General features: G+C 70.3%; 32 protein-coding genes and 1 riboswitch (2 of these 33 cut by a window edge). Of the genes, 22 read left to right on the top strand and 10 right to left on the bottom strand.

All coding sequences use genetic code 11. The features are described 5' to 3' along the window. On the bottom strand, positions 1-440 hold the 5' end (the start) of the coding sequence (locus G4X40_RS02025) for a serine/threonine-protein kinase (RefSeq protein WP_277829815.1). Its footprint begins 778 nt before the window's first position; only the first 440 of its 1,218 coding nucleotides appear in the window; it begins with the start codon at positions 438-440; the stop codon falls past the left edge of the window. 211 nt (positions 441-651) lie between these two features. On the opposite strand from G4X40_RS02025, the gene G4X40_RS02020 reads away from it, so the two are divergent. From G4X40_RS02020 to G4X40_RS02010, 3 genes are read left to right on the top strand one after another with little or no spacing between them, the layout of a single operon-like run. After that, positions 652-1,440 carry a hypothetical protein gene (locus G4X40_RS02020; RefSeq protein WP_277829813.1) on the top strand — a complete coding sequence of 263 codons (789 nt, stop codon included), beginning with the start codon at positions 652-654 and terminating at the stop codon, positions 1,438-1,440. Next, the gene (locus G4X40_RS02015; RefSeq protein WP_277829811.1) at positions 1,437-3,059 is read left to right on the top strand and encodes a DNA polymerase Y family protein; all 1,623 of its coding nucleotides are present in this window, start codon (positions 1,437-1,439) and stop codon (positions 3,057-3,059) included. The genes G4X40_RS02020 and G4X40_RS02015 overlap by 4 nt, the downstream gene beginning before the upstream one ends. A gap of 45 nt (positions 3,060-3,104) precedes the next feature. Beyond that, the gene (locus G4X40_RS02010) at positions 3,105-3,614 is read left to right on the top strand and encodes a hypothetical protein (RefSeq protein WP_277829809.1); all 510 of its coding nucleotides are present in this window, start codon (positions 3,105-3,107) and stop codon (positions 3,612-3,614) included. 24 nt (positions 3,615-3,638) lie between these two features. On the opposite strand, the gene G4X40_RS02005 is transcribed toward G4X40_RS02010, so the two are convergent. Beyond that, the gene (locus G4X40_RS02005) at positions 3,639-5,741 is read right to left on the bottom strand and encodes an SDR family oxidoreductase (protein ID WP_277829807.1); all 2,103 of its coding nucleotides are present in this window, start codon (positions 5,739-5,741) and stop codon (positions 3,639-3,641) included. A gap of 124 nt (positions 5,742-5,865) precedes the next feature. Here G4X40_RS02005 and G4X40_RS02000 point away from each other — a divergent pair, with 124 nt between their 5' ends. The 4 genes from G4X40_RS02000 (at position 5,866) to G4X40_RS01985 (ending at position 11,645) form a co-directional block, all read left to right on the top strand. Beyond that, entirely contained in the window at positions 5,866-6,441 is a 576-nt protein-coding gene (locus tag G4X40_RS02000; RefSeq protein ID WP_277829805.1) for a YdeI/OmpD-associated family protein, read from the top strand. A gap of 42 nt (positions 6,442-6,483) precedes the next feature. Then, positions 6,484-7,116 (top strand): maleylpyruvate isomerase family mycothiol-dependent enzyme, encoded by a 633-nt coding sequence (locus tag G4X40_RS01995; protein WP_277829803.1) that lies wholly within the window; start codon positions 6,484-6,486, stop codon positions 7,114-7,116. Positions 7,117-7,228: 112 nt separating this feature from the next. Beyond that, positions 7,229-10,564, top strand: coding sequence for an error-prone DNA polymerase (locus tag G4X40_RS01990; protein WP_277829802.1), 3,336 nt, complete (start codon positions 7,229-7,231; stop codon positions 10,562-10,564). 112 nt (positions 10,565-10,676) lie between these two features. Next, complete coding sequence (locus G4X40_RS01985) at positions 10,677-11,645, top strand: esterase/lipase family protein (RefSeq protein ID WP_277829801.1); 969 nt, start codon at positions 10,677-10,679, stop codon at positions 11,643-11,645. A gap of 26 nt (positions 11,646-11,671) precedes the next feature. Here G4X40_RS01985 and G4X40_RS01980 read toward each other — a convergent pair whose 3' ends face one another. The 3 genes from G4X40_RS01980 to G4X40_RS01970 form a co-directional block, all read right to left on the bottom strand. Next, positions 11,672-11,956: a hypothetical protein gene (locus G4X40_RS01980; protein WP_277829800.1), complete on the bottom strand. Its 285-nt coding sequence runs from the start codon at positions 11,954-11,956 to the stop codon at positions 11,672-11,674. A gap of 175 nt (positions 11,957-12,131) precedes the next feature. Beyond that, positions 12,132-13,349, bottom strand: coding sequence for a lipase family protein (locus tag G4X40_RS01975; RefSeq protein WP_277829799.1), 1,218 nt, complete (start codon positions 13,347-13,349; stop codon positions 12,132-12,134). 139 nt (positions 13,350-13,488) lie between these two features. Continuing rightward, on the bottom strand, positions 13,489-14,250 hold the full coding sequence (locus tag G4X40_RS01970) for a TetR/AcrR family transcriptional regulator (RefSeq protein ID WP_277829798.1): 762 nt from the start codon (positions 14,248-14,250) through the stop codon (positions 13,489-13,491). 369 nt (positions 14,251-14,619) lie between these two features. Between G4X40_RS01970 and G4X40_RS01965 the strand changes: the two genes are divergently transcribed. From G4X40_RS01965 to G4X40_RS01950, 4 genes are all read left to right on the top strand, one after another. Beyond that, positions 14,620-15,594, top strand: a complete 975-nt coding sequence (locus G4X40_RS01965) for an alpha/beta fold hydrolase (protein ID WP_277829797.1) — start codon at positions 14,620-14,622, stop codon at positions 15,592-15,594. 45 nt (positions 15,595-15,639) lie between these two features. Further along, positions 15,640-16,536 (top strand): metal-dependent hydrolase, encoded by an 897-nt coding sequence (locus G4X40_RS01960; RefSeq protein WP_277829795.1) that lies wholly within the window; start codon positions 15,640-15,642, stop codon positions 16,534-16,536. Positions 16,537-16,538: 2 nt separating this feature from the next. After that, positions 16,539-17,648 carry a PDR/VanB family oxidoreductase gene (locus G4X40_RS01955; protein WP_277829794.1) on the top strand — a complete coding sequence of 370 codons (1,110 nt, stop codon included), beginning with the start codon at positions 16,539-16,541 and terminating at the stop codon, positions 17,646-17,648. 179 nt (positions 17,649-17,827) lie between these two features. Continuing rightward, the gene (locus tag G4X40_RS01950; RefSeq protein WP_277829793.1) at positions 17,828-18,154 is read left to right on the top strand and encodes a hypothetical protein; all 327 of its coding nucleotides are present in this window, start codon (positions 17,828-17,830) and stop codon (positions 18,152-18,154) included. Between the two features lie 7 nt (positions 18,155-18,161). Here G4X40_RS01950 and G4X40_RS01945 read toward each other — a convergent pair whose 3' ends face one another. The 3 genes from G4X40_RS01945 to G4X40_RS01935 all read right to left on the bottom strand — a co-directional run bounded on the left by G4X40_RS01945 (position 18,162) and on the right by G4X40_RS01935 (position 21,287). Beyond that, positions 18,162-18,626: a tRNA (cytidine(34)-2'-O)-methyltransferase gene (locus G4X40_RS01945; protein ID WP_277829792.1), complete on the bottom strand. Its 465-nt coding sequence runs from the start codon at positions 18,624-18,626 to the stop codon at positions 18,162-18,164. A gap of 130 nt (positions 18,627-18,756) precedes the next feature. Next, positions 18,757-19,890: a type I restriction endonuclease gene (locus G4X40_RS01940; protein ID WP_277829791.1), complete on the bottom strand. Its 1,134-nt coding sequence runs from the start codon at positions 19,888-19,890 to the stop codon at positions 18,757-18,759. Positions 19,891-20,033: 143 nt separating this feature from the next. Next, entirely contained in the window at positions 20,034-21,287 is a 1,254-nt protein-coding gene (locus G4X40_RS01935) for an NADH:flavin oxidoreductase (protein ID WP_277829790.1), read from the bottom strand. A gap of 144 nt (positions 21,288-21,431) precedes the next feature. Between G4X40_RS01935 and G4X40_RS01930 the strand changes: the two genes are divergently transcribed. The 4 genes from G4X40_RS01930 (at position 21,432) to G4X40_RS01915 (ending at position 24,343) form a co-directional block, all read left to right on the top strand. Continuing rightward, positions 21,432-22,307: an aldo/keto reductase gene (locus G4X40_RS01930; protein ID WP_277829789.1), complete on the top strand. Its 876-nt coding sequence runs from the start codon at positions 21,432-21,434 to the stop codon at positions 22,305-22,307. Between the two features lie 52 nt (positions 22,308-22,359). Next, the gene (locus tag G4X40_RS01925) at positions 22,360-22,971 is read left to right on the top strand and encodes a pentapeptide repeat-containing protein (RefSeq protein ID WP_277831220.1); all 612 of its coding nucleotides are present in this window, start codon (positions 22,360-22,362) and stop codon (positions 22,969-22,971) included. Positions 22,972-23,039: 68 nt separating this feature from the next. After that, the gene (locus tag G4X40_RS01920; RefSeq protein ID WP_277829788.1) at positions 23,040-23,900 is read left to right on the top strand and encodes a bifunctional methylenetetrahydrofolate dehydrogenase/methenyltetrahydrofolate cyclohydrolase; all 861 of its coding nucleotides are present in this window, start codon (positions 23,040-23,042) and stop codon (positions 23,898-23,900) included. 167 nt (positions 23,901-24,067) lie between these two features. Next, positions 24,068-24,343, top strand: coding sequence for a DUF3017 domain-containing protein (locus G4X40_RS01915; protein ID WP_277831219.1), 276 nt, complete (start codon positions 24,068-24,070; stop codon positions 24,341-24,343). A gap of 385 nt (positions 24,344-24,728) precedes the next feature. On the opposite strand, the gene metX is transcribed toward G4X40_RS01915, so the two are convergent. Both metX and G4X40_RS01905 read right to left on the bottom strand, forming a co-directional pair. Next, positions 24,729-25,877 (bottom strand): homoserine O-acetyltransferase MetX, encoded by a 1,149-nt coding sequence (metX, locus tag G4X40_RS01910; RefSeq protein ID WP_277829787.1) that lies wholly within the window; start codon positions 25,875-25,877, stop codon positions 24,729-24,731. Beyond that, positions 25,874-27,175: a bifunctional o-acetylhomoserine/o-acetylserine sulfhydrylase gene (locus G4X40_RS01905; RefSeq protein ID WP_277829786.1), complete on the bottom strand. Its 1,302-nt coding sequence runs from the start codon at positions 27,173-27,175 to the stop codon at positions 25,874-25,876. The genes metX and G4X40_RS01905 overlap by 4 nt, the downstream gene beginning before the upstream one ends. Positions 27,176-27,391: 216 nt before the next feature. Beyond that, positions 27,392-27,484, bottom strand: a riboswitch (SAM riboswitch). A 282-nt stretch (positions 27,485-27,766) separates the two neighbouring features. On the opposite strand from G4X40_RS01905, the gene G4X40_RS01900 reads away from it, so the two are divergent. The 7 genes from G4X40_RS01900 to G4X40_RS01870 all read left to right on the top strand — a co-directional run. Further along, on the top strand, positions 27,767-28,984 hold the full coding sequence (locus tag G4X40_RS01900) for an NADP-dependent isocitrate dehydrogenase (RefSeq protein WP_277829785.1): 1,218 nt from the start codon (positions 27,767-27,769) through the stop codon (positions 28,982-28,984). Positions 28,985-29,126: 142 nt separating this feature from the next. After that, entirely contained in the window at positions 29,127-29,921 is a 795-nt protein-coding gene (locus tag G4X40_RS01895; RefSeq protein WP_277829784.1) for an exodeoxyribonuclease III, read from the top strand. A gap of 5 nt (positions 29,922-29,926) precedes the next feature. After that, the gene (locus G4X40_RS01890; RefSeq protein WP_277829782.1) at positions 29,927-30,409 is read left to right on the top strand and encodes a ribonuclease domain-containing protein; all 483 of its coding nucleotides are present in this window, start codon (positions 29,927-29,929) and stop codon (positions 30,407-30,409) included. Between the two features lie 14 nt (positions 30,410-30,423). Then, complete coding sequence (locus tag G4X40_RS01885) at positions 30,424-30,948, top strand: barstar family protein (RefSeq protein ID WP_277829780.1); 525 nt, start codon at positions 30,424-30,426, stop codon at positions 30,946-30,948. Between the two features lie 14 nt (positions 30,949-30,962). Further along, on the top strand, positions 30,963-31,994 hold the full coding sequence (gene trpS / locus G4X40_RS01880; protein WP_277829778.1) for a tryptophan--tRNA ligase: 1,032 nt from the start codon (positions 30,963-30,965) through the stop codon (positions 31,992-31,994). Positions 31,995-31,998: 4 nt separating this feature from the next. Continuing rightward, positions 31,999-33,030 carry an inner membrane protein YhjD gene (yhjD, locus tag G4X40_RS01875; RefSeq protein WP_277829777.1) on the top strand — a complete coding sequence of 344 codons (1,032 nt, stop codon included), beginning with the start codon at positions 31,999-32,001 and terminating at the stop codon, positions 33,028-33,030. Between the two features lie 629 nt (positions 33,031-33,659). Beyond that, positions 33,660-57,671 carry the 5' portion of a non-ribosomal peptide synthase/polyketide synthase gene (locus G4X40_RS01870; protein ID WP_277829775.1) on the top strand. The gene runs 12,054 nt beyond the window's last position, so the window shows 24,012 of its 36,066 coding nt (coding positions 1-24,012); its start codon is at positions 33,660-33,662; its stop codon lies beyond the right edge, outside the window.

Raw genomic sequence — 57,671 nt, 5'->3', positions numbered from 1 at the left:
CGGTGCAGGATGCCCCCCGCGTGCGCCTCCGCCATGGCGTCGGCCACCTGCGCGCCGATCTGCGCGACCTGATCGGTGGGCAGAGTGCCGGTCATGCCGAGGACCTGGGCCAGGCTGCACGAGGGCAGGTACTCCATGACCAGCCACGGTTCGCCGCGGTCGAGGGTCACGTCGTACATGGAGACCGTGTGGGGATTGGACAACCGGGCGGCGTTGCGGCCCTCGCGCATTGCGCTCTCGCGCAACTGCTGGGCCTCCTCGATGTCCAGTCCCGCGGTCGAGAAGACCTGCTTGATCGCGACGTCCCGGTCGAGGGTCTTGTCGTGGGCGAGCCAGACGGTCCCCATGCCGCCGCCGCCGAGTTTGGAACGCAGGCGGTAGCGACCGGCGACCAGGTAATCGGGCCCTGCGACCCACGTCGGATTGTCGGATCCAGTCACCCCTCCGAGACTAACGGACCGGCGGCGGCGGCTGCGCCGGCAGGCGGCGGAGAAGGCGGTGCCACCTGGAGTTTCGAACCGGCCTTGACGGCGGTGCCCAGAGCGGGTTTACTTGCCTTCATCGAATATCTGTTCGATGTTTGTGGCGAGTTGTCTGTTCGAGTCTGGTCACGTCTTCCCCGTGATTACCGGTCAGGTGTGGAGGAGTGGCATGGCCGTGTCGGCGGTGGGGGAAGCGACCCCGGACGAGGAACTGTCGGAGACGTCGGAGCGGTGGGGTGTGTCGGCGCAGTCCCGAACGGAGTCGTCCCGAACGGAGTCGTCCCGGACGGAGCGGCTCGCGGCGCTGCGGCGGCAGATCGCGGCGCCTGCCACCGACCCCCGGCAGGTGCTGCCGGCGCCCCCCGCGCTGGCGCAGGTGCTGCCGTACGGCGGATTGAAGCGCGGGTCGGTGACCTCACTGTCCGGTGCCGGTTCGTTGTTGCTGGGGCTGCTGGCCTCGGTGACCGCGGACGGTGGGCACGCGGCGGTGATCGGCCATCCCGGCATCGGGCTGCTCGCCGCCGTCGAGATGGGGGTCGAGTTGCGCCGGCTGGCGTTGATCCCGGATCCGGGACAGGACCCGGTGGAGATCGCGGCGGTGCTGCTGGACGGGATGGACCTGGTGGTGCTCGGGCTCGGTGGGACGGTGGTTCCGCCGAGCCGCGGCCGTGCGGTGGTGGCGCGGGCGCGCAGCAAGGGTGCGGCGCTGGTGGTCACCGGTGGCCGCTGGGACGGGGTCGACGTGCGGGTCGACTCCGAGATCTGTGGCTACAGCGGGCTGGGGGCGGGGCACGGCAGGCTGCGTGCGCTCAGCCTTTCCGTGCGTGCGCACGGCCGGTCCTTCCAACCGCGCAGTGCCCGAATGGATCTGCGGCACGATCGGGGACGGCTGTGCTGGATTCCGTGTCCGGATCGAGCGGATCCGGGAGCGCCGCTGCGGGCGGTGGAAGCGCGGTGAGCGGGCGGACGTTGGCGCTGTGGTGTCCCGACTGGCCCGCGGTGGCGGCCGGGGCGAGTGCCGAGTTACCTGCGGACAGGCCGGTCGCGGTCCTGCTGGCCAACCGGGTCGTCGCCTGTTCGGCGACCGCGCGGTCGCTGGGGGTCCGTCGCGGTCTGCGTCGGCGGGAGGCGCAGGCCCGTTGCCCGGAACTGTATGTGGCACAAGACGACCGAGACCGTGATGCGCGACTGTTCGATCCCGTGGTGTCGGCGGTCGATGCGCTGGCCCCGGGGGTCGAGGTGCTGCGCCCGGGGCTGCTGGTGCTGTCCGTGCGCGGGGTGGCGCGTTATTTCGGCGGAGAGCACGCCGCGGCGGAGCGGCTGATCGACCAGATCTCGGCGGCCGGGGTCGAGTGCCAGGTCGGCATCGCCGACGAGTTGTCCACGGCGGTGATCGCGGCCAAGCGCGGGCAGACGGTCTCGCCCGGCGGCGGCGGGCGGTTCCTCGCACCGCTGCCGGTGGCCGAGCTCGCCGCCGAACCGAGCCTGACCGGGCGGGGACGTGAGGAGCTGGTGGACCTGCTGCGCCGACTGGGGCTGCGCACCGTCGGCGACTTCGCCGCACTGCCCCGGGCGGACGTGGCTTCGCGTTTCGGGGCCGACGCGGTCGCGGCGCACCGCACCGCCTGCGCCGAGGCCGAGAGGTCCCCGTCGCGCCGGTCGATCCCTCCGGAGCTGGAGACGGGCATGGCCTGCGATCCGCCGGTCGACCGCGTGGACGCCGCGGCCTTCGCCGGCCGCACGCTGGCGAGGCGCCTGCACGAGCGGCTGTCCGCCGCCGGTGTCGCGTGCACCCGGCTGGCGGTGCACGCGCGTACCGCCAACGGCGAGGAACGCGCGCGGACCTGGCGCTGCGCCGAGCCGCTCACCCCCGAGGGCACAGCGGACCGGGTGCGCTGGCAACTCGACGGCTGGCTGTCGGGGACCAGCGGTGACCGCCCGACCGCGGGCATCGTCGAGTTGCGGCTCGAGCCGGTCGAGTTGGTCACCGCGGGAGCGCTGCAACTGGGACTGTGGGGCGGGGTCGGGGAGGGCGACGAGCGGGCCCGGCGGGCGCTGGTGCGGGTGCAGGGGCTGTTGGGCGGGGAGGCGGTCCGGGTCGGGGTGCTCGGTGGTGGCCGCGGTCCCGCTCGTCGCGTCACCCTGCATCCGCTGGGCGATGAGCTGGTGCCCGAGCTGGATGCGGAGGCACCGTGGCCGGGGCGCCTGCCGGAGCCGTCCCCGGCCACGTTGCCACCCGGGGATCTGCCGGTGGCACTGCTGGACGAGCAGGGCCGGCCGGTGGGGGTGACGGCGCGCGGGTTGTTCACCACCAGGCCCGCCCGGCTGCGGTGGGGGAGCCGGGAATGGGCGCTGCAGGGGTGGGCGGGTCCGTGGCCCGTCGACGAGCAATGGTGGGACCCGGCGTCGGCGCACCGCGCGGCCCGTGCCCAGGTGCTGTTCCGGGAGCCGGCAGCTCGAGGGGAATCGGCCCGAGGGGGGACAGTGCAGGAGGAGACGGCGGGTGCCGGGCGGTCCCGGGCGCTGTTGCTGATCTGCCGTGCGGGGCTGTGGAGCGCGGAAGGGATCTACGACTGATCGCCAGGGCTGACCAGCGCGCCACAGGCCGTTACGCTGAAGGCCATGGCGCTCAACAGGTCGGACTCCGCCGTGCTCGCCCTCTCCGCGGCTTTCGTGATCTCGCAGGCGAACATCGCACGGGTGCTCGGTACGGCCGGTCCCAAGGTCCTCAAGATCCAGACGGCGCTGTCGGCGCGGGCCTACAACGGCGTGCTCGCCACCATGGACGACGACGAGATCCGAAGGTATCGAAGTCATTTCGGCTGGGACATGGTGCACCCGCTGATCTACGCGGCGGCGCTGGACGCCGGCGCCCGGCGGCTGTCGCAGTCGACACCGATGTCGCCGGCGCTGCGCAAGGTCCTCGTCACCGCGCCCTGGATGTCGGCGGCCGGCGACTACGTCGAGAACGTGGTCGGCCTGTACCTGCTCGACCACCGCCAGCACGTCAGTGACGCGAGCGTCCGGGCGGTCTCCGGGGTGAGCATCGCCAAATGGACACTGGCGTTGGGTTCCTTCGCCTACCTTGCGCAGGGCTTCGGCCGGGTGGCGCTGCGGGCGTGCCGTGACTGACGGTCGTCCGACGTCCGCGCGGGCTCACCAATAGATGCCGGGCAGGTGACCGGCGGCGCGCTTGGCGGTGCGGGAGATCCGTCGGGTGAGTCGTCGGCTCGGCGGCCAGGCGGCGCCCACGGGTGGCGTGGGCCGTGAGCCGCTCTCGTCGAGGGTCGAAGCCGACCGTTCCGTGGGCTCGCCAGGCGCCGCGGCCGCGCTGATGGGCGGTGTCGTGGTTCCGGGCGGTTCGTCCGCGCTCACGTCGTGTCGGCGGGCAGCGGGCAGATCCGGGAACGCCCGGTACTCCTGGTGCAGCAGCCAGGTGTTCAGCCGGGGCGTGAAGAAGCGGCCGAACTCGCCGAGGGTGCCGAGCGGGGTGTCGATGCGCGGCGGCCGTTGTTCGAGCGCCCGCACCACCATGGCCGCGGCGGTCTCCGGGCGGGCCGCCGGAGAGCGGTCGTAGCGGGTCGTGGACTCGATCATCGCGGTCTGCGTCAACGGCATGTGGATGTTGGTGAACGTCACCCCGGCCGAGACGGTTTCGGTGGCCGCGCAGTCGCTGAAGGCGTCGAGCGCCGCCTTGCTGGCGATGTACGCGGCGAACCGTGCGCCGCGGCCCTGCACACCGATGCTGCTGACGTTGACGATGTGCCCGAAGCGCCGCTGCTCCATGCTCGGCAGCAGCGCCAGCACCATGCGCACCGCGCCGAAGTAGTTGACCGCCATCGTCCGCTCGTAGTCGTGGAGCCGGTCGGTGGAGGCCCCGACCGAGCGCCGGATCGAACGCCCGGCGTTGTTCACCAGGAAGTCCACATGGCCGTGCTCGTCGAGGACGGACTTGACCGCTGTGTCGACCGACTCCTGGTCGGTGACGTCGCAGGTGTAGCCGTGCGCCGACCCGCCCCGCTCGCGGATCTGCGCGACGGCCTCGTCGAGTTCGGCGGTGCGCCGCGCCAGCAGCAGTACCGTCGCCCCGCGCTCGGCGACCGCCAGCGCGGAGGCACGTCCGATGCCCGACGAGGCGCCGGTGATCAGGACGATCCGGCCGACAAGGGGACCGGCCGGGTCGGGGCGACGGGCCCGGTTCGGATCGAGCTCGGCGGCCCAGTACTCCCACAGCCGGCGCGCATAGGACGCGAACGTCGGCACGGCGATCCCCGTGCCCGCCAGTTCCCGCTCGGTCTGCGCCGACGAGAACACCGTCGGGAACGTCAGGTGGTCGACGACCTCGTCCGGGATGCCCACCTGGCCGAGCACCAGCCTGCGGGCGGGGCGCAGCCGCGGCCTGGTGGTGGCACGGACGGCCGGCGCGGCGAGCGCGCCCGGGATGCTGCCGAGTGCTCTCGGGGCGCCGGCCGCGTCGGCCAGTGCGCCGTAGATCTCGCGCATCGACTGCGGCCGCGGATTGACCAGGTGGAAGGTTCGGCCGTCGAGTCCGGGACGCAGCATCAGCTCGACGAGGGCCTGCGCGACGTAGTCGACGGGGACCACATTGGTGTCGCCGATGTTCGGCACCGGGGTCGGGAGTGCGTGCGGCAACCGGGCGAGCAGCGAGATGCCGGTGAAGAAGTAGTACGGGCCGTCGATCTTGTCCATCGCACCCGTGTGGGAGTCCCCGACGACGACCGCGGGCCGGTAGATGCGCCGGCGCAGACCGGGCGTCTCCCGGACCAGACGTTCGGCGACGAACTTGGTCTGGTGATACGGCGAGGGCAGCCGCTGCCCCAGGTCGAAGTCGGACTCGGTGAACCGGCCGCGGTGATCGCCCGCGACCGCGACCGACGAGACGTGGTGCAGCGTGGCGTCGAGGTCGAGGGCCAGCTCGATGACCGATCGGGTGCCGAGCACGTTCGCCGCCCGGATCCGCGAGGCCGGTGCGGTCATGTCGTAGACCGCGCCGAGATGCAGCACGTGGTCGGCGCGCGGGGGCGGTCCCTCCAGTCCCAGTCCGGGTGCGGTGAGGTCGCCGACGAGCGCGACGACGCGGTCCCCGCCGCCCCGTTCGGCGCCGAGCCGCTCCAGCTTGCCGATCGACGCCCGCCGCACCAGCACGTGGACCGTCGCGTCCGGATCACGTTGCAGCAGCAGGGGGATGACGTGGTGGCCCAGGAACCCGGTGCCGCCGGTGACGATGTATTCGGCCATCGTGGAGTCCTCTTCGGTGCTGTATGAAGGTATCTGTAACTTACTTCAAAGTAAGTTATGGGGGAAGGGTGTTCTGTCGCGAATGTCCAAGCCGTGGGGACGGCCGGGCGGCTAGCTTTGCCGAATGGCGAAAGAGCGCACCACCGAGGAGTTCGCCGATCCGGGCGACTTCGCGCGGTGGCTGTCCGAGCACCACCGGACCTCCGCCGGAATCTGGATGCGGATCGCGAAAAAGGGATCCGCGGCACGCACCGCGACCTACCGGCAGGCGCTCGAGGTCGCGCTCTGCTTCGGCTGGATCGACGGCCAGAAGCGCGCACTGGACGACGACTACTTCCTGCAGGGCTTCAGTCCCCGCACCGCGCGCAGCCCGTGGTCGCGGCGCAACCGGGAGATCGCCGAACGTCTCGAGCGAAAGGGTGCGCTCGAGACGCCGGGCCGGGCGGAGGTGGAGCGGGCGCGGGCCGACGGCCGGTGGGAGCGTGCCTACGACGGGCAGGCCCGCGCCGAGGTGCCGGCGGACCTCGCTGCGGCGCTGGAGGATTCACCGAGGGCGAGGGAGTTCTTCGCGGCGTTGGACGGCCGCAACCGGTACGCCGCCATCTATCGGGTGCAGAGCTGCGTGAAAGCGGAGACGCGGGCGCGCCGGATCGCGAAGTTCGTCGCAATGTTCGAGGCCGGCGAGAAGTTCCACCCGTAGTGGGTATGCCCGAGTGGAGGTGCCCGCCTAGCATCGTCGGTCATGACGATGGGTTACGCCGAAGTCCTGTCCGCAGTGGCCGATTCGCACGCACGTCTGCTGGCCACGCTGGACGCGCTCACCGACGACCAGGCGCGCGGCGACTCGCTGCTGCCAGGGTGGAGTCGCGGTCACGTGGCCACGCATCTCGCCCGCAACGCCGACGCGCTCAACAGGTTCGCGGTCGGCGTGCTGTCCGGAACACCCGGCGAGATGTATCCCGGCGGGCCAGAGGCGCGGGCCGCCGCGATCGAGGAGGGTGCGGGACGCCCGGCGGGACTGATCGCGGCGGATGTCCGGTTCGCCGGCGGTCGCGTCATCGAGAACCTCGGCCGGATCCCGGAAGAGCTGCTCGACACCCCGGTGAGGTGGCGCAAGCCGGTCACCGCTCGGGGCGTGCCGGTGCTGCGTTGGCGGGAACTGGAGATCCACCACGTCGATCTCGGGCTGGGGTACACGGTCGCCGACTGGCCGGAGGATTTCGTCGAGTCCACGCTGGCGGCCGAGCTGCCCGCGCTCACGGAGCATGCGCCCGAGGTCGACGTCCCCGGCCTGCCCGGGGCCGAACTGCTCGCCTGGCTGATCGGCCGGCCCACCCGCGGGGGACTCCCGGAGCTGCCGTCCTGGCCGTTCTGACGGCCGGCCCGCCGGCAGTCTGCTAGGGTTTGATCGAACTGGTATTCGATCGTGTCGCGCCTTCCCCGCGACCCGTCGCGGCCGCACCGGCTGCTGGGCGGAGGGAAGAGGCATGGGCTCATCGGGGTGGAACGAGGGACCTCCGACCTGGTCGGAGATGGAGCGGGTGCTCTCGGGCCGCCCGAAGCCCAGTCCACCGAAGGGCAGGTCCGGTCCCAGGTCGGTCCCGCACGGGGACGGCAACGACAGCCCGGCCTGGTCGCGCAAACGCGACGGGTACCGACCGTCCACCGTGCCACGTCCGGGCGGCACGGTGGTCCCGTATGCGGAACTGCACGCGCACTCGGCGTTCAGCTTCCTCGACGGGGCCAGTCCGCCCGAGGAGATGGTCGAGGAGGCCGCCCGGCTCGGGCTCGAGGCGTTGGCGCTGACCGATCACGACGGGCTCTACGGGGTGGTGCGCTTCGCCGAGGCCGCGAAGGAACTCGGCGTGCGCACGGTGTTCGGCGCCGAACTCGGGTTGGACGCGCGCGACGAACGGGCCGGCCCGCCCGATCCGGACGGGATCCACCTGCTGGTCCTGGCCCGAGGGCAGGAGGGCTACCGCCGCCTGTCCCGGGAGATCTCCGCCGCCCACCTGGCCGGGGGACAGAAGGGGAGGACGGTCTACGACCTGGACGGGCTCGGCGAGGCGGCCGGCGGACACTGGCAGATCCTCACCGGGTGCCGCAAGGGACACGTGCGGCGGGCGCTGGACTCCGCCGGTCCCTCCGCGGCCGAGGCCGCGCTGGCCGAACTGGTCGAGCGGTTCGGTCGCGAGCGGGTGACCGTCGAGCTGACCCACCGGGGGCTGCCCGAGGACGACGAGCGCAACGACGCGCTGGCCGGCCTGGCCGCGCGGCTCGGGCTGGGCGTCGTCGCCTCGACCGCGGCGCACTTCGCGAACCCGTCGAGACGGCGGTTGGCCTCGGCGATGGCGGCGGTCCGGGCCCGGCGCAGCCTGGACGAGGCGGCGGGCTGGCTGCCGCCGACCGGGGGAGCGCACCTGCGTTCGGGCGCGGAGATGGCCGCGCTGTTCGCCCGCTGGCCCACGGCGGTCCCGCATGCGGTCGAGCTGGGCCGCGAGTGCGCCTTCGACCTGCGGCTGATCGCGCCGAAGCTGCCGCCCTTCGACGTGCCCGAGGGACACACCGAGAACAGTTGGCTGCGCGAGCTGACGATGGCCGGGGCTGCCCGCCGCTACGGCAGCGAGCGGCGGCGCCCCGACGCCTACCGGCAGCTCGAACACGAGCTCCGGGTGATCGGCGAGCTGAACTTCCCCGGCTACTTCCTGGTGGTGCACGACATCGTCGACTTCTGCCGCCGCAGCGACATCCTCTGTCAAGGAAGAGGTTCCGCGGCGAACTCGGCGGTCTGCTACGCGATCGGGATCACCAACGTCGACCCGGTGGGCAACAAGCTGCTGTTCGAGCGGTTCCTCTCACCGGAACGCGACGGGCCGCCGGACATCGACGTCGACATCGAATCGGACCGGCGGGAAGAGGCCATCCAATACGTCTACGGACGGTACGGGCGCACCCACGCCGCACAGGTGGCCAACGTGATCACCTACCGGGGCCGGTCCGCAGTGCGGGACATGGCGCGGGCCCTGGGGTTCTCGCAGGGCCAGCAGGATGCGTGGAGCAAGCAGGTGAGCCGGTGGGGGCTGTCGAGGAAAGACGGGGACGACGCCGGTACGGACACCGACATCCCGGCGCCGGTGCTGGATCTGGCCCGGCAGATCACCGACTTCCCGCGGCACCTGGGCATCCACTCCGGCGGCATGGTGATCTGCGACCGGCCCGTCGCCGACGTGTGTCCGGTCGAATGGGCGCGCATGGAGAACCGCAGCGTGCTGCAGTGGGACAAGGACGACTGCGCTGCAGTGGGATTGGTCAAGTTCGACCTGCTCGGGCTGGGCATGCTCTCCGCGCTGCACTACATGATCGACCTGGTCGCCGAGCACGAGGGCGTCGAGGTGGACCTGGCGCGCCTGGACCTGTCGGAGGAAGGGGTCTACGAGATGCTCCGGCGGGCGGACTCGGTCGGGGTGTTCCAGGTGGAGTCGCGCGCCCAGATGGCCACGCTGCCGCGGCTGAAACCGCGCACCTTCTACGATCTGGTGGTCGAGGTGGCGCTGATCCGCCCCGGCCCCATCCAGGGCGGGTCGGTGCACCCGTACATCCGGCGCCGCAACGGGATCGAGCCGGTCGTCTACGACCACCCGGCGCTCGCGAACGCGCTCGAACGCACGCTGGGCGTGCCGCTGTTCCAGGAGCAGCTGATGCAGATGGCCGTCGACGTGGCCGGGTTCACCGCGGCCGGGGCCGACCAACTGCGCCGGGCGATGGGCTCGAAGCGCTCCCCGGAGAAGATGGAGCGGCTGCGCGGCCGGTTCTACGACGGGATGTGGAGCCGGCACGGGATCACCGGCGAGACCGCGGACCGGATCTACGAGAAGATCTGCGCTTTCGCGAACTTCGGCTTCCCGGAGAGTCATTCGCAGTCCTTCGCGTCGCTGGTGTTCTACTCCGCCTGGTTCAAGCTGCACCATCCGGCTGCCTTCTGCGCCGGGTTGCTGCGCGCGCAGCCCATGGGCTTCTACTCGCCGCAGTCACTGGTCGCCGACGCCCGACGGCACGGGGTACGAGTACACGGCCCGGACGTCAACGCGAGCCTCGCGCACGCCACCCTGGAGAACGGTGGCGCCGAGGTGCGGATCGGGCTGGACGCGGTGCGTCTGGTCGGGGCGGACAAGGCCGTGGAGATCGCCCGGGCCCGCGAATCCGGGGGGCCGTACCGTTCGCTGCTCGACCTCACCGGGAGGGTGGAGCTGTCGGCGGCACAGGCGGAGTCGCTGGCGACTTCCGGGGCGCTCGGGTGCTTCGATACGGATCGGCGGCAGGCGTTGTGGGCGGCGGGGGCCGCCGCGGCCGAGCGACCGGACCGGCTTCCGGGCATCGGCACCACGATGGGCACCCCCGCGCTGCCGGGGATGAGCAAGCTCGAACTGGCCGCGGCCGACGTGTGGGCCACCGGGATCTCCCCGGACAGTCATCCCGTCGAATTCCTCCGCGGCCATCTGGACGGACTGGGTGCGGTTCCGGCCGACCGCCTGCTGGACGTCGAGGACGGGGACCGGGTGCTGGTCGGCGGGGCGGTCACCCACCGTCAGCGGCCCGCAACCGCGGGCGGGGTCACGTTCGTCAACCTGGAGGACGAGACGGGGATGGTCAACGTGGTGTGCTCGGTGGGGCTGTGGAGCCGCCACCGCACCCTGGCGCAGACGGCGACCGCGCTGCTGGTGCGGGGGAAGGTGCAGAACGCGGAGGGAGCGGTCACCGTGGTGGCCGATCGGCTGGAGCCGCTCGATCTGCGAATAGCAGCCCGTTCCAGGGACTTTCGATGAGAGGACCTTCCAGCCGATTGTTTACGAATCGGGGACGAGTCCGCGACCGCGCTGTTATCTTGCCGGGAAGGTCGGGTACCGAGGGGGGATCGTGAGAATTCGACGAACAGCCATGTTTCGCTCCGCTGCGCTCGCGGCGGTCCTGGCCGGCGCGCTGCTCGCCGGACCGACCGCGGCGCAGGCCGCGCCGTCGTCCTCACAGTCGCCTGTAGCGACTCCCGCACAACTCCCGGTGCCGTTCGACCTGGGGGCGGGCCTGCGCGCCATGGCGTTTCCCGAGACTCCGCCGCCGGGGGCGAACGACCCGAACTGCCGGCCGTCGCCGCAGCATCCGAACCCGGTCGTCCTGGTCAACCCGACCTTCGCGACGCAGGCCTCGGCTTGGCAGGCCGGAGCGCCGTTCCTGCGCAACCTCGGCTACTGCGTGTACACCTTCAACTTCGGCAACCCCACCTGGATCTCGGAGATCCCGATCCAGGGTGTCGGCGACATCAGGCAGTCCGCCCAGGTGCTGTCGGCCACCGTCGACCGGGTACTCGCGACCACCGGGGCAACCAAGGTCGACCTCGTCGGGCATTCCCAGGGCGGCGGTGTGCTTCCCGGGTACTACCTCAACGTGCTCGGCGGCGCGGCCAAGGTCGACCGGTTCGTCGGGGTCTCGCCGAGCAACCACGGGACCACCGCCAGCGAACTCGCCTACGTGCGCAGCCTGGTGCCGCCGGTCGGGCGCGCCTTCTACGACGCGCTGGGCGCACTCGCCCCGGCGTTGACCCAGCAGGCGATCGACTCGGACCTGATGCGGCAGACGTATGCGCGCGGCGACACCCGGCCCGGCGTGCACTACACGACGATCGTCACCAAGTACGACGAGGTCGTCACCCCCTACGACCAGCAGTTCCTGAACGGGCCGGACGTCACGAACATCCTGCTGCAGGACGGATGCCCAAGCGACCGCTCAGAGCACCTGTCCACGCTCTACAGCGAACGGGTGTGGCTGTTCGTGGCGAATGCGCTCGACCCCGCGCACGCAACCGCGGTGCCCTGCTTCGAGGTGGACCCGTTCTTCCCGAACGTGCGCTGACGGTGCGTCCGGCGCGACCGGACCATTCACGAACGCTGGGTCTCGGACACCATCCGGTGGATCTCGGAGACCTGCTCGGCGATCGCGGGAAGCTGCTTGAGCAGGGCCATTTCCTCGTGCAGTTCGGTCAGCAGCGCCCGGACCTCGCCGAGCGTCTCCTCGACGGTGCCGAGGGTGCCGCCGACCGTGGAAAGAGTGCTGCTGACGGCGCTGAGCGTGTCGTCGACCCGTCCGAGCAGCTTGTCGGTGTTGGTCAGGGTCCGGTCGGCGCGGCCGAGGATCTCGGCAGGGTTCTTCGGCAACAGTCCCATGACACGGCTCCTCGGTCGGGCGAGCTGATCGGCCGGTTCATCGGAGAACCGTTCGGCCGCAGCGTAGTCCGAGACCGCCGCCCAGTGGGCAAGATCGGCCCGGACCGGCATGCGTGGACAGTACCGAGCCGGTTGCCCGCGGTCGACGGTTTCCGGCGCGGGATGTCGGCGAACGTCAGCAGTTGCTGGGCGCCGGCGCGTCGGCGAACCGGTCGGCGAGCCAGTCGAACGCCGCGGGCGAGCCGATCACCGCCGCGCTGAGGTGATCCGGGCTCGGCACCTGCATCGACTCGACCTTGACGCCGGCCTGGCAGTAACGGTGCAGGGTGTTCTCGATGGAGTCGACGGGGATGAGCACATCGGTCGGGCTGTGCCACTCGAAGATCGGCATGTCGGGGATGCCCTGATACAACTCCAGGCTGTTCTCGTTCAACAGCTTCCAGGCGGCCGGGTCGTCCATGAAGTTCGTGTTGTCGGTCATCTGGCCGGCGCTGTGCCCGGCGCCGAATGCCATGATCTCGTTCGTGCAGCCGTTGGCGATCTCGTGCTGAAGCCGGCGACCCTGCGCGTTGAGCTGGTCGGTGACGTCGAGTTGGTTCGGATAGGCGCGCTCGAGCCCGAGCGCCGCGGCGAACGCCAGCCCGAACGCCGGGTGCGGGTGGTCGGCCAGTGCGTGCGCCATCTTCGCGAGGTTCATCGGGACACCGCCCTCGGCGGAGCCGACGATGTGCAGTTCCGGTGCGTAGGACCGCGCCATCGCGGCCGCCCACGCGGTGGCCAGCCCGCCGCCGGAGTAGCCGGCCAGCGCCACGGGGCTGCGCTGCACCAGGAACTGCGGCAGCCGTTGGACGGCGCGGATCCCGTCGAGCGTGATCTGCCCGCCCAGGCGCGCGGCGCCGTACTCCATGTCGGGACCGAGGTGATCGGGCAGCGACACCGCCCACCCGCGCAGCAGCGCGACATTGAGTGCCGGGGCCTGGCGTATCTGCAGTAGCGGGTCGGACGTGTACAGCTCGTTCTCGACGCGGCACTTGGTGCCGAGGGCGTTGATGATCGGCTGGTAGGAGAGCAGTGGTCCGTTCGGCTGATGATTGTTCGGCAGTACGTACGTGGTGTCGGCGGCGATCGGCTGCCCCTCGGCGCCGGTCGAGCGGAACAGCACCTGCCAGACGTGCGAGGTGGGGAACTGCCAGTTGTCCGGCAGTTGTCGCACCCGCAGCACATCGCCCGGCTTGTGGGCGGCGAGGCCGGGTGGCGCGGTGTAGAAGGGGTCCCCGTCGGACACGGGGTAGAGGGGCGCAGCGGTCGCGACGGCGGGCACCAGGGCGGCTCCCGCGCCGAGCGTGAGTGCGGCGACCGCCGCCGCGGCCAGTAAACGTCGCCACGAACTCATGCCCGCACCCTCCTGTGGACGATTGCCGTGTGCCCCGACCGCTCCGGCACAACGACAGACGACGCTACCGGCCGGACCCGGCGCGGACCGCCGCAACGGGCCGACTCCCGGCAGACTCACAGGTTGTCGTGACCTGCCGTTATGGTGCCCCGTGGAGGCGTGCGAGCGCCACGAACAGCGGCTCGTGCGGATCCAGTTCCAGTGCCTTGGTGCGCAGGAACGCATCGATCAGGCCCCAGAGCAGTGTGGTCAGCCGGTCGACGAACTCGTCGGCGCCGATCGGCTCAGGGCCGCCGTCCGAGCTGATCCACAGGTCGGTCACGGCGACGATCGCACCGACCGCGGCCCGCGAGGTGAAGTCGACGCCGGTGTCGTCCGCGTCGGCCGCACTCAGGATCGCCGAGGCCAGTTTGCCGATCCGGTCGGTCAGGTCGCGGCCGACATCCATGGGCAGCGCCATGGACTGACCGTCCGGGCGCATCCGGCTCTGGGCGAGGAAGCGGAAGACGTTGGGGTGCCGGGTGATGACCTCGGCGAACCCGGTGACCGCATGGCGCAACGCCTGTTCGGGGGTGCGCATGAAGAAGTCGAAGTCGGGCCGGATGACGGTGTAGACGTCGTCGGCCAGGCGCTGTGCGACCGCGCGGAACAGGTCGGCCTTGTCGGTGAAGTGGCGGTACAGCCGGGGTTTGGTCGTGCCGGCCTCCCGAGCGATCGCGTCCATGCTCGGGTTCGGACCCTCCGCGTCGATCACCCGGTAGGCGGCGTCGACGAACTCTTCGCGGCCTCGCCGGAGGCGGTCGTCGAGGTGGGGCGCCGGGGAGTGGGGAACGGCGGGGGCGTCCGGATCGGCCTCCGCGCCCGGCGCGCGCGCGGGCTCCGGGCTGGGCGTGGTCGTCATCGTGTGTTCCTTGACTGTGAGCCGATCCGGCAGCCGCAGGATCCGGCCGAGCCCTGCGTGTGCCGGGCGCACCGGGCCGGGCACGAAGTCTACCGGCCGCGGCTGCAGATCGACCGCGTTCCGCTGCTACGTAGGTACTCATCGTTACTGCCGGTACGGACCCCCAAGAGTGGATCCCGAGTGCGCACCGAAGTCGGCGAGGCCGATGAAACCACAGGTCAAGGTCGTTGGTGCTTGACACCGGCCGGGGTTTGAACTGACACTCGAACGGCTAGGCGGTACCGACGGTAACGGCATTGCTTTACTGTGGGTACGCCCTCTGGTGACGGTGCGGGTCGCGCCGGCCCGATTCGAGAACGGACGGATCTGATGACCGCTCAGCCCTACTCGCACCACGATGCCTCGCCGGTGGGCGACGCGCGGCCGGCGGTCTCGCCTGCGCGCCGGCGGACCGTCCGCAACGGAGCGTTCGACCTCGCGGTGTTCGAGGAGGGCAACCCCGACGGGCCGACGCTGGTCCTGGTGCACGGCTGGCCCGACACCCACCACCTCTGGGACCACGTGGTGCCCCTGCTGGCCGACAGGTTCCGGATCGTGCGGTACGACACCCGCGGGCACGGCGAGTCGACGGTGCCCGAGCGGGTCGAGGACTTCCGGCTGGAGGCGATGGCCGCCGACCTGTTCGCGGTGCTCGACGCGGTCAGCCCGGACGAACCGGCGCACCTGCTCGCGCATGACTGGGGTTCGGTCCAGGTGTGGGAGGCCGTGTGCGAGCCCGGCGCCGAGCGCCGGGTCGCGTCGTTCACGTCGATCTCCGGCCCGAACCTCGACCACCTGGGCAAGTGGATGCGGCGCCGGCTCGCGCGCCCGACGCCGAGGAACGTCTGGCAGCCGGTCAGTCAGCTGATCTCGTCGGCGTACACGTTCTTCTTCATGGCGCCGCTGCTGCCCACGTTGTTCTTCCGGGGCCTGGGCGGCAAGACGAATTGGGCACTGTTCCTGCGGGCGGTCGAGGGGATCCGCCCCGATCAAGTCGCCTTCGCCGACTCGTTGCGCGCCGACATGATCAGCGGCCTGCGCATCTACCGGGCCAACGTCGTGCAGCGGGTGCTGCGCCCGCGCGACCGGTACACGTCGGTGCCGGTGCAACTGCTCGTCAACCGCCGCGACATCGCGGTCCGGCCCGCCGGCTATGACGACACCGACCGGTGGACGTCCGAGCCCGTGCTTCGCAAGGACCTGCCCACGGGGCACTGGCTGCCGTTCAGCTCGCCGGAGCTGATCGCCGAGCACACCGTCGCGTTCGTCGACTCGCTCGACCGGGACGCCGACCCCGTGGCGTGACGCCCGGTCCACATTTTCGTTCGTATTCGATTGGGAGAGAACATCATGGCAGCAAGAGGACAGGATGCCGGCGAGGTGGATGCGGGGCCGGTGACGCTGCACGCGCGCAACGTCGAGTTCGACTGGGCCGGAACGCCGCTGCACTGGATGCCCACCGAGCCGATCGCTTCGCATGCCGTCAGTGCGTTGAACCTGCTGCTGCCCGAGGGGGAACGCTGGTTCTGCGCCACCTACGCCGAGGCGCTGCCGCTGGTCAAGGACGACAAGCTACGCGAGGACATGCTCGGGTTCATGGGGCAGGAGTCGATGCACGCCGAAACCCACAATGCCGTGCTGTACGAATTCCTCGAGGCGAACGAGGTGGACCCGAAGCCGTTCGTGGCGCACAGCGAGTACCTGTTCCGTAAGGTGCTGGGTCCCCGCGAGGCGAGCACGCCGCGCGAGGAGCGGCAGCAGCTGGTCGAGCGGATCGCCTTCATCGGCGCGATCGAGCACATCACCGCGTTCCTCGGCGACTATGTGCTCAACTCCCGGTGGGAGGAGTTCGACGCGGACCCGCAGATGACCGATCTGTTCCGCTGGCATGGGGCGGAGGAGGTCGAGCACCGCAACGTCGCCCACGACGTGGCGATGTACTTCGGCGTCGGCTACTTCCGGCGCAACTTCGCGATGGTGGTCGCGTTCCTGGCGTTCTGGGTGTTGATGATCCGCGGTACCAAGTTCATCGTCCACCAGGATCGGGCGATGCCGAACCGGGGGACCATCAGGGTCCTCGCCGGCATCCTCGCGGCGATGCGCCGCGGTTCGCTGCCGGGGCCGATCCGGCTGCTCAAGGATGCGTTGCGCTACTTCAGCCCGTCGTACACGCCGGACAAGGTCGGCAACACCGCACAGGCCGTGGCCTACCTGGCCAAGTCGCCCGCCGCGAAGGCGGCCGCCTAGTCATGACGAAATTCCCTGTCCCGCAGTCGGTCCCCGCGGACCTGTTCGGCAAACGCGACCGCGACCTGCTGGTGGGTGTGGTCGACACCTTCGCCGGCGTGTACCTGCGCTCGCTGCGTTTCCTGCATCGTCGCGACGTCGACTCGCCCGTCGACGACCATCGGATCCGGCTGGTGGTGCGCGCACGGACGGTGGTCGCGGAGGACCAGGACGTCGTCAGCCTGGTGCTCGAGGCGCCGGGCGGGGGCGCGCTGCCGTCGTGGCGGCCCGGTGCGCACTTGGACCTGGAGCTGCCGTCGGGCCGGCTGCGCCAGTACTCGCTGTGCGGGGACCCCGCCGACGGCCACCGCTACCGGATCGCGGTCCGCCGCATCCCCGACGGCGGCGGCGGGTCCGTCGAGGTGCACGACCGGCTGGCGGTCGGCGCAGAGCTGACCGTGCGCGGGCCGCGCAACGCGTTCGCGTTCGCGGTGCCGGGACACGGCTCGACCGCACAGAAGTTGAGGTTCGTCGCCGGCGGCATCGGCATCACCCCGATCCTGCCGATGGTGCGGCTGGCCCATCGCCTCGGGCTGGACTGGTCGATGGTGTACACCGGCCGGCGCCGCGAGACCCTCCCGTTCCTCGACGAGCTCGCATCGTTCGGGGACCGCGTCACCGTGCGCACCGACGACGTCGACGGGCTGCCCGACGCCGGGGCGCTGCTCGGCGAGGTCGGGGCGTCGACGGCCGTGTACTGCTGCGGCCCGGTGCCGATGCTCGACGTGCTGCGCGGGGCGGTGCGCTCGGCCCGCGGGGTCGAGTTCCATTTCGAGCGGTTCGCGGCGCCGCCGGTCGTCGACGGCAAGGAGTTCGAGGTCGAGTTGGCGCGCACCGGTGAAGTGGTCACCGTGCCGGCGGACAAGACCGCGCTCGAAGCCATCGGCGCGGTCCGGCCGGACATCCCGTACTCGTGCCGGCAGGGCTTCTGCCGGACCTGTGAGGTGCGCGTGCTCGACGGCACGCCGGAGCACCGGGACACCACGCTCACCGACGAGGAACGCGAGAACGGCGGGATGCTGATCTGCGTGTCCCGCTGCGCCGAAGGTGGGCGGCTGGTGCTCGACGCCTGAACGGTGCGGGCCGGCCCCGCAGAACGGACGGTTCGCCCTCGACGAGTGAGCGTCATCGCAACCTGAGCGAGATGTGCCTGTGACCGGCACCAATTGATGTGTGGAATCACACAATCCGGTGTTATGGTCTGGCACAACGCAGGTTGGGAACTCGCCCAAATGCTCAGCGAGGAGGCCCCATGTCGAACCGCATCACGGATTCGGAACTGGCGATCGTCGAAGCTGCGCTACTTGCCGAGCCGGCGCTGACCGCCGTTCGGGTCTCCTCGGAGAAGGACCGCTACGGCGCCTGGATGTGGGACGACGTCGTCGCCATCGAGGTCGGCCCGCTCGGCGCCGCGGATGCGGTCGAGATCGACGAGCTGCTGATCAACAGGTTCGCCGCCGACCATGTGGAGGCGGACGGTCGCGAGTGTGTCATCGCGGTCACCGACGAGGTGCGCACCGCGGTCACCCTGCGGCGTACCCTGCGCCGGGCGCCGAACCCCGCGGCATCCGTCGCCTGAGGTTCCGTCACACGCCGGCGGCGAACCCGTGCTGTCGCCAGGCCTCGTAGGCGGCGACCGCGGCGGCGTTGGACAGGTTCAGCGACCGGCGGCCCGGGATCATCGGGATCCGCAGTCGGTCGGTCACATGCGGATCGGCAAGCACCTCGGGTGCGAGGCCGGTCGGCTCCGGGCCGAACATCAACACGTCGCCGGGCTGATACTGCACGTCGGCGTAGGACCGGGTGGCATGCGCGGTGAAGGCGTACACCCGCTGCGGTTGCAGCGCCGCCCAGGCGGCGGCGAGGTCCTTGTGCACCGTCACAGACGCCAGATCGTGGTAGTCGAGTCCGGCGCGGCGCAGCTTCGGCTCGGACAGGTCGAAGCCGAGCGGTTCGACGAGATGCAGTTCGCAACCGGTCGCCGCGACCATGCGGATCGCGTTGCCGGTGTTGGGTGGAATGCGGGGCTCGTGGAACAGGACTCGGAACACGCCCGCAATTCTCCCAGCACGGCCCGGGCGTCGCCGCGGCGGGACCGACTCTGCGCGATGCGCAGAGGGTGTCGTCGGAAGGCTCCGGGGTGGGATCGGACTTCGAACCGATGCAGATCCGGTGACTGCCCTACGAAACCGCTATCGGGGCAGCACTGTCGATGTTGTACGAACGGATGGTGGCTCTGATCTGGTCGGCCACCTTGTAGATGTCGACCACAGTCTCGATGTCGTGCCGAACGCCGGTCTTGTTCGCGTCCTCGAAAGTCGTGACGAACCTGACGCTCTTTCCGTTCAAGTGGAGTCGGATGACCGGCTTGCGGTTGTTGTCGTCGAGGAGAACCGCAAAGTAGGACTTCGCGTCACGGTAGACGATCCGCTCGGCTGCCACCTCGGACACGGCGATCGCCCGGACGATGTTGAAACCGTCGAGTTCCTCCTCGGTGGTCACGATGTCCGGGTCCGGCGTCGCGACGGGTTTGCGTTGGACCTCGACATCCACCGGTTCGGCAGGGGTCGCCCGCACCGCGCTCTCGACGTGGCCGGCCTCGTCTCCGAGTGCGCTCTTGAGACGGTCGTTCACCTGGTCGGCAATGTACTGCGCCGTCGCCTTGTCGACCAACCCGCGGAACTGATCGACCACCTTCTGGGTGGCCTTGCCGTCGTAGGCGCGGGCGACGAAGTACCGGATCCAGTCGTCGGACGGTTCCTTGATCTCGTTGGCGAGGATCCGCTTGATCAGGCCGATGTACTTGAGTTCCTCGGCAGCGCTCACCACCGAATCGAGGTCGAATGATTCCTTGGACAGCTTCTGGATCTCGGGAACGACGGTCCGATCGAGATCCAGCAGGTCGAAGACCAGAAACGGCTTCTCGTCCATTCTGTTCGGCGCATCACCATCGGTATAGACCTGGTAGACCTGCCCGTTCGTGAGTATCGCGATGCGCGCGGACGTCACGGCGAAGTACCGGAAGAGTTGCGCAGCGTGCGCGAGGTTGAGCGGCTCGCCGATCTTCTTGCATTCGATGAGGATCTGCACCGCGCCGTTCTGCATGATGGCGTAGTCGATCTTCTCGCCCTTCTTGACCCCGACGTCCGCGACGAGTTCGGGTACGACCTCGCTCGGGTCGAACACGTCATACCCGAGCACGGACGAGATGAACGGCATGATGAAGGCGTTCTTCGTCGCCTCCTCGGTCTCGATGCCGCCCTTCTTGTCGCGGATCTTCGCGGCCAGCGCGTTGAGGCCGTCGGCAAAGCTCATCGGAAACCCCCTGGCTGTGGATTTCCCGGAGATTAGCCGGGAGCGCCCGGCGCAGACGTGGAAACGGCGCGACTGTCGGCCGTTCGATGGACAACGTCCCTCGGCTACCGCAGAGGAGTCCGGTCCGCGTGCCGCGACGCTCCCTACTCTTCGACCACGGTGGGCCGCTGCGCCGGTTGCACGGTGAACGGCGTCGGTCCGGGGTTCGCGGGGCCGCCGTTGACCTGTTCGGGATCGAGCACGCAGTGGGTGCGCCCGTAGACGGTGAACATGCACTTGTTGTTGTGGTTGCAGCGCCCCTGCGTGGTCGGGTCCTTCTGCATCCGGGCGATCAGGTCCGGTTCGCGCAGCAGCGCCCGACCCATCGCGACGAAGTCGAATCCTTCGCCGAGTCCGGTGCGCGCATGGTCGAGGTTGTTGATGCCGCCGAGCAGGATCAGCTTCGAGTTCGACACCGCCGGGACGAACTGCCGGGCTGAATCGAGCATGTACAGGTCGCGGTAGGGGTAATCGCCGAGCACGCGCCTGCCGAAGAGCTTCAGCCCCGTTTTGAACGGTTCCTTCTGCACCGACGCGAACTCGTCGATGGGGACGTCGCCGCGGAACAGGTACATCTGGTGCTTGACCGACGAACCCTGGGTCAGCTCGATGGCGTCGAGGTTGCGGTCCCGGTCTAGCAGCTGCGCGGTCTGCACCGACTCCGTGAGCCAGATGCTGTGTTTGATGCCGTCGTCCATGCTCATCTTCGCGGTGACCGCGATCCGGTTCCCGACGACCTCACGCACCCGCTGTGCGATCTCGCGGGCGAACCGCGTGCGGTTCTCTATGCTGCCGCCGTACTCGTCCTTGCGCCGGTTGATCCACGGGCTCAGGAAGGAACTGGGCAGATAGAGATGCCCGAAGTGCAGTTCGACGGCGTCGAAGCCGGCGTCGGCCGCCACCTGCGCCGCCTCGCCGAACTGGTCGATCACCTGCCGGATCCGGGCCACGGTGATCTCGCGGCAGTACTCCATCGTGGAGGGGTTCACGAAACGGCTGGGGGACAGGGCTGTGACCCCGGTGATCTTCTTCGACGCGACCACGCCCGCGTGCCCCAGCTGAGCCGAGATCGCGCCCCCGGCGGAGTGGACGGCGTCGGTCAGCTTGCGCAGTCCCGGCAGCGCCGCCCGGCTCATGACGATCTGCCCGGGCGCGCTCGCTCCCTCCGGGGCGACGCAGCAGTAGGCGACGGTGGTCAGGCCGACTCCGCCGCGCACGAAGCTCAGGTGGAAGTCGATGAGGTCGTCGGTGACCAGGCCCTCCGGCGAACGGCCCTCCGACGTCGCCGCCTTGACGAACCTGTTGCGCAGGGTGACCGGCCCCAGCGTGGTCGGGCTGAACGGGTCGACGTCGGGCATAGCGTGCCGCCTCTCCTTCATCGACGCCGCACGGCGTCGGAGTGTGATGCAGATCATGTTATTGAGGTTTGCGGTGCAGTGTCCGAATTGTTCCGCTGGACGGGAATCCCTTGTTCCGGCCGACAAGATCGCTAGCCTGGAAACATGACCACCCCGACGCTCACGCTGAACTCCGGCACCGCCATCCCTCAGCTCGGCCTGGGGGTGTGGCAGGCGACCGACGAGCAGACCGAGACGGTGGTGCGGTCCGCGCTCGACGAGGCCGGCTACCGGCACATCGACACCGCTCGGGCCTACGACAACGAGGCCGCGGTCGGCCGCGCGCTCGCCGCGTCCTCCGCCCCGCGTGAGGACGTCTTCGTCACCACGAAGCTGTGGAACGCGGACCAGGGCTACGAGCCCGCGCTGCGCGCCTTCGACGACAGCCTGCGCAGGCTCGCCACCGACTACGTCGACCTCTACCTGATCCACTGGCCGCTGCAGAACCGCGAGCGGCTGCTGCGCACGTGGGATGCCCTCGAGGAGATCGCCGGTTCGGGCCGCGCCAAGGCGATCGGGGTGTGCAACTTCGAGCCGCACCACCTGCAACTGCTCGTCGATCGGGGCGGTATGTTGCCGGCCGTCGACCAGGTCGAGTTGCACCCGCATCTGCCGCAGCACCACATCCGGGAGGCGGCGGTCGCACACGGAATCGCCGTCGAGTCCTGGAGCCCGCTCGGCGGTACGCCGAAGTCCGGCTGGGGCAAGGATTCGAAGCCGAACACGTTGCTGGCCGATCCGGTGGTCACCGCCGTCGCCGACAAGCACGGCAAGTCGCCGGCGCAGGTGCTGATCAGGTGGCACCTGCAGAACGGGCTGATCGTCATCCCCAAGACGGTCCATCCCGAGCGTGCCGCCCAGAACATCGACGTGTTCGACTTCGCACTCGACGACGATGACCTCGCGCAGATCGCGACACTCGACGACGGCACCCGGGTGGGGGCGCATCCCGACGAGCTGAACATGGGCGCGCCCGACTGAGCGGGACGGCGCGGCGGCCACCGCCGACGATTCACCACGGACGGAGGGGATGATGGTCGATGTGACGATCGAGGAACACGCCGACGAGTCGTTCGACGCCGCCGACCTTTCCGGCGAGCACTGGGAGCAGCGGCACTATGTGCGCTGCAGTTTCCGCGACGCGGACCTGTCCGGTCTGCACACCGACCGGGTGATGTTCACCGACTGCGATTTCACCGGGGCGGACCTGACCGATTCGCACCACCTGGGCACGGCCTTCCGCTCCTGCGCGTTCCGCTACACCAGCCTGTGGCAGAGCACGTTCCGTAACTCCAGCATGCTCGGGTCGGTGTTCGACCAGTGCCGGCTACGGCCCATCACGCTCGAGGAGGTCGACTTCACGCTGACCTCGCTCGGCGGCGCGGACCTGCGCAAGGTGAACTTCGTCGAGTGCCGGTTGCGTGAGGCGAACCTGGTGCAGGCGGATCTGCGCGAGACCGATCTGCGCGGCGTCGACATGCTCGGCGCGCGGACCACCGGGCTGCAGCTCGACGGCGCGGACCTGCGCGGCGCGCACATCGACGCGGGCCTGTGGACGGGGGCGAGCCTGGCCGGTGCTCAGATCGAGATGTCGCAGGCGATCGCCTACGCCGCCGCGCACGGACTGTGCGTCGAACTGGGCTAGTGGCACGCTCGACGCCCCGGCGCGGTGCCACACGCGGGAACGGTCGGGCACCTGCGACAATGGTCGACGTGACTGCGACGATCCTCGACGGCAAGGCAACCCGCGACGAAATCTTCGACGACCTCACCAAGCGGGTCGCCGCGCTCAAGGCGGACGGCATCCAGCCCGGCCTGGGCACCGTGCTCGTCGGCGACGACCCGGGTTCGCACGCCTACGTCCGCGGCAAGCACAGCGACTGCGCGAAGGTCGGGATCACCTCGCTGCGCCGCGACCTGCCCGCCGATGTGAGCGCCGAGGTGCTGGCCGACACCATCGCCGAGCTCAACCAGAACCCTGCTTGCACCGGCTACATCGTGCAGCTGCCGCTGCCCAAGCACCTCGACGAGGTTGCGACGCTGGAGAGCATCGACCCGGGCAAGGACGCCGACGGCCTGCACCCGATGAATCTGGGCCGGCTCGTGCTCGGCAAGCCGGCGCCGCTGCCGTGCACCCCGCGCGGCATCGTGCACCTGTTGCGCCGCTACGAAGTGCCGATCGACGGGGCGCACGTGGTGGTCGTCGGCCGCGGTGTCACGGTCGGCCGGCCGATCGGGCTGCTGCTGACCCGCCGCTCGGAGAACGCCACGGTCACGTTGTGCCACACCGGGACCCGTGACCTGGCCGCCGAGGTGAGCCGGGCCGACATCGTCGTCGCGGCCGCCGGGGTGCCCGGACTGATCACCGCGGACATGGTCAAGCCCGGAGCGGCGGTGCTCGACGTGGGCGTCAGCCGCACCGAGGCGGGACTCGTCGGCGATGTGCACCCGGACGTGCGCGAGGTCGCCGGGTACATCTCCCCGAACCCCGGTGGTGTCGGACCGCTCACCCGGGCGTTCCTGCTGGCGAACGTCGTCGAGCGCTGCGAGCAGATCGCCCAGGGGCAAGGCTGACGCCCATGTCCGAACGGCAGCAGGCCGAGCCCCGCGAACTGGACGCCCCCGAGCGCCCGGCGATCGACAGTCCGGAGACGGTGACCGGCCCGTCCGACGCGGGGGCCGACCGGCCGCGGGCCCGCCCGGAGCGCATCCCCGCACCGGGATCAGACCGGCCGAGCACCCTGTGGCGCCGGCTCTACACGATCCACCTGCCGCTCGTGCTGGTCGGGCTCGGGCTGCTGGTCGCGGTCGTGTTCATCGTCGCCGACCGCTGGCGGCGCGGCACGATCATCTTCGGTCTGGTCACGCTCGTGGCAGCGGCCTTCCGGCTGCTGCCCGCCGAGCGGGTCGGGCTGCTCGCGGTGCGCAGTCGCGCGTTCGACGTCGGTTTCCTGACGGTGCTGGGTGGCCTGGTGATCTGGCTGGCCAGCTCGATCGATCCGCTCGGTACCGGTTAGTTCCCTGCGCCGGCAACTCGTCGGGGATGTCGTTGGGTTGGGCAATGTCCCGAATCGGCGACATGACCGAAGAGCGACGTAAGCTCGTGCTGGATGTGTTTCGACGGCAAGCCGGTTGGCCGGGTGCCGGCCGGATTCTGGTGGCACTACACCCGGCCCCCGTCGCGCCCGTACAGCAGTTCCGTCTCTTCATCGGAGTGCATCGTCAAGCACGTCGACGGCTTCCAGGACATGTTCCGCGACCACAAGGAGGAGGTCGCGCGGGCCGCCGAGATCGTCGCGGCCGACACCATCGTGGGACCACAACATCCTGCGCGCCGGCTGGTCGCCGAAACCGGAAGGGACCGTCTGATCCGCGGATCGGTCGACCGCGAGCCGGCCCGGGTCAGCCGCGTGAGGCGCGGGCCAGATCCATCGTCTCGCGCATCAACGCGACCACGGCGTCCGCCTCGATGAGGAAGGCGTCGTGGCCGAAGGGCGAGTTGATCACCTGCAGGCCTCGGCAGTTCGGCAGATCGTCGGCGATCTTCCCCAGCGTGTGCAGCGGATACAACTGGTCCGAGTCGATCGCCGCGACCACGGTGGGCACCGGGCAGGCGCCCAAGGCCGCGTCGACACCGCCGCGGCCGCGGCCGACATCGTGCAGGTTGAGGGACTGCGTCAACGTCACATAGCTGCCCGCGTCGAACCGGCCCAGCAGCTTGCCGGCCTGATGGTCGAGGTAGCTCTGCACCGCGAACCTGCCGCCGGCCGCGGGATCCTCGGGTTCCTGCGCGTTGTTGGCGAAGCGGTCGTCGAGCTCGGCCTCACCGCGGTAACTCAGGTGGGCGAAGCGGCGGGCGATGCCCAGTCCGGCGTCCGGGGCACGGCCGGTGCCGTAATAGTCGCCGCCGAGCCAGTCGGGATCGGCGGTGATCGCCTGGATCTGGGTGCCCTGATAGCCGATCTGGTAGGCCGTGGTGCGGGCGTCTGCCGCCAGCACCAGCGACGAACCGACCCGGTCGGGGTGCGAGACCTGCCACTCGAGCGCGCGGGCACCGCCCATCGAACCGCCGGCGACCGAGGCGACCCGCTCGATGCCGATCCGCTCGAGCAGGATGCGTTCGACCTCGACCTGGTCGCGGATGGTGATCACCGGGAACCGTGAGCCCCAGGCCTTGCCGTCCGGGGCGGTCGAGCTCGGCCCGGTGGTGCCGCGGCAGCCGCCGAGCACGTTGGTGGAGATCACACACCATTCGTTCGTGTCGATAACCGCACCTGGGCCGATGAGCCCGTCCCACCAACCCGCCGTCGGATGACCGTCGGGGCCGCCCGCAGGTCCGGTGGCGTGCGAGTCGCCGGTCAGCGCGTGCAGCGCGAGGACCACGTTGTCGCGGGCGGGGGACAGCTCGCCCCAACGCTGCAGCGCGACGGTCACGTTCGGCAGCACCGCGCCGTTCTCCAGGACGACGGAGCCGATGTCGACGTGGCCGAGGGTGCCGTCCGGCGCGGGTAGCTGCGCGGAACGGGACGTGCGGACCTGGCTGATCGTCAAGACTTCGCCGCCGTGAATCCGGCCCGCAGGTCGTCGAGGATGTCGTCGATGCCCTCGATGCCGACGGCCAGCCGGACCTGTGCGGGGCTGACACCGGCGGCGACCTTCTCGTCCGCGGTCAGCTGCGAGTGGGTGGTCGACGAGGGGTGCACGACCAGCGATCGTACATCGCCTATGTTCGCGACGTTGCTGTGCAAGGTCAGACCGTCGATGAACTTCCGCGCGGCCTCTTCGCCTCCGACGATGTCGAATGCGAGCACCGCACCCGCGCCGCGGGGTGCCAACTCGGCGGCGCGCGCGTGCCACGGCGACGATGTCAACCCGGCGTACGCGATCGATTCGACCTGGTCGTGGGCCTCGAGGAACGCGGCCACCCGCTGCGCGTTGGCCACGTGCCGTTCCATGCGCAGGCTCAGCGTCTCGATGCCCTGACCGATCAGGAACGCGTTGAACGGCGAGATCGCCGTGCCCAGGTCGCGCAGCAGCGTCACCCGCGTCTTGAGCGCGAAGGCCGGTGCGCCGAGGTCGGCGTAGACCAGTCCGTGGTAGCTCGGGTCCGGTGTCGTGAAGTTCGCGAAGCGCCCCGAACCGGCCCAGTCGAACGTGCCGCCGTCGACGATGACGCCGGCGATCGTGGTGCCGTGGCCGCCGAGGTACTTGGTCGCCGAGTGCAGCACGATGTCGGCGCCGTGCTGCAGCGGGTTGATCAGGTACGGCGTCGCGATGGTGTTGTCGACGATCAGCGGGATGCCGTGCTCGTGGGCGATGCCCGACACCCCGTGCAGGTCGAAGATCGCGTTCTGCGGGTTGGAGATCGTCTCGCCGAAGAACGCCTTGGTGTTCGGGCGGATGCCGGCGCGCCACTGGTCCAGGTCGTCGGGATCCTCGACGAACGACACCTCGACGCCGAGGTTGCGCAGCGTGTAGTGGAAGAGGTTGTACGTGCCGCCGTACAACCGGGGGCTGGCGAGGATGTGGTCCCCGCTTCCGGCGAGGTTGAGGATCGCCAGGGTGGTGGCCGACTGGCCCGAGGCCAGCAGCAGCGCCGCGACGCCGCCCTCGAGCGCGGCGATGCGCTGCTCGACCACGTCCTGGGTGGGGTTCATGATCCGGGTGTAGATGTTGCCCGGCTCGGACAGGTTGAACAGTGCCTCGCCGTGCGCGACGTCGTTGAACGTGAACGAGGTGGTCTGGTAGATCGGCAGCGCGCGCGCATTGGAGGCGGTGTCGGGCGACTGCCCGGCGTGGACCTGCTTGGTCTCGAAACTCCAGTGCGCGGTCGGATTCTGCTCACTCATCGATGTGCTCCGTGGTGTCCGGATTCGTCACCGGCGCAGGTGGCCGGCAGGGTGGGCTGATCTGGGGCCTGTCAACGGCGACAACACATCGTGAACCTCCGGTGGGGCACTCCCCGTCAGTGGGCCCGCCCGGCGGACCCGCGCTTGTTGCCCGGCGGCATCCCCGTCGAAACCCGACCCGTCGACGGGACCGTCGGCGCGGGGGCTTCCACAGAGGAACCGGACAACCCGGTCATCACCCGGGGCACCCCACCGCGGTTGGAGGGTTGCCGGCCAGCAAGCCGGGGCTGAACGCTGACACTCATGACCTGTGCACGATATTAGCCGGACTCCCAGGGTTCGCCACCCTCGGTGTACCCGAGCGTGCGGCGCCGGCGGGCGATGTGACGGAACGCGCCGGTCAGGGGCGTTGTCGGCGTGATCACCCCCGCGTCGGAAGCGACGGCCGACGGTCAACTTCGGTGCCTGACTTTCGGCCGTCCGGGCCGGTGGTATTTACTTGCTGAGTGCACGGTTCCCGACCTTGTTCACGAGGCGATGTCGGATAGCGTGAGAGTTGAACAGGCTTGCCAAGGAGGACGCGGAATCCACATGTCCAAAATCAAAGTCGAGGGAACGGTCGTCGAACTCGACGGCGACGAGATGACTCGAATCATCTGGCAGTTCATCAAGGACAAGCTGATCCATCCGTACCTGGATGTGAACCTTGATTACTACGACTTGGGGATCGAGTCGCGCGACAAGACCGACGATCAGATCACCGTCGACGCAGCGAATGCGATCAAGCAGCACGGGGTCGGCGTCAAGTGCGCGACCATCACTCCCGACGAGGCTCGCGTCGAGGAGTTCCACCTGAAGAAGATGTGGCGGTCGCCCAACGGCACCATCCGCAACATCCTCGGTGGGACCATCTTCCGCGCCCCGATCATCATCAAGAACGTGCCGCGGTTGGTGCCCGGCTGGACCAAGCCGATCATCGTCGGCCGTCACGCGTTCGGTGACCAGTACCGCGCGACCGACTTCAAGGTCCACCAGGCCGGCACCGTGACCCTCACGTTCACCCCCGAGGACGGCTCCGAGCCGATCCAGCACGAGGTCGTGCGGATGCCCGAGGACGGCGGCGTCGTCATGGGCATGTACAACTTCAAGAAGTCCATCCAGGACTTCGCCCGGGCCTCGCTGTCCTACGGCCTGCAGCAGAACTACCCGGTCTACCTGTCGACCAAGAACACGATCCTCAAGTCCTACGACGGCATGTTCAAGGACGAGTTCCAGCGGGTCTACGAGGAGGAGTTCAAGGCGGAGTTCGACGCCGCGGGCCTCACCTACGAGCACCGGCTGATCGACGACATGGTCGCCTCCGCGCTCAAGTGGGAGGGCGGCTACGTCTGGGCCTGCAAGAACTACGACGGCGACGTCCAGTCCGACACCGTCGCGCAGGGCTACGGCTCGCTGGGCCTGATGACCTCGGTGCTGCTGACTCCGGACGGCAAGACCTGCGAGGCCGAGGCCGCGCACGGCACCGTCACCCGGCACTTCCGCCAGCACCAGCAGGGCAAGCCGACCTCGACCAACCCGATCGCGTCGATCTTCGCGTGGACCCGGGGACTCGAGCACCGCGGCAAGCTGGACAACACCCCCGAGGTGATCGGCTTCTCTCAGCAGCTCGAGGACGTCGTCATCAAGACCGTCGAGAACGGTCAGATGACCAAGGACCTCGCGATGCTCATCGGCCCCGACCAGGGTTACCTCACCACCGAGGAGTTCCTCGGTGCGCTCGACGACAACCTCAAGGCCGCGATCGGCTGATCGGCCGATATCGCGGTGACCGAGAGGTCACCGGACACGAGAAACGGGACGTCACTCGGCGTCCCGTTTTTTCGTGCGCGGGGGGCGGTGAGCGCCCGCTGCGTTTCGTGTCCTGTCGGGCGCCTCGATTAGCCTGCTGGTCGTGCCCTACATCCTCACCACCGTCAATGTGAACGGCGTCCGTGCCGCGGCCAAGAAGGACCACGGCCTGCTGCGCTGGCTGGCCGCGACCGAGGCCGACGCGGTCTGCCTGCAGGAGACCCGCGCAGACGACAAGCAGCTGGCGACCGTGCTCGCGCCCGTGCTCGAGCAGGGCTGGCATCTGGCCTCGGCGGAGCCCGCCGCGAAGGGCCGCAACGGGGTCGCGGTGCTCTCCCGGGTACCCGCCGACGCCGTCCGCATCGGCTTCGGCGACCCCGAATTCGCCGATTCCGGGCGGTACCTCGAGGCGGACTTCGGCGACCTGACGGTGGCCAGCCTGTACCTGCCCTCGGGTGAGGTGGGCACCGAGCGCCAGGACGAGAAGGAGCGCTTCATGGCGTCCTTCGGTGAGCACCTGGCGAAGGCCGCCGCGAGCGGTCGGGACGTGGTGGTCAGCGGCGACTGGAACATCGCCCACACCGAGCGCGACCTGAAGAACTGGAAGTCGAACCAGAAGGCCTCGGGCTTCCTGCCGGAAGAACGGCAGTGGCTCGACGGGGTGTTCGCCGAGGCGTGGGTGGACGTCGTCCGCGGGCTGCACCCCGACGTCGACGGCCCGTACAGCTGGTGGTCTTACCGCGGCAAGGCCTTCGACAACGACAGCGGCTGGCGGATCGATTACCAGGTCGCGACCGCCGACCTCGCGGAGCGGGCCATCGCGGCCCGGGTCGAGCGGGCGTCGAGCTACGACCAGCGTTGGTCGGACCACGCCCCGGTCACCGTCGAGTACCGGTAGCGGTGATGTCCGCACGCAGGAGCCAGGCACGTCTTCGCGCGGGGCTGTCCGCACTGGCGGGTCTGCTGGTCCTGGCGGTCGTGGTGCTGGTGGCGGTGTTCGGCGGCGACGGGTCGCCCGGACCGGCGCCGCGCACGTCCGCAACCGGCACGGCAGCCGCCACGGTCACGGGATCGGCCGGCGCGGCCACCGGCGGGGCCCGGGCGGCGGGGGTACCCGCCGCGGCCTACGCGACGCTGAAGCTGATCGACGCGGGCGACTGGCCCGAGGGCGCGCACGCCCCGGGCACCAAGGGCGGGACCGTATGGCAGAACCGCGGCGGGTCGCTGCCGCGCACGGCCGACGGCGCGAAGGTCACCTATCTCGAATGGGACGTGAACCCGAAGCGGCCCGGCCGGTCGCGTGACGCGCAGCGGATCGTGACCGGCAGCGACGGCTCCGCCTGGTACACCGGCGATCACTATTCGACCTTCACGAGGATGCGGTGACCGATAATTCGGCGATGACGGATCTGCACACGTTCGTGACCGCCCCGTCTCTGCCGGTCGCGGGCCTGCTGGTCGGCGAGCCGGCCGACGCGGACGCGGTCGGCTATCTGCTGCCGCGGTGGTCGACGGTGGGCCGCAGCGTACGCGGGACCAAGATGCGCACGGTGCCCGCGGTCTTCGACGAGTTCGCCGCCGCCTTCCAGTTCCCCTACTACTTCGGCGAGAACAAGGACGCGTTCGACGAGTGCATGCGCGACCTCGACGAGTTCGTCGGCGCGGCGGACGGCTACCTCGTGGTGGTGCGCGACGCACCCGCGCTGCTGTCGGCCGAGCCGGACGAGCTGAGCTGGTTCGTCGACGCGATGGCGTTCTACGCGGACCACTGGCGCGGGATCGGGCCGGCGGGCGGAGCGGCAGGCCAGGTGCCCCGACCGTTCCGCGTGGTCCTGCAGGCCACCGCACAGGAGTCCGGCGAGCTGACCGCCCGGTGGAGCCGCGCCGGCGGCACCCTGACGCCGGTGACCTCGCCCGGCGCGTGAAAGGATCGGTAACCATGTCCACCGCAGCAACCGCGCCCATCGCCCGCCCCCGGGTGCTCTCCGGGATCCAGCCGACCGCCGACTCATTCCACCTCGGCAACTTCCTGGGCGCGCTGCAGCAGTGGGTGCCGTTGCAGGACGAGCACGACGCGTTCTACTTCATCCCCGACATGCACGCGATCACCGTGCCGCAGGACCCGAAGGAACTGCGCCGGCGCACCAAGGTGTCGGTCGCGCAACTGCTGGCGATCGGGATCGACCCGGACCGTTCGACGCTGTTCGTGCAGTCCCACGTGCCCGAGCACGCCCAGCTGGCGTGGGTGCTCAACTGCATCACCGGATTCGGCGAAGCCAGCCGGATGACGCAGTTCAAGGACAAGTCGACCAGGCAGGGAAGCGACACCGCCGGCGTGGGCCTGTTCACCTATCCGATGCTGATGGCCGCCGACATCCTGCTCTACCGCTCGGCGCTGGTCCCGGTCGGTGAGGACCAGCGCCAGCATCTGGAGTTGACGCGTGACCTTGCCGAGCGGTTCAACTCGCGCTTCGGCAAGACCTTCGTGGTGCCGGAAGCGACGATCATCAAGGGCACCGCCAAGATCTATGACCTGCAGGACCCGTCGTCGAAGATGAGCAAGTCCGGGTCGAACCCGAACGGCATCATCAATCTGCTCGACGACCCGAAGGTCTCGGCCAAGCGGATCCGCTCCGCGGTCACCGACACCGAACGGGAGATCCGCTACGACCCGGAGAACAAGGCCGGTGTGTCCAACCTGCTGGTGATCAACTCCGCGCTGTCCGGGCGCGCAATCCCCGAGTTGGAGAAGCACTTCGAGGGAAAGGGCTACGGCGACCTGAAGGTCGACACCGCAGACGTGCTCACCGAGTTCGTCACCCCGCTGCGGTCCAAGGTCGACGAGTACCTCGCCGACCAGACCGAGCTCGACCGAATCCTCGCGGACGGTGCGCAGCATGCCCGCGAGGTGGCCGCGAAGACGATCGAACGGGTTTACGATCGGATCGGTTTCCTCGCACCGAAGGGGTGAGCACGTGGCCGATGCCGACCCGCAGGACCGGCCGAGCCTGCTCGAACGGCTGCGTGCCGGACATCCCTGGCTCGACCACCTGATCTGTGCGGCCCAGCGCTACCAAAGTCAGCGCGGCGACTACTACGCGGCCGGCATCACCTACTTCTCGGTGCTCGCGCTCTTCCCGCTGTTGATGGTGGCGTTCGCGGTCGCGGGCTTCGTGCTCAACGGCCACGTCGACCTGCTCGACGAGGTGCGCCGGAACGTCACGAAGAACGTGCCCGGGTCGATGGGGCAGTCCATCAACGAGCTGATCGACTCGGCGATCGACTCGCGGACCACGGTCGGTGTGATCGGCCTGGTCGCCGGCCTCTACGCCGGCCTGGGCTGGATGGGCAATCTGCGCGCGGCATTGACCGCGCAGTGGGAACAGCAGCGCAAGAGCCCGGGCTTCCTGCGCACCAAGGTCTCCGACCTGGGGGCGCTCGCCGGTCTGGGCGTGGCGCTGCTCATCTCGCTCGGTGTGTCGGCGCTCGGGTCCGGCACGATCGCGCGCCGGGTGCTGCACGAGATCGGCCTGGCGAACGCGCCCGGTGTGGGCGTGGGCCTGACCGTCCTGTCGGTGGTGGTCGCTGTCGCGGCGAGCTGGGCGCTGTTCACCTGGGTCATCGCCCGTCTGCCCCGGGAACCGGTCGCCTTCCGCAGCGCCGTGCGAGCCGCGTTCGCCGCCGCGGTCGTGTTCGAGATCCTCAAACGCCTCGGCGCCTTCTACCTCGAGAAGGTGCTCTCCGGTCCCGCCGGTGTGGCGTTCGGACCGATCCTCGGCCTGATGGTCTTCGCGTACCTGACCGCGCGGATCGTGCTGCTGTGCACCGCGTGGGCGGCGACGTCGGCCGAGAGCATGCGGATGGCCGTGGTGCCGCCTCCTCCGCCCGCCGTGATCAGCCCGGTGGTGGCGTCCGATCCGCCGCATCCGACGTTGACGAGGCTCGCGTGGCTCGGTGCCGGGGCCCTCGCGGCCTCGGGGCTCAGCCGGCTGTGGCGCCGGCCCTGAGGCTCGGCTCACTGTCACCTGTCACAGCGCCTGAGACGACCGTCCAGTATGCATTCTGTTCGGGCAAAAGGCCAGGTAGATGCGGCCAATCCGCCGCCGAGGGGGCTCGTCGGTCCGCATGACGGAGTCGGCCCGGAGAGCTGCTGTGATACAGGACCAAGCGGTCTGTGATTGTGACCAAGGCCTCGATTACGAGGCGATTTGTCTCCGCTGTGACGGTAATCTCGCTTGCGCGTCGAGTGAGGGACTCGCCGCCGTCGGAACCCGGATCACCACGGTGACCGACGTGGTTGGTCGAGAGGTCGGGCGATGATCGTGGATTCATCCGCGGGACAGCGGTGGCTGATGCCACCGAGGCGGAGAGTGTGGCCGTTCCACGATGGTGCAGTCCGGAATCGTGTGTGCGGTGTCCATCCGGTGGGGTCGACGGACCCCTCGGGCGCCTGACGCCGGATCCGCTCTGGCCGCGGGCCGATACGGCCACGGCTCGGTTCGCAACTGATTGCGGCCGCCTACCAGCTATTTGATGACGCCTCGGGGCGCCCACCGTCGTGCACACGACACGTCAGTGTCGTTCCGCGCGCCCGTGTGGATGCGGGGACCCCGGGGCAGTCCGAAAGAGGTGTGTGTTGACGCTGTCCACGTTCAGTGAATCCGAGGATCGGGAGCCCGGCCAGACGGCCCAGCAGGTGTTTCCGCTGTCGCCGGCGCAACTGGGCATGTGGTACGCCCAGCACGTCGACCCCGAGGTGCCGATCAACATCGCCCAGTACGTGGACGTGCGCGGGCAACTGGACGCCGGACGCCTCGAGCACGCCTGCTATCTCGCATCGCTCGAGTTCCAGACCGCGTACCTGCGTCTGATCGAGATCGACGGGGTGCCGCACCAGGTCGTCGACTTCGAGATCACCGACACCATGGTGCTGGTGGACTGCCGGCGGCACGACGATCCGGTCCGGTCCGCGCTGGACTGGATGCGCGCCGAGTACGGCCGGCCGCTGGACCTGGTCGAGGACCGGCTGATGACCGGCGCGGTCCTGCGCGTCGAGGACGACCGGTACTTCTGGTACTCGCGGGCCCACCACATCGCCATCGACGGCTTCGGCGCCATGGCGTACATGACCCGCGTCGCCGAGCTGTACACCGCACTGGAGGAAGGGCGGGACCCGGAGCCGGGCAAGGCCCGCAGCCTGCGCAGCCTCTACGACGCCGAGCTCGCCTACCGTGACAGCAACCGTTTCCGCAACGACGCCGCGTACTGGGCCGAGCAGGTGGACGGCATGGAGGAGGCGTCGAGCCTCTCGCACCGCACCGGTGCTCCGGCCACCCTCGACAACATCGACACCGCGGCCCTGGGTTCCGACACCGAGCTGTTGCTCAACGAGTCTGTCGCGCAGCATGACTCGACTCCGGCGGCGATGCTGCTCGCCGCTTTTGCCGCCTACCTGGCGCAGATGACCGGTTCGACCGACGTGGTGCTGAGCCTGCCGGTCACCGCCCGCACGACCGCTGCGATGCGACAGTCCGGTGGAATGCTGTCGAACATCGTGCCGCTGCGGCTGCGGGTGACCGACGGCATCACGATCGAGGAACTGCTCAAGTCCGTGCAGACTGCCGTCACCGGGGCGCTGCGGCACCAGCGGTACCGCCACGAGGACATCCGGCGTGACGCTGCGACCGGCACCATTGCGCGTGACCTGCTCGGCCCGCTGGTCAACATCATGCTGTTCCACAACGAGATCAAGCTCGGCTCGGTGGTCGGCGAGTTCAACGTCCTGTCCACCGGCACCATCGAGGACCTGGCGGTCAACTTCTATCAGAGCGTCGCCGGCACCCGTACCCACATCGACTTCGAGACGAACCCGAATCTCTACACGGAGGACGAGGCGACCGAGCATCATCGCCGGTTCCTGGCCTTCTTCGAACGTTTCCTGGCCGCCGCCCCGGATGCGCGGGTGTGGGACGTCCAGGTCCTCTCGGAGTCCGAACGCGACGAACTGATCGTCACCCGCAACGCGACCGACCGCGCCCCCTCGGGGGCGACCCTGGTGTCGCTGTTCGAGGAGCAGGTGGTCCGCGCGCCCGCTGCGCCCGCGCTGACCTTCGAAGGCATGACGCTGTCCTACGGCGACTTCGCCGCACGGGTCAATCGGCTTGCGCGTCACCTTGTCTCGATCGGCGTCGGCCCCGAGTCCCTGGTCGCCGTCGCGATGCGGCGGTCGCTCGAGATGATGGTCGGCATCTACGCGGTGCAGGCGGCCGGTGGTGCGTACGTGCCGGTGGATCCGGATCAGCCCGCCGAGCGCGTCGGGCACATCCTGGAGTCCGCCGATCCGGTCTGCGTGCTGTCGACGTCGCGAGAGGGGTTCACCGGTGCAGGGGACAGGTCTGTCCTGCTGGTGGACCAGCTGGAGTTGTCGGGGCTTTCCTCTCTGCCATTGACCGACGGGGACCGGTCGGCGCCGCTGCGGCCGGACAACGCCGCGTACGTCATCTTCACCTCAGGCTCCACCGGCCGGCCCAAGGGTGTCGCGGTGTCGCATCGTTCGGTGGTCAACCGGATGGTGTGGGGCCAGGGGAAATACACGTTCGACGCCACCGACGTCGTACTGCAGAAGACCCCGGTGACGTTCGACGTGTCGCTGTGGGAGCTGTTCTGGCCGTTGCAGATCGGGGCGCGGTTGGTGATCGCCGTGCCGGACGGCCATCGGGATCCGGAGTACCTGTCCGAGGTGATCGCTCGCGAGTCGGTGACCTCCGTGCACTTCGTGCCGTCGATGCTCGCGGTGTTCTTGGCGCAGTTGGACGAAGATGCTGTGGACGCGATCCGACCGTCGCTGCGACGGGTGTTCGCGTCTGGCGAGGGCCTGCCGCCCGCGACCGGTGCGGCGCTGCGGGAACTGCTGCCGGGCGTGGCCCTGCACAATCTGTACGGACCGACCGAGGCGGCGGTCGAGGTGACCTTCCACGAGGTCACCTCCGCAGACGTTACCGGCGTCCCGATGGGTGTTCCGGTGTGGAACACCCAGGTGTACGTGCTGGATTCGCGGCTCCGCCCGGTCCCGGCCGGGGCCTTCGGCGAGCTGTACCTATCGGGTGTGCAACTGGCCCGCGGATACGTCGGCCGTACCGACCTGACGGGTGACCGTTTCGTGGCCAACCCCTTCCGCGGCGGGGAGCGGATGTACCGCACGGGCGACCTCGTGCGCTGGATGGTGTCCGGCGCCGGAGCGCCGGAACTCGAGTACATCGGCCGCACCGACTTCCAGGTCAAGCTGCGCGGCCAGCGCATCGAACTCGGTGAGATCGAGGCCGCCCTGCTCGCCGACGACCGGGTCGCCCAGGCGGTGGCGGTGGTGCGAGCGGACTCGGGTGCGGGTGAGCACCTGGTGGCGTACGTGGTGCCGGCCGCCGATGCGGTCTTCGACGGTGACGACCTCAAGACCGATCTCGCGGTCGTGCTGCCGTCCTACATGATCCCGTCGGCGGTGATGGTGCTCGCCGAGTTCCCGCTCGGGTCCAGTGGGAAGCTCGACCGCAAGGCACTGCCCGCGCCGGACCTGGCCGCAGGCAGTGGTGAGTTCCGTGCACCGCGAAGCCTCACCGAGGAGATGGTGGCGGCGGTGTTCTCGGACGTCCTCGGGGTGGACCGCGTCGGGGCCGACGACAGCTTCTTCGAACTCGGGGGCGACTCGCTGATCGCCAACCAGGCCGTCTCGCGACTCGGCGCCGCGTTCGACCAGCGGATCGGCGTGCGGGCCCTGTTCGAGGCGCCGACGGTCGCGGGTCTGGCCGCGCGTGTCGAGGCGCTGTCCGACGACACCGGCACGCGACTGGAACTGGTGGCGCGGCCGCGGCCGGACTTCATCCCGCTTTCGCCGGCGCAGCAGCGCATGTGGTTCCTCAACCAATTCGACACCTCGGTCGCGGCGTACAACATGCCGTTCGTGGTCCGGATGACCGGTGTGATGGACCGCGACACCGTGGCCGCCGCGCTGTCGGCGGCACTGACCGACGTCCTGGACCGGCACGAGTCGTTGCGCACGACCTTCCCGGACTCCGATTCCGGACCGCATCAGGTGATCGCGCCGACCTCCGACGTGCTATTGCCGATGGACGCGGAGCAGATCGACGAGGCGGACCTGCCGCGGCTGCTGTCCGAATTCTCGGACCGCGGCTTCGACGTGACGACCGAGGTCCCCATCCGGATCAGGGTCTTCGCGCTCGGTGCGGACGAGGCCGGCCAGGAGCGCTACGCGATCGCCATGGTGCTGCACCACATCGCCGCGGACGGGCTGTCCTGGGCGGTGCTCGCCAGGGACCTCGTCGGGGCCTACACCGCACGGCTGGACGGCTCGGCCCCTCAGTGGGAGCCGCTGGCCGTGCAGTACGCCGACTACGCACTGTGGCATCGCGAACTCCTCGGCGACGACAACGTTCCGGAGTCGTTGGCGGCCAAGCAGATCGGATTCTGGAAGTCGACGCTGTCCGGCCTGCCCGACCAGCTGGACCTGCCCTCGGACCGGCCCCGACCGGCCGTGGCGTCCTTCCATGGTGCGCGGCACGGGTTCCGGATCCCCGCCGACACCTACCGCACGCTGACCGGGCTCTCCCGTGCCCACGGCGTGACGATGTTCATGGTCGTGCACGCGGCCCTCGCGGTGCTGCTGTCGAGGCTGAGCGGCACCTCCGACGTGGCCGTGGGCACGGTGGTCGCCGGCCGCGGCGAGGAGCAGCTCGACGACATCATCGGAATGTTCGTCAACACGCTCGTCTTGCGGACCGACGTCGACGCGAGCGTCTCGTTCGCCGATCTGCTCGCGCAGGTCCGGGAGCAGGACCTCGCCGCCTTCGGCAACGTGGACGTGCCCTTCGAGCAACTGGTGCAGGCACTCAACCCGGCCCGGTCGACCGCCCGCCACCCGCTGTTCCAGGTGGCGCTGTCGTTCGAGAACTTCGGCGGCACCGAGTTGGCGCTGCCCGGCCTGACGGTCTCGGCCGACGAGGTCCGGGTGGACCTGGCGAAGTTCGACCTGCAGCTGACCGTCTCCGACCGTCCGCTGGCGATCGGGGACAGCGCAGGTGTCGACGCCGAGTTCATCTACGCCACAGATCTTTTCGACGAGTTGACGATCGCCGGATTTGCGCAGCGACTGCTGCGGGTGCTGGATGCGATCATCGCCGCCCCCACGACGGCGCTCGGCGACCTGGAACTCCTCGACGGGGCCGAGCGTGACGAGCTGGTCGGTCGCACCGGCGGACCGGCGCCGGCGACCCGGACGTTGCCCGAGATCCTTACCGCGGCGGCCGCGCTGAATCCCGCGGGCATCGCGGTGTCCGATCAGGGCCGCGAGCTGAGCTACCGTGACCTCGACGAGCGCTCGTCGCGGCTTGCGCGGTTGCTCGTCGAGCGCGGTGCAGGACCGGAGAGCGCGGTCGCGATCGCGCTGCCGCGGTCGCTGGAGTCGGTGCTCGCCGTCTGGGCGGTCGCCAAGACCGGCGCGGCCTTCGTGCCTGTCGACCCGAACTACCCGGCCGACCGCATCGAGTACATGGTCGCCGACTCGGCGGCCGTGGTCGGCCTGACCGGGGCCGCGTTTGCCGACCGGCTCCCGAACCCCGGCGCCTGGATCGTGATCGACGCACCCGCCGCCGATGCGACAGAGTTGTCGGCAGCACCGCCGGCCGACGCCGACCGCATCGCGCCGCTGCGCGCCGAGAACACCGCCTACGTCATCTACACGTCCGGCTCGACCGGCCGGCCCAAGGGCGTCGCGGTCACGCACTCGGGGCTGGCTGCCGTCGTCGCGGACCAGCGCGTGGCCTTTGGCGCCGACGCCGATTCGCGTGTGCTGCACTTCGTCTCGCCGAGCTTCGACGTGTCGGTCTACGAGATGCTGCTCGCCTTCGGGTCCGCGTCGACCCTGGTCATCGCGCCGCCGACGATCTACGGCGGCGACGAACTGGCTCGGCTCATGCAGGCCGAGCGGGTCACACATGCCTCCGTGACCCCGGCCGCGCTGGCCGCGGTCGACCCGTCCGCACTGAGCGACCTGCGCACGGTGATGGTCGCGGGCGAGGCGTGCCCGCCCGAACTGGTGGCGAAGTGGTCGCCGGTGTGCGACTTCGTCAACGGCTACGGCCCGACCGAGGCGTCGATGATCGCCACCGCGACCGGAGCGCTGCAGCCGGGCCTGCCGATCACCATCGGCGCCCCAGTCGTCGGCATGCGCACACTGGTGCTCGACGCGCGACTCGGCCCGGTGCCGGTCGGCACCGTCGGCGAGCTCTACCTCGCGGGACCGGGTCTCGCACGGGGATACCTCGGCCGTCCCGAACTAACCGCGGACCGCTTCGTCGCCGACCCGACCGGCGGGCAGGGCGCCCGCATGTACCGCACCGGAGACCTGGTCCGCTGGACTCAGGCCGGCGAGCTGGACTACCTGGGCCGCACCGATTTCCAGGTCAAGGTCCGCGGCTACCGCATCGAGCTAGGCGAGATCGACAGCGCGTTGTCCGCGCAGCCGGGGGTGGAGTTCGCGGTCACCATCGGGCACAGGGGTGCCGGCGGGGTCATGTCGCTGGTGTCGTATGTGCTCGGCTCCCGCCCGCTCGACCCGGACACGTTGAAGTCCGCGGTGGCCGATTCGCTGCCCGCATACATGGTGCCCGCGGCGATCATGGTGCTCGACGAGATTCCGCTGACGCCGGTCGGCAAGCTCGACCGCAAGGCCCTGCCGGAGCCGGTGTTCGAGGTGAAGGCTTACCGTGCGCCGACGACGGATGACGAGGAACTGGTCGCCGCGACCCTTGCCGACGTCCTCGGGATGGATGCGGCCGGTCTGGGCCCCGTCGGTCTGGACGACGACTTCTTCGCGCTCGGCGGCAACTCGCTGATCGCGACCCAGGTGACCGCGCGTCTCGGTGCGGCTCGCGGGGTCCTCGTCCCGGTGCGTGTGCTGTTCGAGGCGCCGACCGTCGAGGCCCTGGCCGCGCGACTGGAAACGCTTGCGGTACAGGGCCGCACACCGTTGATTGCAGGTGAGCGCCCCGCCACGGTGCCGCTGTCGCTGGCGCAGCAGCGGATGTGGTTCCTCAACCGCTTCGATCCGGAATCGGCGGTCTACAACCTGCCGCTGGCCATCGCGTTGTCCGGCTCGCTGGACGTAGACGCGCTCGAGCGCGCGATCGCGGACGTGATCGCGCGGCACGAGGCGCTGCGCACCGTCTACCCCGTCACCGAGGGTGGCGCGCATCAGGTCGTGCTGGACGCGCACGAGGCGGCGCCGTCGTTGCGGCCCGTCGTGGTCGATCCGGATCAGGTGCGGCAGCAGTTGGTCGAGACGTTCGCGCACGGGTTCGACGTGACCACGCAGGTGCCGCTGCGCGCGCGGCTGCTCCGGCTCGCCGACGACGAGTACGTGCTCGCGATGGTGGTGCACCACATCGCTGCCGACGGCTTCTCGATGGGTCCGCTGGCACGCGACGTGATGACGGCCTATGCCGCGCGCGCCGCGGCCACCGAACCGGCCTGGGTGCCGCTGCCCGTCCAGTACGCGGACTATGCGCTGTGGCAGCGCGACGTCCTCGGGTCCGAGAAGGACCCGCAGTCGCTGCTGTCCTCGCAACTGGACCACTGGAAGCAGGCGCTCGCGGGGCTGCCCGACCTGCTCGAACTCCCGACGGACCGGCCTCGGCCGGCGGTGGCGTCGTACCGCGGTGCCACCCACACGTTCACGATCGATGCGGAACTGCGGGGTGCGCTGGACGCGCTGGCCCGCGAGCAGGGCACGACGCTGTTCATGGTCCTGCACGCCGCATTGTCGGTGCTGCTCTCGCGGATGTCCGGAACCGAGGACATCGCGGTCGGCGCTCCCGTCGCCGGCCGCGGCGAGCAGGCGCTCGACGACCTCGTCGGCATGTTCGTCAACACCCTCGTGCTGCGAACACAGGTCGACGCGGCGCGCCCGTTCGTCGAGATCCTCGCGCAGGCAAAGGAAGCCGACCTGGCGGCGTTCGCCCACGCCGACGTGCCGTTCGAGCGGCTCGTCGAGGTGCTCTCGCCGGCACGGTCCCAGGCGCGCCACCCGTTGTTCCAGGTGATGCTCTCCCTGCAGAACCAGGCTCGCACCGAGCTGGAGCTGCCGGGCCTGGCGATCCGGGCGCTCGAGTACGACGAGCAGGTCTCGAAGTTCGACCTCCACCTGGACCTCACCGATGCGGTCGGCGCGGGCGGCGACCTCGGAGGCATCCACGCGAACCTGATCTATTCGACCGACCTGTTCGACGGGTCGTCCGCCGAGGTGTTCGCCGCGCGGTTCGAGCGTGTGCTGCGCGCGGTCGCCGGTCGTCCCGAATCGGTTGTCGCGGACATCGAGATCCTCGCCTCCGGCGAGCGGGAACTCGTCGTCACCACGTGGAATGCGACCGCCGAGGCCTTTGCCGAGGGCACGCTGGTGTCGCTGTTCGCGGAGCAGGCGGCGCGGACGCCGGATGCGGTGGCGGTCGTCTTCGAGGGCGAGACGCTGACCTATGCCGAGTTCGAGGCCCGGGTGAATCGTCTCGCGCGTGAGCTGATCGCGCGCGGCGTCGGGCCGGAATCCTCGGTGGCGCTGGTGATGCGCCGGTCGATCGACATGATGGTCGGCGTGTACGCGGTGCTCACCGCCGGCGGCGCCTACGTGCCGGTGGACCCGGAACAGCCGGCCGAGCGCAACCGCCACGTGCTTGCGTCGGCGGCACCGGTGTGCGTGCTGACCACCACACGCGACGGCGCCGGGCTCGACGGGCGGGCTCCGATCCTCAGCCTCGACGAGCTCGATGTGTCGGCGCATTCGGATGAGCCGGTCACCGATGGGGACCGGCGCGCGGCGTTGCACGCCGGTAACGCGGCCTACATGATCTTCACCTCCGGCTCGACCGGCCTGCCCAAGGGTGTGGCGGTCTCACACTCGGCGATCGTCAACCAGGTGCTGTGGATGGCCACCCGGTACGGGTTCGGCGCCGGCGACGTGGTGTTGCAGAAGACTCCCGTCACGTTCGACGTGTCGGTGTGGGAGTTGTTCGTGCCGTTGGTGACCGGCGGCCGGGTGCTGGTCGCCCGTCCGGACGGGCACCGCGATCCGGCGTACCTCGCTCGGGTGATCGACGAGTCCGGGGTGACGGCGACATCGTTCGTGCCGTCGCTGCTGTCGGTGTTCGTCGACGGACTGTCGGGCGCGACGGGCACGAGCCTGCGACTGGTCTTCGCGGCCGGCGAGGCGCTGTCGGCCGACATCGTCACCCGGTTCTCCGCGGTCAGCTCCGCGGCACTGCACAACCTGTACGGGCCGACCGAGGCAGCCGTGCACTCGACTCACTGGGACACCGCCGCGGGTGCGGACACGATCGTCCCGATCGGTGCGCCGGTGTCGAACACGCAGGTGTTCGTGCTCGACGGGCGGCTGCGTCCGGTCCCGGTGGGTGTCGCAGGTGAGCTCTATCTGGCGGGCGTGCAGCTGGCCCGGGGATACGCGGGTCGTTCGGACCTGACGGCGGATCGGTTCGTGGCCAGCCCCTTCGGCGTCGCGGGCGAGCGCATGTATCGCACGGGCGACCTGGTGCGGTGGAACCGCGGCGGTGAGGTGGAGTACCTGGGCCGCACCGACTTCCAGGTCAAGCTGCGTGGTCTGCGGATCGAGCTCGGTGAGGTCGAGGCGGTGCTGACGGCCGTGCCGGAGGTCTCGCAGGCGGTGGCGGTCCTGCACCGTGACGACCAGGTCGGCGAGGCGTTGGTCGCGTACGTGGTGCCGGTGCCGGGGGCCGTGGTGGATCCGGCGGCGGTCAAGGCCGCGGTCGGGCAGCGGTTGCCGTCGTACATGGTGCCGTCGGTGGTGACGGTGCTCGAGGCCTTCCCGCTGAACGCGTCGGGCAAGCTGGATCGCAAGGCGCTGCCGGAGCCGGTGTTCGAGGCGCGGGCGTACCGTGCACCGTCGACGCCGGTGGAAGAGCTTGTCGCGCAGACGTTTGCCGACTTGCTGGGCGTCGAGTCGGTGGGCGCCGACGACGACTTCTTCGAGCTCGGCGGCAACTCGCTGATCGCCACGCAGGTGACGGCGCGCCTGGGCGCGGCGCTGTCGGCGTCGGTACCGGTGCGGCTGGTGTTCGAGTCGTCGACGGTGGCGGCGTTGGCCCTGGCACTTGAGGGGCTTGCGGGCGCCGGTGGGCGCGCGCCGTTGGTCGCGCAGGAACGACCCGAACGGATCCCGTTGTCGCCGGCGCAGTCCCGGATGTGGTTCCTCAACCAGTTCGACACCGCCTCCGCCGCCAACAACATTCCGGCGGCCGTGCGGTTGTCCGGTCCGATCGATCCCGCCGCCCTGCAGGCGGCGGTCGGCGACCTCATCGAGCGTCACGAGATCCTCCGCACCCGTTACCCGGAGACCGTGGACGGGCCGGTCCAGGTGATCGAGCCGGCCGCGCAGGCGATCCCGGACCTCACCCCGGTGCCGTCGGCCGAGAACGCGCTCTTCGTCGAGATCCTGAGGGAGGCCACCACCGGGTTCGACGTGACCGTCGATGTTCCGCTGCGGGCCCGGCTCTACGAGATCGAGGCCGACGCCGAGTACGTGCTGGTGTTCGTCGTCCACCACATCGCTGCCGACGGCTTCTCGATGCGACCCCTGATGCGCGACGTGATGCTCGCCTACACCGCGCGCACCGCCGGACGGGCCCCGTCCTGGGCGCCGCTGGACGTGCAGTACGCCGACTACGCGCTGTGGCAGCACGACGTACTCGGCGACGAGAACGACCCTGAGTCGTTGTCCGCCAAGCAGATCGACTACTGGCGCACAGTGCTGTCGGGGCTGCCGGATCAGCTCGATCTGCCGAGCGACCGGCCCCGCCCGGCGGTGGCGTCGTTGCGCGGAGCGGCCCATCGGTTCGCGATCGACGCGGATCTGCACGCGGCGCTGGCCAACCTGGCCCGCGCGCGCGGCGTGACCATGTTCATGGTCGTGCACACCGCGCTCGCGACGCTGCTGGCCCGACTGTCCGGCACCACCGACATCGCGATCGGCGCCCCGATCGCCGGACGCGGCGAGGCTGCGCTCGACGACCTCGTCGGCATGTTCGTCAACACCCTGGTGCTGCGCACCGAGGTCGAGCCCGGCGCGAGCTTCGCGGACCTGCTCGACCAGGCGCGGGCCGTCGACGTCGCCGGCTTCGGCAACGCGGACGTGCCGTTCGAGCGACTGGTCGAGGTGCTGTCCCCGGCCCGATCGCAGGCGCGGCACCCGCTGTTCCAGGTGGCGCTGACGTTCCAGAACCTGGGTTTGCCGGCGTTCGAACTGCCCGGGATGCGTCTCGCCCCGGTGGATTTCGACGCCCAGGTCGCGAAGTTCGACCTGCAGCTCACCGTGTCGGAGTCCTTCGGCGAGTCCGGCGCCCCGACGGGCATCGACACCGAACTGACCTATGCGACGGACCTGTTCGACGCCGCGACGATTCAGACCTTCGTGCGTCGTTTCATCCGCGTGCTCGAGTCGATGGTGGCTGACCTGTCGGTCGCGGTCGGTGACGTCGACCTGCTCGCGGCCGCCGAGCGCCGCAGTGTGCTCGAGGCCTGGCCGATTGCCGGCCCCGATGCGGGTGTCGACGCGACGCTGGCGGAGCGCTTCGAGGACGCCGCAGTCCGCTTCCCGGAGCGGGCGGCGGTGCGCTTCGGCGACGTCGAACTGACCTACCGTGAGCTGGACGAGCGCACGAACCGTCTGGCGCGCAGGCTGATCGGTGCGGGTGTGGGCCCGGAGTCGCTGGTCGCAGTGGCGCTGCCGCGGTCGGCGGACCTGATCGTCGCACTGCTGGCGGTGCTCAAGGCCGGCGGCGGCTACCTGCCGGTGGATCCCACGTATCCGGCTGACCGCATCGCGTACATGCTCGCCGACGCGGCGCCGGTGTGCGTGCTCACCGCGTCGGGCGTCGACGTGGACTTCCCGTCACAGTTGCCGGTCGTCCTCACCGACCCCGAGATCGACTCCGCTGAGGGTGAATTCGCGGACACGGCCGTGACCGATGCCGATCGCCGCGGTGCGCTGTCGCCGGAGAACGTGGCGTACGTGATCTACACGTCAGGTTCGACGGGCCGGCCCAAGGGCGTGCAGGTGCCACACCGGACGGTCACGCGTCTGATGTCGAACACCGAGCGCCGGTTCGGGTTCGACGAGTCGGATGTGTGGACGATGTTCCACAGTTACGCGTTCGACTTCTCGGTGTGGGAGCTGTGGGGTCCGTTGCTCTACGGCGGCACGCTGGTGGTCGTCGACTACTTCACGTCGCGTTCGCCGGAGCAGTTCCTGGAACTGCTCGAGCGCGAGCGGGTCACGGTGCTGAACCAGACGCCGTCGGCGTTCTACCAGCTGGCGGAGACGGACAAGCGGCGTGCGGAAGAGCTCGCTGCGCCGGATCTTTCGTTGCGCTATGCGGTTTTCGGCGGTGAGGCGCTGGAGCTTTCGCGGCTTGCCGACTGGTACGGCCGCCACGGTGACGCGGTTCGGCTGGTCAACATGTACGGCATCACCGAGACGACTGTGCACGTGTCGTTCCGGGCGTTGGACGAGCAGACGGCCGCACTGGCGGCGGGCAGCATCGTCGGCCAGGCCATCGAGGGGCTCGCGGTCTACGTGCTCGACAACCGGTTGCAGGCCGCCCCGGTGGGCGTGCCCGGTGAGATGTATGTCGCCGGTGTGCAGTTGGCGCGCGGCTACCTCGGTCAGCCGGCGCTGTCGGCGGCGCGGTTCGTGGCCAACCCGTTCGGCGAGGGTCGGCTGTACCGCTCCGGTGACCTGGCTCGCTGGAACGCCGCGGGGGAGTTGGAGTACCTCGGCCGCGCCGACGATCAGGTCAAGGTGCGCGGTTTCCGTATCGAGCTCGGTGAGATCGAGTCCGCGCTGCTGGCCCAGCCGGGCGTCGCGCAGGTCGCGGTGATCGTCCGGGAGGACACCCCGGGTGCCGCCCGGATCGTCGCCTACCTGGTGGCCGAGTCCGGTGCCGCGCTCGATGTCGCGGTGGTCCGCGACGGGGCCGCCGCGGTGCTCACCGAGTACATGGTGCCGTCGGCGTTCGTCGTGCTCGACGCGATCCCGTTGACTGCGAACGGCAAGCTGGACCGGCGCGCGCTGCCCGCACCCGCGGCCGAGCTGCGCGAGTTCCGCGCCCCGGTCACCGCGGCCGAGCAGGCCGTCGCGGCGGTCTTCGCCGAGGTTCTCGGTCTCGAGCGCGTGGGTCTCGATGACGACTTCTTCGCGCTCGGCGGCAACTCGCTGATCGCCGCTCAGGTGGTCGCCCGCATCGGCGCCGCGCTCGAGACCAAGGTTCCGGTGCGCACGCTGTTCGAGGCCTCCACCGTCGGAGCCCTCGCCGCGGCCGCCGGGCAGCTGTCCGGCCAGGGCGCGCGTCCCGCGCTCGTGGCGCTGGAGCGTCCCGAGCGGTTGCCGCTCTCGCCTGCGCAGCAGCGCATGTGGTTCCTCAACCGGTTCGACACCGGCTCGTCGGCCTACAACATCCCGATGGGAATCCGGCTGACCGGCGACCTGGACGTCGCCGCGATGCAGGCGGCGCTGGTCGACGTCGTCGACCGGCACGAGTCGCTGCGAACCCGCTACCCGGAGACCGCAGACGGACCGGTCCAGATCATCGTGTCCGCGGACGCAGTGCCCGTCGACCTGACCCCGGTCACGGTCGGCGCCGACGAGCTGTGGCAGCACCTCTTCGCATTGGCCACCACCGGGTTCGACGTCACGGCCGAGGTGCCGCTGCGCGCCCGGCTGTATCAGGTGGCCGAGCGCGAGCACGTGCTCGCCGCGGTGGTGCATCACATCGCCGCCGACGGTTCGTCCATCGCCCCGTTCGCGCGCGATCTCATGACCGCCTACGTGGCCCGTCTCGAAGGCGCCGCGCCGGGTTGGGAGCCGCTGCCCGCCCAGTACGCCGACTACGCGCTGTGGCAGCGCGCGGTGCTCGGCGACGAGTCCGATCCGGAGTCGGTCGCGGCCAAGCAGATCGGCCACTGGAAGTCCGCGCTGGCGGGACTGCCGGACCAGCTGGATCTCCCGAGTGACCGGCCCCGTCCGGCGGTGCGCTCCAACCAGGGCGGACGGGTCGGCTTCGAACTCGACGCCCGGCTGCACCACGCCCTCGGCGACCTCGCCCGGGCGCACGGCTCCACACTGTTCATGGCCGCCCACACCGCGCTCGCGGTCCTGCTCGCCCGGCTGTCCGGCACCGACGACATCGCCGTCGGCACGCCGATCGCCGGCCGCGGCGAGGAGGCCATGGACGCGATGATCGGCATGTTCGTCAACACGCTGGTCTTCCGCACCCACGTCGACGCGTCGGCGAGCTTCGCCGACATGCTGGCGGCGGTCCGCGAGTCGGACCTGGCGGCCTTCGGCAACGCCGACGTGCCGTTCGAGCGGCTCGTCGAGGTGCTCAACCCGGCCCGCTCGACCGCCCGGCACCCGCTGTTCCAGGTGGGCTTCTCCTTCCAGAACCTCGCACAGTCGAGCCTGGAGTTGCCCGGACTGACCGTGGCCCCGCTCGAGGTGGACAACGGCATCACCCAGTTCGACCTCCAGCTGTTCCTGATGGAGCGCTTCGAGTCCGACGGCGCGCCCGCCGGTTTCGACGGCCTGTTCCACTTCGCGACCGACCTGTTCGACCAGGCCACGGTCGAGCGATTCGCCCAGCGGTTCGTCCGCATCGTCGAGGCCGCCGTCGCGGACCCGACGGCGGCGGTCGGCGACATCGAGATCGTCGGCGCCGAAGAGCGTGCGCAGGCACTCGAGGCCTGGAACGACACCGCGGTCGCGACCGCCGAGCAGACGCTCGCCGGCCTGTACGCAGAGCAGGCCGGCGCGACCCCCGGGGCGCCCGCTCTGTGGTCGGCGGACGTCGAGCTGACCTACGGCGAGTTCGACGCTCGGGTGAACCGCCTGGCGCGCAAGCTGATCGAGCAGGGTGTCGGCCCCGAGTCGCTCGTCGTGTTGGCGATCCGCCGCTCCGCCGACCTGGTGGTCGCTATGTACGCGGTCGCCGCGGCCGGCGGCGCGTACGTGCCCGTCGACCCGGACCACCCGGCCGAGCGGACCGCGTATGTGCTCGCGACTGCGGCACCGGTGTGCGTGTTGTCCACCGCGCGAGACGGATTCGATTCTGCAGGGGACAGCTCTGTCCTGAACCTGGACGAGCTGGACCTGTCTGAGTATTCACGCGCGGCGGTCACCGACGACGACCGCCGCGCGCCGTTGCGCCCGCAGCACCCGGCGTACGTCATCTTCACCTCCGGCTCGACCGGCAAGCCCAAGGGCGTCACGGTCTCGCACGGCGCGATCGTCAACCAGCTGCTGTGGAAGCGTGACCACTTCGGCCTGGACGGTTCGGACGCGGTGCTGCTCAAGACCGCCGCGACCTTCGACCTGTCGGTCTGGGAGTTCTGGTCCCCACTGGTCAGCGGCGGCCGGCTGGTGATCGCGGAGGCGGGTGGCAACCAGGATCCGCAATACCTGCTGGACCTACTCCGTGACCAGCGCGTCACCACGCTGCACGCGGTGCCCTCGATGGTGGCGATGCTCACCACCACAGCGGCCGGTGCGCCGCTGTCGGAGTCGCTGCGCCGGGTGCTGGCCATCGGCGAGGCGCTGCCCGCCGCGACCGCGCAGGCGTTCCGCGCGGCCAACCCGGAAGCGACGCTGTTCAACCTGTACGGCCCGACCGAGGCCGCCGTGTCGGTGACCGCACACGAGGTCACCGGCGCCGACACCTCGGCGGTGCCGATCGGCGCCCCCGAGTGGAACACACGGGTGTACGTGCTCGATTCGCGGCTGCACCCGGTCCCGGCCGGGGTGGGCGGCGAGCTGTACCTGGCCGGTGAGCAGCTGGCCCGCGGCTATCACGGCCGCGCCGACCTGACCGCGGACCGGTTCGTCGCCGACCCGTTCGGCGCGCCGGGGGAGCGGATGTACCGCACCGGCGACCTGGTCACCTGGCTGCCGACCGGCGAGCTGGAGTACCTCGAGCGCAGCGACTTCCAGGTCAAGGTGCGCGGCTTCCGCATCGAACTCGGCGAGATCGAGGCCGTGATCGCCCGCGAGAGCACCGTCGGGGCCGTGGTCGTCACCGCCCGCCGCGACGAGCGCACCGGCGAGCGTCTGGTCGCCTACGTGGTGCCGGCCGCCGGTGCCGAGCTGGACGTCGAGAAGATCAAGTCGGCTGCGGCGCAGTCGCTGCCGAGCTACATGGTGCCCGCGGCCTTCGTCGTGCTCGAGGCGCTGCCGTTGAACATCAACGGCAAGATCGACCGTAAGGCGCTGCCGGACCCCGAGTTCGCCCCCGTCGAGTACCGCGAGCCCGTCACCGACGCGCAGCAGCTGGTGGCGCGCGTCTTCAGCGACGTGCTCGGCGTCGATCCGGCCGGCCCGGCGCCCGTCGGACTGGACGACGACTTCTTCGCCCGCGGCGGCAACTCGCTCGTCGCCACCCAGGTCGCGGCGCGGCTCGGCGCCGCACTGGACACCCAGGTGCCGGTGGCGTGGATCTTCGAGCTGCCGACCGTCGAGGCGCTGGCCGAGCGTGCGCAGGAGCACGCCGGGCGCGGCGGACGCCCGGCGCTCGTCGCCGGCGAGCGGCCCGCGGCAGTCCCGCTGTCGCTTGCGCAGCAGCGGATGTGGGTGCTCAACCGCATCGCGCCGGAGTCGGCGGCCTACAACATCCCCGGCGGCATCCGGCTGACCGGCGACCTCGACGTCGCCGCCCTCGAGGCCGCCGTGCACGACGTCTTCGAGCGTCACGAGGTGCTGCGGACGGTGTACCCGGCCGGCGTCGACGGCCCGGTGCAGGTCGTGCTGCCGGCCGACGAGGTCGCCCCCACGCTGACCGCGATCCCGGTCGACGAGCAGCAGCTCGCCGAGCGGGTCGTCCGGGTGGTCGGCACCGGGTTCGACGTCACCGCCGCCGCGCCCGTGCGCCTGGCGCTGTTCGCGTTGAGCCAGACCGAGCACGTGCTGGTCGTGGTCGTGCACCACATCAGCGCCGACGGCTTCTCGATGGGACCGCTGGCCCGCGACGTGATGGTCGCCTACACCGCGCGGACCGCCGGCCAGGCTCCCGCCTGGGCGCCGCTGGCGGTGCAGTACGCCGACTACGCGCTGTGGCAGCGCACGGTGCTCGGTGCCGAGAACGACCCGGAAAGCCTGCTCTCGCGGCAGATCGGACACTGGCAGGACTGCCTCGCCGGCCTGCCCGATCAGCTGGATCTGCCGTCGGACCGTCCCCGCCCGGCGGTGCAGACCTTCGGCGGCGCGCGCCACGAGTTCGCGATCCCGGCCGCCGTCGACGCCGCACTCTCCGAGTTCGCGCAGGCCCGCGGCGTGACGCCGTTCATGGTCGTGCACGCGGCACTGGCGGTGCTGCTGGCCCGGCTGTCCGGCACCGACGACATCGCCGTCGGCACCCCGGTCGCCGGCCGCGGCGAGCAGGCGCTCGACGACGTGATCGGCATGTTCGTCAACACCCTCGTGCTGCGGACCCGCGTCGACGCCGCGGCCACGTTCGACGAGCTGATGGCCGACGTCCGCGCGGCGGACCTGGCCGCGTTCGGGCAGGCCGATGTGCCGTTCGAGCGGCTGGTGCAGGCACTCAACCCGGCGCGCTCGACCGCGCGGCACCCGCTGTTCCAGGTGGCGCTGAGCTTCCAGAATGCCGCCCCCGCGGCCGTCGAGCTGCCCGGTCTGACCGTGGCCGTCGAGGAGGCGCCGCTGGACAGTGCGAAATTCGACTTGCAGCTGGCGCTGCAGCCCGGTGCTGACGGCATGCACGCCGAATTCGTCTACGCCACAGATCTGTTCGACGAGCCGACGGTCGTCGGGTTCGCGCAGCGGTTCGTCCGCCTGCTCGCCGGCGCGCTCGCCGACCCCACGGCGGCGGTCGGCGACCTCGAGATCCTGGACCCCCTCGAGCGGGCCGATCTGCTCGCCCGGCACGACGTCGAGGCCGCGCAGCACAGCAGATCCGCCGAGCTGACGATGCCCGACATCTTCGCGGCCGCGGCGGCCGCCGAGCCGGACCGCGAGGCGCTCGTCGGTGCGGACGGACGGCTGACGTATCGGGAGCTCGACGAGCGGTCCTCGAGGATGGCGCGTGAGCTGATCGCGCGTGGCGCGGGCCCGGAGACGTCGGTGGCGGTGGCCATCCGCCGTTCGATCCACTCGGTCCTCGCGGTGTGGGCGGTCGCCAAGACCGGCGCGGCGTTCGTTCCGGTCGACCCGACCTACCCGGCCGACCGCATCAGCCACATGCTCACGGTGTCCGGCGTGGTGACCGGCGTGACGACGGCGGCCGACCTGGATCGGCTGCCCGGCGACGTCGAGTGGCTCGGGCTCGAGGACCTGGAAGCGGGGGCGCTGTCGCGGTCCGCTGCGCCGGTGACCGACGCCGACCGGACCCGCCCGCTGCGGCTCGACCACCCGTCGTACGTGATCTACACCTCCGGGTCCACCGGACTGCCCAAGGGCGTGGTGGTCACCCACCGGGGCCTGGCGAACCTGCGGGACCACCAGCTCCGGCGCGGGATCGCGACACCGGATTCGCGTGTGCTGCACGTCGCCTCGCCGAGCTTCGACGTGTCGGTGTACGAACTGGTCACGGCATTCGGTGCGGCCGCGACGCTGGTCGTCACCCCGCCCGACGTGTGGGGTGGCGTGGAACTGGCCGAGCTGCTCCGCCGTGAGCGGGTCACGGCGATGATGATCACGCCGTCCGCGCTGGGCACCGTCGACCCGGCCGGGCTGGGTGAGCTGGAGATCGTGGTGGTCGCCGGTGAGGCGTGCCCGCCCGAGCTGATGGCCAAGTGGGCGATCGGGCGCAGGTTCGTCAACGCCTACGGCCCCTCCGAGTCGACGATCATCTCGACCATCAGCGGAGACTTCGCGCCCGGCGAGACGATCACGATCGGCCGGCCCACCGCAGGTATCCGCAACACGATCCTCGACACCCGCCTGCAGCCGGTTCCCGCCGGCGTGGTCGGGGAGCTGTACCTGTCCGGTCCCGGTCTCGCCCGCGGATACCAGGGTCGCCCGGCGCTGACCGCTGAGCGATTCGTCGCCGATCCCTACGGCGACCCCGGCGAGCGGCTCTACCGCACCGGCGACGTCGCCCGCTGGACCGTCGACGGTGACGTCGAGTACCTGGGCCGCACGGACTTCCAGGTGAAGGTGCGCGGCCTGCGCATCGAACTCGGCGAGGTCGATGCGGCGCTGGCGGCGCAACCGGGCGTCGACTTCGCGGTGACGCTCGGCCACACCGGATCGAACGGCGCCGCCGCGCTCGTCGCCTACCTCAAGGCGACCGACGGCACCGAACTCGATGTGGAGTCCATCAGGGCCGGGATCTCCACGCTGCTGCCCGCCTACATGGTGCCGGCGTCGATCATGGTGCTCGACGAGGTGCCGCGCACCCCGGTGGGCAAGCTGGATCGGAAGGCGTTGCCGGAGCCGGTGTTCGAGGCGCGCGCGTATGTCGCGCCCGCCACCGCGCTGGAGGAGCTCGTCGCCCGGGTCTTCGCAGACGTGCTGGGCCTCGAGCAGGTCGGTGCCGAGGACGACTTCTTCGAGCTCGGCGGCAACTCGCTGATCGGTACCCAGGTGACCGCGCGTCTGGGCGCGGAGCTGTCCACCACCGTGCCGATGCGGGTGCTGTTCGAGGCCACCACCGTGCGCGAGTTGGCGCTGTCGCTGGAGGAGCAGGCCGGACGTGGCGGCCGGGCCGCGCTGGTGGCGGCGGAGCGCCCCGAGGTGCTCCCGCTCTCGCTCGCGCAGCAGCGGATGTGGTTCCTCAACCGCTTCGACCCCGCGTCGCCGCTCTACAACATCCCCGCCGCGTTGCGGCTGACCGGTGAGCTGGATCTGGGCGCGCTGCGCCTGGCCGTGGCGGACGTGTTCGCGCGCCACGAGTCGTTGCGCACGATCTACCCCGAGGTCGACGGCGAGCCCCGCCAGGTGATCGTGCCGGCGGAGCAGGCGACGCCGGACCTCACCCCGGTGCCCGTGGCCGCCGACCAGATCCTCGGCGCCGTCACCGACCTGATGACCCGCGGGTTCGACGTCACCGCCGAGGTGCCGCTGCGGGCCCGGCTGTTCACGGTGACCGATGCCGGACTCGAGGGCGGCGCTGCCGGCGACGAGGCGGAGTACGTGCTGGTGATGGTCGCCCATCACATCAGCTCGGACGGCTGGTCGATGGCCCCGCTGACCCGTGACCTGGTGGTCGCCTATGCGGCCCGCGCCGCAGGACAGGCACCGGCATGGGCGCCGCTGGCGGTGCAGTACGCCGATTACGCGCTGTGGCAGCGCTCGGTGCTGGGAGAGGAGTCCGACCCGCAGTCGGTGATGTCCCGTCAGCTCGACTTCTGGCGTTCGGCGCTGGCCGATCTGCCAGACAGTCTCGACCTTCCCGCGGACCGGCCGCGTCCGGTCGCGGCGTCCAACAGTGGTGCGGCGCACCGGTTCGAGATCGGCGCCGACCTGCACGCGGCGCTGGGCGAGCTCGCGCGAAGCAACAATGCGACGCTGTTCATGGTCGTGCACGCGGCCCTGTCGGTGCTGCTGGCGCGGTTGTCGGGGACGTCCGACATCGCGGTGGGCGCCCCGGTGGCGGGCCGCGGTGAGGCCGCGCTCGACGACCTGGTGGGCATGTTCGTCAACACCCTGGTGCTGCGCACCCAGGTCGACCCCGCCACGTCGTTCGCCGGAGTGCTCGAGCAGGCCCGGTCGACGGACCTCGCCGCGTTCGCGCATGCCGACGTCCCGTTCGAGCGGCTCGTCGAGGTGCTCGCCCCGGCGCGGTCGCAGGCACGCCACCCGCTGTTCCAGGTGGCGCTGACCTTCCAGAACATGGCGGCCGCGACCGCCGAGTTGCCGGGCCTGCGGGTCGCGGCGCTGGAGACCGACGTGCGGGTCGCGAAGTTCGACCTGCAGCTGACGGTGTCGGAATCGGCCGACACGCAGGGTGCGCCGTCCGGTATCACCGCCGAGTTCACCTACGCCACGGACTTTTTCGATGCGGCGACGATCGGCCTGTTCGAGCAGCGGTTCATCCGGGTGCTCGAGGCCGTGGTCGCCGAGCCGCAGGTCGCGGTCGGTGACATCGAGTTGCTCGCTCCCGCGGAGCGTGCGCTCGTGCTGTCGGAGTGGAACGCCTCGGGTGCCGACGCCGGAGTCCACACGACCCTGGTGGAGCTGTTCGACGCGGCGGCCGCCGTGCACGGTGATGCGGTGGCGGTGCGCTTCGCCGACGAGACGCTGACCTACCGGGAACTCGACGAGCGGGCGAACCGACTGGCCCGCAAGCTGATCGAGATCGGCGCCGGGCCGGAGTCGCTGGTGGCGGTCGCGTTGCCGCGATCCGCGGACCTGGTCGTCGCCCTGCTGGCGGCGGTCAAGACCGGCGGCGGCTACCTGCCGGTCGACCCGAACTACCCGGCGGACCGTATCGAGTACATGCTCGCCGACGCCGCACCGGTGTGCGCCGTCACCGCCTCGACCGTCGACATCGAGCTGCCCGAGGGACTTGCGGCGATCGCGCTCGACACAGCGGATCTGTCCGGGTTCGCCGCGGACGCGGTGACCGACACCGACCGGCTCGCGCCGCTGTCGCCGGCCAACGTGGCGTACGTGATCTACACGTCGGGTTCGACCGGTCGCCCCAAGGGTGTGCAGGTGCCGCACGAGACCGTGGTGCGGCTGTTCGCGAACACGCAGCGCGACTTCGGGTTCGACGAGTCGGATGTGTGGACGATGTTCCACAGCTACGCGTTCGACTTCTCCGTGTGGGAGCTGTGGGGCCCGTTGCTCTACGGCGGCACGCTGGTGGTCGTCGACTACTTCACCTCGCGTTCGCCGGAGCAGTTCCTGGAGTTGCTGGCGCGTGAACGGGTCACGGTGCTCAACCAGACACCGTCGGCGTTCTACCAGCTCGCGGAGGCGGACAAGCGGCGTGCGGAGGAGCTCGCTGCGCCGGATCTTTCGCTGCGCTATGCGGTTTTCGGCGGTGAGGCGCTGGAGCTTTCGCGGCTTGCCGACTGGTACGGCCGCCACGCTGACGCGGTTCAGCTGGTCAACATGTACGGCATCACCGAGACGACTGTGCACGTGTCGTTCCGGGCGCTGGACGAGCAGACGGCCGCACAGGCGGCGGGCAGCATCGTCGGTTCGGCGATCGCCGGACTGCAGGTATACGTGCTCGACACCCGTCTGCGTCCGGTGCCGGTGGGCGTGCCCGGCGAGATGTACGTCGCCGGTGTGCAGTTGGCTCGCGGGTATCTGGGGCAGCCCGCGCTGACCGCTGGCCGGTTCGTCGCGAACCCGTTCGTGGCGGCGGACGGGGCAGGCTCGCGGCTGTACCGCTCCGGTGACGTCGCCCGGTGGAACCACAACGGGGACCTCGAATACCTGGGCCGTGCGGACGACCAGGTCAAGGTGCGCGGTTTCCGCATCGAACTCGGCGAGATCGAGTCCGCGGTGCTGGCGCAGGACAGTGTCGGCCAGGTCGCTGTGGTCGTCCGCGAGGACGCCCCCGGCGATGCCCGACTGGTCGCGTACGTGGTGCCGTCGGCGGATGCCGAGCCGGTGCTCGACGATGTCCGGACCGGTATCGCCGCGGTGCTGCCGGAGTACATGGTGCCGAGCGCCTTCGTGGTGCTCTCGGAGATCCCGTTGACCGCGAACGGCAAGCTCGACCGCCGCGCGCTGCCGGCGCCGCTGATCCAGGTCCGCGAGTTCCGGGCCCCGACGACGCCGACCGAGACGGCCGTAGCGGCCGCGGTGGCCGAGGTCCTCGGGGGCGAGGCGGCGGGCCTGGACGCTGTCGGTCTGGATGACGACTTCTTCGAACTCGGCGGCAACTCGCTGACCGCGATGCGGCTGATCTCGCGGGTCAACGAGGCGCTGGGCATCCGGCTCGGGGTGCGCGAGGTGTTCGAGGCGGGAACGGTCGCGGCGCTCGCCGCGGCGGCGGTGGCCGCGACCGGGGCGGGTTCCCTGCCCGCACCGGTCGCCGGCCCGCGCCCGGACCGGATCCCGCTGTCGCCGGCCCAGAACCGGATGTGGTTCCTCAACCGGTTGGACCAGGAATCCGCTGCCTACAACATCCCGATGGCGGTGCGCCTGGTCGGCGAACTCGACACTGCCGCATTGGCGCTGGCGGTGCGCGACGTGCTCGGGCGCCACGAGTCGCTGCGCACCGTCTACCCGGAGGTCGACGGGGTCCCGGTCCAGGTGGTTCTGCCTGTCGACGACGTCGAGTTGGACCTGACGCCGGTTGCCGTCGAGCCGGATGACCTGGCCGCCGTGGCGATGTCGGTGCTCGGTGGCGGATTCGACGTGACGGCCGCGGTGCCGGTGCGCGGCCGGCTGCTGTGTCTCGGCGCCGACGAGCACGCGCTCGTCCTCGTCCTCCACCACATCAGCGCGGACGGCGTCTCGACCGGGCCGCTGGCCCGCGACGTGATGGCCGCCTACCTGGCAAGGACCTCGGGCACGGCGCCGCAGTGGGCGCCGCTGCCGGTGCAGTACGCGGACTTCACACTCTGGCAGCACGAGGTACTCGGCGCCGAAAGCGATCCCGAGTCGGTCGCGGCCCGGCAGGTCGCGTACTGGGTGGAGCGGCTGTCGGGTCTGCCGGACCTGCTGGAGCTGCCGACGGACCGGCCCCGGCCGGCGGTCGCCACCGGTCGCGGCTCGCTGCATCGCTTCCACATCGACCCCGAACTCACCTCGGCGCTGGCGACGCTCGCCCGCGGCCACGACGCCTCGACCTTCATGGTCGTGCAGGCCGCGTTCGCGGTGTTGTTGGCCCGGCTGTCCGGAACCTCCGACATCGCCCTGGGCACGCCGGTCGCCGGCCGGTCCGCGGCGGTACTCGACGACCTGGTCGGCATGTTCGTCAACACGCTGGTGCTGCGCACACAGGTCGATGCCGACGCGTCGTTCGCCGAGGTGCTGCGACGGGTCCGCGAGACCACGCTCGAGGCCCTCGGGCACGCGGATGTTCCGTTCGAGCGTCTGGTCGAGGTGCTCAACCCCGCTCGCTCACAGTCGCATTCGCCGATCTTCCAGGTGCAGGTCACGGCGGAGAATCAGCAGGGGACCTCGCTCGAGCTACCGGGCCTGACCGTCTCGACGTTCGACTACGACGCGGCCACGACGCAGTTCGACCTCACGCTGGCGGTCACCGAGAACGCCGTGATCGACGGCGCCACCGGCGGGATCGTGGCCGGCCTGCGCTACTCGACCGACCTGTTCGACACAGCCACGATCGAGGCGATGGCCGACCGACTGGTGCGCATCCTGGCCGCCGTCGCGGCCGAGCCCGACGCGGTCGTCGGCGACGTCGACCTCCTCGGGGCGCTCGAGCGCCGGACCGTGCTCGAGCAGTGGAACGCGACCGCAGAGACCTTCGCCGAGGGCACGCTGGTGTCGTTGTTCGCGGCGCAGGCGGCGCGGACGCCGGATGCGGTGGCGGTGGTGTTCGAGGGTGAGTCGCTGACCTATGCGGAGTTCGCGGGCCGGGTGAACCGTCTGGCGCGGGAGCTGATCGGCCGTGGTGTCGGCGCG

Source organism: Speluncibacter jeojiensis, from assembly GCF_029589495.1.
GTDB lineage: Bacteria > Actinomycetota > Actinomycetes > Mycobacteriales > Mycobacteriaceae > Speluncibacter > Speluncibacter jeojiensis.
The sequence above is the reverse complement of the archived record's forward strand: the minus strand, read 5'-3'. Positions and strand labels throughout refer to the sequence as shown.

Coding starts and splice junctions, on each gene's coding strand:
- G4X40_RS02020 (WP_277829813.1), top strand. CDS start 652: ATGGCCGTGTCGGCGGTGGGGGAAGCGACCCCGGACGAGGAACTGTCG.
- G4X40_RS02010 (WP_277829809.1), top strand. CDS start 3,105: ATGGCGCTCAACAGGTCGGACTCCGCCGTGCTCGCCCTCTCCGCGGCT.
- G4X40_RS02005 (WP_277829807.1), bottom strand. CDS start 5,741: ATGGCCGAATACATCGTCACCGGCGGCACCGGGTTCCTGGGCCACCAC.
- G4X40_RS02000 (WP_277829805.1), top strand. CDS start 5,866: ATGGCGAAAGAGCGCACCACCGAGGAGTTCGCCGATCCGGGCGACTTC.
- G4X40_RS01995 (WP_277829803.1), top strand. CDS start 6,484: ATGACGATGGGTTACGCCGAAGTCCTGTCCGCAGTGGCCGATTCGCAC.
- G4X40_RS01990 (WP_277829802.1), top strand. CDS start 7,229: ATGGGCTCATCGGGGTGGAACGAGGGACCTCCGACCTGGTCGGAGATG.
- G4X40_RS01985 (WP_277829801.1), top strand. CDS start 10,677: ATGTTTCGCTCCGCTGCGCTCGCGGCGGTCCTGGCCGGCGCGCTGCTC.
- G4X40_RS01980 (WP_277829800.1), bottom strand. CDS start 11,956: ATGGGACTGTTGCCGAAGAACCCTGCCGAGATCCTCGGCCGCGCCGAC.
- G4X40_RS01975 (WP_277829799.1), bottom strand. CDS start 13,349: ATGAGTTCGTGGCGACGTTTACTGGCCGCGGCGGCGGTCGCCGCACTC.
- G4X40_RS01970 (WP_277829798.1), bottom strand. CDS start 14,250: ATGACGACCACGCCCAGCCCGGAGCCCGCGCGCGCGCCGGGCGCGGAG.
- G4X40_RS01965 (WP_277829797.1), top strand. CDS start 14,620: ATGACCGCTCAGCCCTACTCGCACCACGATGCCTCGCCGGTGGGCGAC.
- G4X40_RS01960 (WP_277829795.1), top strand. CDS start 15,640: ATGGCAGCAAGAGGACAGGATGCCGGCGAGGTGGATGCGGGGCCGGTG.
- G4X40_RS01955 (WP_277829794.1), top strand. CDS start 16,539: ATGACGAAATTCCCTGTCCCGCAGTCGGTCCCCGCGGACCTGTTCGGC.
- G4X40_RS01950 (WP_277829793.1), top strand. CDS start 17,828: ATGTCGAACCGCATCACGGATTCGGAACTGGCGATCGTCGAAGCTGCG.
- G4X40_RS01940 (WP_277829791.1), bottom strand. CDS start 19,890: ATGAGCTTTGCCGACGGCCTCAACGCGCTGGCCGCGAAGATCCGCGAC.
- G4X40_RS01935 (WP_277829790.1), bottom strand. CDS start 21,287: ATGCCCGACGTCGACCCGTTCAGCCCGACCACGCTGGGGCCGGTCACC.
- G4X40_RS01930 (WP_277829789.1), top strand. CDS start 21,432: ATGACCACCCCGACGCTCACGCTGAACTCCGGCACCGCCATCCCTCAG.
- G4X40_RS01925 (WP_277831220.1), top strand. CDS start 22,360: ATGGTCGATGTGACGATCGAGGAACACGCCGACGAGTCGTTCGACGCC.
- G4X40_RS01905 (WP_277829786.1), bottom strand. CDS start 27,175: ATGAGTGAGCAGAATCCGACCGCGCACTGGAGTTTCGAGACCAAGCAG.
- G4X40_RS01900 (WP_277829785.1), top strand. CDS start 27,767: ATGTCCAAAATCAAAGTCGAGGGAACGGTCGTCGAACTCGACGGCGAC.
- G4X40_RS01890 (WP_277829782.1), top strand. CDS start 29,927: ATGTCCGCACGCAGGAGCCAGGCACGTCTTCGCGCGGGGCTGTCCGCA.
- G4X40_RS01885 (WP_277829780.1), top strand. CDS start 30,424: ATGACGGATCTGCACACGTTCGTGACCGCCCCGTCTCTGCCGGTCGCG.
- trpS (WP_277829778.1), top strand. CDS start 30,963: ATGTCCACCGCAGCAACCGCGCCCATCGCCCGCCCCCGGGTGCTCTCC.